General features: G+C 47.4%; 39 protein-coding genes (2 of these 39 running past the window's edge). 9 read left to right on the forward strand and 30 right to left on the reverse strand.

Translation table 11 applies throughout. The annotated features are described in order from the left end of the window. Nucleotides 1–79: the beginning of a radical SAM protein gene (locus PV783_RS00530; RefSeq protein ID WP_079473548.1), read on the reverse strand. The gene continues 1,331 nt to the left of window position 1, outside the view; 79 of the gene's 1,410 nt are visible here — the first part of the coding sequence; it begins with the start codon at nucleotides 77–79; its stop codon lies beyond the left edge, outside the window. Continuing rightward, complete coding sequence (locus PV783_RS00535; RefSeq protein ID WP_363433072.1) at nucleotides 72–830, reverse strand: prolipoprotein diacylglyceryl transferase; 759 nt, start codon at nucleotides 828–830, stop codon at nucleotides 72–74. Before PV783_RS00535 ends, PV783_RS00530 begins: the two co-directional genes overlap by 8 nt. A 66-nt stretch (nucleotides 831–896) precedes the next feature. On the opposite strand from PV783_RS00535, the gene PV783_RS00540 reads away from it, so the two are divergent. After that, the gene (locus tag PV783_RS00540; protein WP_111579933.1) at nucleotides 897–1,583 is read left to right on the forward strand and encodes a peptidoglycan DD-metalloendopeptidase family protein; all 687 of its coding nucleotides are present in this window, start codon (nucleotides 897–899) and stop codon (nucleotides 1,581–1,583) included. An 83-nt stretch (nucleotides 1,584–1,666) separates the two neighbouring features. Further along, nucleotides 1,667–2,518 carry an endonuclease/exonuclease/phosphatase family protein gene (locus PV783_RS00545; protein ID WP_420986854.1) on the forward strand — a complete coding sequence of 284 codons (852 nt, stop codon included), beginning with the start codon at nucleotides 1,667–1,669 and terminating at the stop codon, nucleotides 2,516–2,518. Between the two features lie 69 nt (nucleotides 2,519–2,587). Here the strand turns inward: PV783_RS00545 and PV783_RS00550 are convergent, their stop codons facing one another. The 3 genes from PV783_RS00550 to PV783_RS00560 form a co-directional block, all read right to left on the reverse strand. Beyond that, nucleotides 2,588–3,349 (reverse strand): hypothetical protein, encoded by a 762-nt coding sequence (locus PV783_RS00550; RefSeq protein WP_336389031.1) that lies wholly within the window; start codon nucleotides 3,347–3,349, stop codon nucleotides 2,588–2,590. 139 nt (nucleotides 3,350–3,488) lie between these two features. Beyond that, nucleotides 3,489–4,802 (reverse strand): M20/M25/M40 family metallo-hydrolase, encoded by a 1,314-nt coding sequence (locus PV783_RS00555; protein ID WP_420986855.1) that lies wholly within the window; start codon nucleotides 4,800–4,802, stop codon nucleotides 3,489–3,491. A gap of 8 nt (nucleotides 4,803–4,810) precedes the next feature. Further along, entirely contained in the window at nucleotides 4,811–7,222 is a 2,412-nt protein-coding gene (locus tag PV783_RS00560) for a TlpA family protein disulfide reductase (RefSeq protein ID WP_420986856.1), read from the reverse strand. Between the two features lie 102 nt (nucleotides 7,223–7,324). Between PV783_RS00560 and ruvB the strand changes: the two genes are divergently transcribed. Further along, complete coding sequence (gene ruvB, locus PV783_RS00565) at nucleotides 7,325–8,353, forward strand: Holliday junction branch migration DNA helicase RuvB (protein ID WP_079473644.1); 1,029 nt, start codon at nucleotides 7,325–7,327, stop codon at nucleotides 8,351–8,353. Nucleotides 8,354–8,530: 177 nt separating this feature from the next. Here ruvB and PV783_RS00570 read toward each other — a convergent pair whose 3' ends face one another. The 3 genes from PV783_RS00570 to PV783_RS00580 all read right to left on the reverse strand — a co-directional run bounded on the left by PV783_RS00570 (nucleotide 8,531) and on the right by PV783_RS00580 (nucleotide 11,024). After that, nucleotides 8,531–9,232, reverse strand: coding sequence for a response regulator transcription factor (locus tag PV783_RS00570; protein ID WP_420986857.1), 702 nt, complete (start codon nucleotides 9,230–9,232; stop codon nucleotides 8,531–8,533). Nucleotides 9,233–9,356: 124 nt separating this feature from the next. Then, the gene (locus tag PV783_RS00575; protein ID WP_079473541.1) at nucleotides 9,357–10,148 is read right to left on the reverse strand and encodes a DUF3108 domain-containing protein; all 792 of its coding nucleotides are present in this window, start codon (nucleotides 10,146–10,148) and stop codon (nucleotides 9,357–9,359) included. Nucleotides 10,149–10,157: 9 nt separating this feature from the next. Continuing rightward, nucleotides 10,158–11,024 carry a lysylphosphatidylglycerol synthase domain-containing protein gene (locus tag PV783_RS00580; RefSeq protein ID WP_354032668.1) on the reverse strand — a complete coding sequence of 289 codons (867 nt, stop codon included), beginning with the start codon at nucleotides 11,022–11,024 and terminating at the stop codon, nucleotides 10,158–10,160. Between the two features lie 154 nt (nucleotides 11,025–11,178). Here PV783_RS00580 and ruvC point away from each other — a divergent pair, with 154 nt between their 5' ends. Continuing rightward, the gene (gene ruvC, locus PV783_RS00585) at nucleotides 11,179–11,739 is read left to right on the forward strand and encodes a crossover junction endodeoxyribonuclease RuvC (RefSeq protein WP_420986858.1); all 561 of its coding nucleotides are present in this window, start codon (nucleotides 11,179–11,181) and stop codon (nucleotides 11,737–11,739) included. 186 nt (nucleotides 11,740–11,925) lie between these two features. Then, nucleotides 11,926–12,621: a response regulator transcription factor gene (locus PV783_RS00590; protein ID WP_079473641.1), complete on the forward strand. Its 696-nt coding sequence runs from the start codon at nucleotides 11,926–11,928 to the stop codon at nucleotides 12,619–12,621. A 3-nt stretch (nucleotides 12,622–12,624) separates the two neighbouring features. Here the strand turns inward: PV783_RS00590 and PV783_RS00595 are convergent, their stop codons facing one another. The 4 genes from PV783_RS00595 to rsmA all read right to left on the reverse strand — a co-directional run bounded on the left by PV783_RS00595 (nucleotide 12,625) and on the right by rsmA (nucleotide 15,436). After that, on the reverse strand, nucleotides 12,625–13,014 hold the full coding sequence (locus PV783_RS00595; RefSeq protein WP_079473539.1) for an HIT family protein: 390 nt from the start codon (nucleotides 13,012–13,014) through the stop codon (nucleotides 12,625–12,627). A gap of 82 nt (nucleotides 13,015–13,096) precedes the next feature. Beyond that, nucleotides 13,097–13,570, reverse strand: coding sequence for a transcription elongation factor GreA (greA, locus tag PV783_RS00600; RefSeq protein WP_079473538.1), 474 nt, complete (start codon nucleotides 13,568–13,570; stop codon nucleotides 13,097–13,099). Nucleotides 13,571–13,754: 184 nt separating this feature from the next. Next, nucleotides 13,755–14,684 (reverse strand): NAD(P)-dependent oxidoreductase, encoded by a 930-nt coding sequence (locus PV783_RS00605; RefSeq protein WP_420986859.1) that lies wholly within the window; start codon nucleotides 14,682–14,684, stop codon nucleotides 13,755–13,757. Then, complete coding sequence (gene rsmA, locus PV783_RS00610) at nucleotides 14,681–15,436, reverse strand: 16S rRNA (adenine(1518)-N(6)/adenine(1519)-N(6))-dimethyltransferase RsmA (protein WP_079473536.1); 756 nt, start codon at nucleotides 15,434–15,436, stop codon at nucleotides 14,681–14,683. The genes PV783_RS00605 and rsmA overlap by 4 nt, the downstream gene beginning before the upstream one ends. 131 nt (nucleotides 15,437–15,567) lie before the next feature. Between rsmA and pdxA the strand changes: the two genes are divergently transcribed. Continuing rightward, the gene (gene pdxA / locus PV783_RS00615) at nucleotides 15,568–16,629 is read left to right on the forward strand and encodes a 4-hydroxythreonine-4-phosphate dehydrogenase PdxA (RefSeq protein WP_079473535.1); all 1,062 of its coding nucleotides are present in this window, start codon (nucleotides 15,568–15,570) and stop codon (nucleotides 16,627–16,629) included. Between the two features lies 1 nt (nucleotide 16,630). Here the strand turns inward: pdxA and PV783_RS00620 are convergent, their stop codons facing one another. The 11 genes from PV783_RS00620 to PV783_RS00670 form a co-directional block, all read right to left on the reverse strand. Further along, on the reverse strand, nucleotides 16,631–16,927 hold the full coding sequence (locus PV783_RS00620; protein ID WP_079473534.1) for a winged helix-turn-helix domain-containing protein: 297 nt from the start codon (nucleotides 16,925–16,927) through the stop codon (nucleotides 16,631–16,633). Between the two features lie 107 nt (nucleotides 16,928–17,034). Further along, nucleotides 17,035–17,682: a hypothetical protein gene (locus PV783_RS00625; RefSeq protein WP_079473533.1), complete on the reverse strand. Its 648-nt coding sequence runs from the start codon at nucleotides 17,680–17,682 to the stop codon at nucleotides 17,035–17,037. Nucleotides 17,683–17,693: 11 nt separating this feature from the next. Further along, on the reverse strand, nucleotides 17,694–19,850 hold the full coding sequence (locus PV783_RS00630) for a TonB-dependent receptor (RefSeq protein ID WP_420986860.1): 2,157 nt from the start codon (nucleotides 19,848–19,850) through the stop codon (nucleotides 17,694–17,696). A gap of 111 nt (nucleotides 19,851–19,961) precedes the next feature. Beyond that, on the reverse strand, nucleotides 19,962–35,894 hold the full coding sequence (locus PV783_RS00635; RefSeq protein WP_420986861.1) for a gliding motility-associated C-terminal domain-containing protein: 15,933 nt from the start codon (nucleotides 35,892–35,894) through the stop codon (nucleotides 19,962–19,964). Between the two features lie 443 nt (nucleotides 35,895–36,337). After that, nucleotides 36,338–37,915, reverse strand: a complete 1,578-nt coding sequence (gene atpA, locus PV783_RS00640) for a F0F1 ATP synthase subunit alpha (protein WP_079471013.1) — start codon at nucleotides 37,913–37,915, stop codon at nucleotides 36,338–36,340. 82 nt (nucleotides 37,916–37,997) lie between these two features. Then, the gene (gene atpH, locus PV783_RS00645; RefSeq protein WP_420986862.1) at nucleotides 37,998–38,558 is read right to left on the reverse strand and encodes an ATP synthase F1 subunit delta; all 561 of its coding nucleotides are present in this window, start codon (nucleotides 38,556–38,558) and stop codon (nucleotides 37,998–38,000) included. Nucleotides 38,559–38,613: 55 nt separating this feature from the next. Next, nucleotides 38,614–39,108: a F0F1 ATP synthase subunit B gene (atpF, locus tag PV783_RS00650; RefSeq protein ID WP_079471015.1), complete on the reverse strand. Its 495-nt coding sequence runs from the start codon at nucleotides 39,106–39,108 to the stop codon at nucleotides 38,614–38,616. 126 nt (nucleotides 39,109–39,234) lie between these two features. Then, a complete protein-coding gene (gene atpE, locus PV783_RS00655) occupies nucleotides 39,235–39,492 on the reverse strand; it encodes an ATP synthase F0 subunit C (RefSeq protein WP_079471016.1) in 258 nt (85 codons plus the stop codon). 95 nt (nucleotides 39,493–39,587) lie between these two features. Then, nucleotides 39,588–40,736 carry a F0F1 ATP synthase subunit A gene (gene atpB, locus PV783_RS00660; RefSeq protein WP_235015958.1) on the reverse strand — a complete coding sequence of 383 codons (1,149 nt, stop codon included), beginning with the start codon at nucleotides 40,734–40,736 and terminating at the stop codon, nucleotides 39,588–39,590. 233 nt (nucleotides 40,737–40,969) lie between these two features. Further along, nucleotides 40,970–42,730, reverse strand: a complete 1,761-nt coding sequence (locus PV783_RS00665; protein ID WP_336389024.1) for an ABC transporter ATP-binding protein — start codon at nucleotides 42,728–42,730, stop codon at nucleotides 40,970–40,972. A gap of 135 nt (nucleotides 42,731–42,865) precedes the next feature. Beyond that, nucleotides 42,866–45,064 (reverse strand): hypothetical protein, encoded by a 2,199-nt coding sequence (locus PV783_RS00670; protein ID WP_133256264.1) that lies wholly within the window; start codon nucleotides 45,062–45,064, stop codon nucleotides 42,866–42,868. Between the two features lie 379 nt (nucleotides 45,065–45,443). On the opposite strand from PV783_RS00670, the gene PV783_RS00675 reads away from it, so the two are divergent. Together PV783_RS00675 and PV783_RS00680 are read left to right on the forward strand one after the other, a co-directional pair. Continuing rightward, nucleotides 45,444–46,127, forward strand: a complete 684-nt coding sequence (locus PV783_RS00675; RefSeq protein ID WP_079471020.1) for a response regulator transcription factor — start codon at nucleotides 45,444–45,446, stop codon at nucleotides 46,125–46,127. Nucleotides 46,128–46,301: 174 nt separating this feature from the next. Beyond that, nucleotides 46,302–47,351 (forward strand): sensor histidine kinase, encoded by a 1,050-nt coding sequence (locus PV783_RS00680; protein WP_168771500.1) that lies wholly within the window; start codon nucleotides 46,302–46,304, stop codon nucleotides 47,349–47,351. A 5-nt stretch (nucleotides 47,352–47,356) separates the two neighbouring features. Here the strand turns inward: PV783_RS00680 and PV783_RS00685 are convergent, their stop codons facing one another. After that, the gene (locus tag PV783_RS00685; RefSeq protein WP_420986863.1) at nucleotides 47,357–48,610 is read right to left on the reverse strand and encodes a porin; all 1,254 of its coding nucleotides are present in this window, start codon (nucleotides 48,608–48,610) and stop codon (nucleotides 47,357–47,359) included. A 247-nt stretch (nucleotides 48,611–48,857) separates the two neighbouring features. Here PV783_RS00685 and PV783_RS00690 point away from each other — a divergent pair, with 247 nt between their 5' ends. Continuing rightward, nucleotides 48,858–49,778 carry a helix-turn-helix transcriptional regulator gene (locus PV783_RS00690; RefSeq protein ID WP_420986864.1) on the forward strand — a complete coding sequence of 307 codons (921 nt, stop codon included), beginning with the start codon at nucleotides 48,858–48,860 and terminating at the stop codon, nucleotides 49,776–49,778. Nucleotides 49,779–49,784: 6 nt separating this feature from the next. On the opposite strand, the gene PV783_RS00695 is transcribed toward PV783_RS00690, so the two are convergent. The 6 genes from PV783_RS00695 to PV783_RS00720 form a co-directional block, all read right to left on the reverse strand. Beyond that, nucleotides 49,785–51,269 (reverse strand): MBOAT family O-acyltransferase, encoded by a 1,485-nt coding sequence (locus tag PV783_RS00695; RefSeq protein WP_420986865.1) that lies wholly within the window; start codon nucleotides 51,267–51,269, stop codon nucleotides 49,785–49,787. Beyond that, nucleotides 51,256–52,542, reverse strand: a complete 1,287-nt coding sequence (locus PV783_RS00700) for a GDSL-type esterase/lipase family protein (RefSeq protein ID WP_420986866.1) — start codon at nucleotides 52,540–52,542, stop codon at nucleotides 51,256–51,258. Before PV783_RS00700 ends, PV783_RS00695 begins: the two co-directional genes overlap by 14 nt. After that, entirely contained in the window at nucleotides 52,514–53,914 is a 1,401-nt protein-coding gene (locus tag PV783_RS00705) for a hypothetical protein (RefSeq protein WP_420986867.1), read from the reverse strand. Before PV783_RS00705 ends, PV783_RS00700 begins: the two co-directional genes overlap by 29 nt. Nucleotides 53,915–53,934: 20 nt before the next feature. Further along, nucleotides 53,935–54,510, reverse strand: coding sequence for a glucosaminidase domain-containing protein (locus tag PV783_RS00710; RefSeq protein WP_420986868.1), 576 nt, complete (start codon nucleotides 54,508–54,510; stop codon nucleotides 53,935–53,937). Between the two features lie 305 nt (nucleotides 54,511–54,815). Continuing rightward, entirely contained in the window at nucleotides 54,816–56,567 is a 1,752-nt protein-coding gene (gene aspS, locus PV783_RS00715; protein WP_079471027.1) for an aspartate--tRNA ligase, read from the reverse strand. Nucleotides 56,568–56,711: 144 nt separating this feature from the next. Then, nucleotides 56,712–57,671, reverse strand: the 3' portion of a protein-coding gene (locus tag PV783_RS00720) for an NAD(P)/FAD-dependent oxidoreductase (RefSeq protein WP_420986869.1). The gene runs 75 nt beyond the window's last position; 960 of the gene's 1,035 nt are visible here — the last part of the coding sequence; its start codon lies off the right edge, out of view; it ends in the stop codon at nucleotides 56,712–56,714.

The raw sequence follows: 57,671 nt of genomic DNA on the forward strand, positions 1-57,671 counted from the left end.
CCTTCGCGTCTACACGGCGTAAACAGGTACTGCAGATACTGAGTGTAAAATCATAGTAGGTGTAATTTTTTTCAGGCATATTGTTTTTGTGTTAGTCGTGAAGGAAAAATAATCACCGGCGAATAATAGAGTAATCCGGCCAAACAGGCCAGCTGTATGGATCCCAGCCCGAAAGCGAAGCGATATCCCGGCTTGATAAAATCCAGGCCGAAACGGAACAGCAGGTAGGCAATCATGAAAAGTTTAAACCGTGCGCCGTTTACCAGGGAATAGCGGTGGCTGATGCCGGTTAACATCTGCCATAATAATATTAAAAAAATAATTTCATAGAGAGATACCGGGTGCCGGGGGATGCCATCGCCCAGATCCATGCCCCAGGGCAATGAGGTGGGCAGTCCGTAGGTTTCTTCATAAATACCCATCGTAAAACAACCTATACGGCCTATGATCATGGCCAGTATCAGGGGATACACAAACAGGTCGCCCGTGGAATGCTTTTCGCCGATTATTTTCTTGATCAGCTCCACCCCGATCAGCCCACCCAGCAATCCTCCCACGATGGTTTTATTCTGATAGATATAAAAAAGCAGGTTATTGGCCTGATACAGGCCCGGCGGGTTTTCCAGCGCACCTAACAACCGGCTTCCGAATAAAGCGCCGAAAATGGCGCCTATAATGGCCCAGAGGCGGTTACTGCTTTCTATCCGGTCGCCCTGCTGCCGGCGCAGGTATAAAAAATACCGGAAGCCGATAAACATGCCCAGGGTTTCCGTTACAGCGTGCAGCGGAAGATGTAAGGAAAACAAATTGATATAGATGGGGAACTGCAAAGGACCAGCATTATTTAATACACAAATTAATATTTATATTTAGACGAAAGTCAAGCATCACAAAATATGTTACAGGAGGTATTAAAGAAATATCAGTCCACCTTTAAGCCGGTTATTCCGCTTTTGGGAGATCATGAATCCCTGCTGGTAATGGATTTCACCGCCAATAACACAACCCTCACCAAAAACATACTGCAGGATATTAACCGGTTTAGCCGGTATATCGACAATACGCTGGAGCAAAGTGGCTGCCGGCTGGGTATCGGCGGCTATGCGGAGCATCGTACTATTTATGCGGTAAGCCCTCATTTTGATGCCGGGGAAGAACCACGGCGCTTACACCTCGGTATTGATGTATGGGGAGAAACCGGCACCCGGCTTTATGCCCCTATGAATGCGCATGTACATAGTTTCCGTTTTAATGATCATTTCGGGGATTATGGCGCTACCATCATTCTTCAGCACCAGCTGGACGGATACACCTTCTATACCCTGTATGGTCACCTCAGCATTTCCAACCTCCAGGGGTTGTATGAAAATATGCCCATCACTGCGGGACAGGCGCTGGCTCATTTCGGTACGCCGGCTGAAAATGGCGGATGGCCGCCACACCTGCATTTCCAGGTAATTGAAGATATGCAGGGTTTCCGCGGCGATTATCCCGGCGTGTGCCGCTACAGCGAAAAAGAAAAATACCTGCAAAACTGCCCCGACCCCGACTTAATCCTTCAACTCAACCAGTATACCCACTAAAAATATCTTACTGATAAATTATTCCTGCTTCACTGGGATTTATGCTTCCCCGTGTTATTTTTACAGGCTAAAATTGAATTAGTATGAGAAGACTATGGCTGACAGTTTTTTGCTGCCTGCTCGTGAGCGCTCTTGCCGCACAGGTTCCATTGAAGGTGATGACTTTCAACATACGGTATAATAACCCGGACGACAGTGTTAATGCGTGGCCACACCGCAAAGATAAAGTAGCATCCGAAATCCTGTTCCTGGGCGCCCATACGCTGGGTGTGCAGGAAGCACTATACGACCAGATGCAGGATCTTCAGCAAAGGTTGCCCCAATATAAAATGATTGGTGTAGGCCGCGACGACGGAAAAACAAAAGGAGAATTTTCCGCGATATTCTACGATACTGCCCGTTTGCAATTGTTAAACAGTGAAACTTTCTGGCTGTCGGAAACGCCTGCAATAGCCGGTCATATCGGATGGGACGGCGCCTGCGCCCGTATTGTTACCTGGGGAAAGTTCAGGGATAAAAAAACAAACAAGCTGTTTTATCACTTCAACACCCACTTTGATCACATGGGGAAAATTGCCCGTAGGGAAAGCGCGAAGCTATTGCTGCAACGGGTACATCTCATTGTGGGAAAAGAGGCAGCCATTATTACCGGCGACTTTAACGCGGTGCCATCTGATGAACCCATTCAGATTATTATGAATCCCAATGATCCGCTGCATTTAACCGATAGTAAGGCAATCAGTAAAACGCCGCACTTTGGTCCTGCCGGCACTTTCAACGGATGGAATATCGCAGAACGGGACAACCAGCCCATTGATTATATCTTTCTCAAAGGAAAATACGATGTTTTAAAACATGCCAGCATTTCTGAAACGTGGGAAGGAAGATATGCGTCTGATCATTTCGCGGTGTATGCGGAGATTATTATAAGATAGTAAAACAATAACGGATCTGCAGAGAAGTGTATCTCTCCACAGATCCGTTATTTTAAAAGTTTTCGCTACTTAGTCGTGCGTATGTTCCACTGACATACTGTTTTCCAGTGCATCCACCACCTTGTTATGGAGGTTGCCGTTAACATCTATGCTGATCTGTAACTTACCATTGGCAAAGGAGCCGGTAAAGTCGCCGATCTGCAGTTTGGTGAGGATGAGGTCCATAGAAATTTTGAGGGAACCTTTCCAATCAATTTTGGTGTCGGTTACCACTACATCCTTTCCATGAGCCTGCAATTCAATCTTGCCGGAGAGCAGGATTTCAACTGGAATTTTCTTGCTGTCCCAGGTGATAAAACCTTTCAGTCTTACTGCGGGATCTTGCTTATCCCCTTCTACTCTTGCATACACTTTTACCTGCTGGTAAGTTCCTTTAGGAATTTTAATAGCACCTATTATAGCAGGTACTTGTTTCAGGTCAATCTGCCTGTCTGTTTTTAATTTGAATTCCACTTCATCTTTACCACGTCTGGCATCGAAGCGGATTTCTCTTAAACGTGCAGTGGCAGTGTCCCAGGTGATGTCGAAACCTCCAGAGGCTGCTTTAGCCATAGCTGCATCTCCGGTGAGAGCAGATAAGCGTCCTGAAGCATCAGGTGATAACGTGGCAGTTGGGTTGATCGCTGAAATTTCATAGTTCACGCTGGCAGCATCCGCGTTGTCGATTGGTTGATTGGTATCTGGTTTAGCCATGTCCGTATTGGCACACGACGATAGTAAGATACTTGCAATGCCTATAGCACCGCAGAAATGTAGGATTCCGGTTTTCATTATCGATATGGTTTTAAATGACTAATTGGGAAAAGTCGTGCAGTAAATTTAACAAAGAATTTGGAGAAAAAAATAAGTTCACTGTTAATTAAAAAAGAATGATCCGGTTGAGCTTCGTTCAACCGGATCAATATATGAGTCATTTTCTCAGCAATGCCTTCTCAATTCGTGTAGGCGTATCCGTACCATTCACAATAGTACCGGCGCTGATGGCAATTGCCTTAATAATATCGGTAATGTTTTTAATATCAAGTGTAGCCAATTCATCTTTCACGGTGTGATAGAAGTGGTCTTTATCTATCTGCGTGGTGGAAATTGTATGTGCCGGAACGCCTTGCCTGGCAAGGGTGGCATTGTCTGACCGGTAAAACAGGTCCTGCTCCGGGTAAGGATCGGGATGGAAGGTAAAGCTCGATCCTTTCAGGTTGCGTTGAAGGATAGGGCCAAAGCTGGATCTTTCAAACCCGGTGATAAAGGCGCTGTTCTTCCCGAATTTGGACTCCTTACCAATCATCTCAATATTAAACATGGCCACTACTTTCTCCGGATCCTGGTGTTCTGAAAAATAACGTGATCCATGTCCGCCGGATTCTTCTGCTGTAAAGGCTACAAAAATCACGGAGCGTTTGGGAGGGTGTTTCTTAAAATACTTCGACAGCATGATTACCGCTGTGGTACCCGATGCATCATCATCTGCGCCGTTGGCGATACTGTCGCCTGCCTCGGAAGGTAATATACCCAGGTGATCGTAGTGACCGGAGAAGATCACGAACTCATCTGGTTTGGTGCTTCCTTTAATCATACCGGCTACGTTGGCAAAATGCTGCCCGGTAATTTCGCGGCGGAGATGAAGGCTCCAGGAAGCGGTATCTGCCACGGTCTCTTTTGCGAATACGAGTATAACCTGCTTTTCAGCGGGTGGTACTGCTTCCAGTTCACTCTTTGTATCATAGCTGCGCTCTGAAAAGGAAGCAGTGATATTGCTGATGTAACCGGCCATTGCCGCGCCTACCCAAACGAGGGTATTCTTTTGCAGCGCTGCCGGGTTACGCAGTATTTTCATCAGCTCAGCCGGTTCGTTGGCATAAACGGTGTTGTAACTGCTGTCTTTTTCCCAGTCGAAGCTGCGGCCGGTGCCTATAGCGGCCACGGGCCAGTCTTTAGTTTCCCCGCTAACGGTAAGGGATACACTGGCTGTTTTTAAACTGAACTTGCCGAATTCCTGCAGAAAGCTTTTTTCGCCGGGCAGTGGTTGAATACCTGCTTTGGCAAACTCGCTGCTGATAAACTGCGCTGCCTTTTCAATACCGGGTGTGCCGGGGTAACGTCCTTCCATGTCGTCGGCAGCCAGTGTGCTGATGATGCGGGCTACTTCCTTTTCTTTGATATCCTGTGCATAACCGGTAGTGGAAAGGCTGCCGGCAGCCAGTAATAATAACAGTGATTTCTTCATATAAGCGGTTAATCCTTTTTCTTGTTGTCTATTTTGATGGTGGATGGTTGTTCTTTTTCCTGTGTGAAATAGGCATTGCTATATGCCTGCAGGATGGAAGCATAGTCTGCTCCGAATTGCAAGTCTAACATTTTCCCATCAGGCGAAACTAACACTTTGGTAGGATAACCTTTTATTTTGTAAGATTTTTCGATCTTATCGTCGGCGTGGGCGGCCGGGAAAATGTATTTGTTGGCGGTAATGAAACTGCGTGTTGTTTCTATTGGCTCGCGGCAGGAAACGGCCAGGATGGCGTTCCCGGGATACTTCCCGGCATTTATTTCTTCCGCCAGTTGATTGAGGTGTGGTAAGTCTTTCCGGCAGGGCGGGCACCAGGTGCCCCAGAAGTCGAGCAGCAGCCATTTGCCCCGGTAATCTGCCAGGCGGATATTTTCATTGTTCATCCCTTTCAGCGTGAAATCAGGTGCATCTTCCCACTCCTTCAGTAATACATCCCGGAAGTAAGCATTGAAAGATTTACCGGGAAAGTGTGCATTAAAAAAGGCGCTGGTACTGTCCAGCATATCCGGCTGGGCGGAAAGCTGTTTCGACAGCACTCTCATGGCCTCTTCCGGTTTGCCGAGTGCTTCCAGCTCTTTAGCGAAATGAGCGCTGTAATTTTCTTCCGAGTGGAGAAAATGGCGATCGTAAAAACTTTCATGAGCTTTTTCCGCGTTGCTTTTCGGGGCAGTGCCTGCCGCGAGCGCCAGGTAGTTCAGTGCTGATTTTTTATCGGTCGCCTTTGTATGTTCGTATTTAAGATAATAAGCGTGTGAAAGGATATTTTTATTCGCTGCTTTTTTACTTTTCAATTCCGGATGCGCTGTCCAGAAAGCGGTATCGGCCTGGTTATTTTTAAGATCGGTTAATGCCTTGTCCAGTAAAGCATCTGCGGCAGCCGGCATATTGGCTTTGCGCAGGATATCCTGCACCAGCAATTCATAACGGGCCGCTTTACCCAGCGTCATTTCCGCCGGACTTATTTGCCCGAAATCTGCCGCAACACTTTTTAATATAGCCGTATCCGTTATATACATGGCTTTATTCCATAACGACATTGGCCGTAAAGACACCTGCAAAATACTGTCCTTTTCGGCCATCATCCTGGTCATCAGCAACTGGGCGCCCGCAGGCGCTTTCCTGCTTTCTTCAAATATCTCCGCGATGCGCGCTTCGCTGACGCCTCTGCTGCGAAACTCCTGCCTTGCTTCCGTGGTATCAAAATCACGTTGTGGTAAATATTGTGCGAAGGATTGATCGAGCCAGGAGTTGAGCATGCTTCCGTCGGCAGGCAAAAGTTTCAACAGTACCATTGCACTATCCGGATTTTGATAGTAAGTATTCTGTAATTTATTAAACAGGTGAGAAGATGATCCTGCCAGTGCTGCTGAAGGAAGATCTTTCAGTGCATGCTGGTATTGCTCATACATGTATTCAGAACCGCTGCCATAAATATCCAGTTTTGCCAGTTTAAAAGCCAGCCGTTTGCCGTACTTAGGCGTAGTCACCGCGAGGAACTGTGCAATTTTTGCGGAATCGGATTCCCCGTTTACCTTCAGCGAGTTACTCATTCTGCTCATACGTACCAGTGTGTTAGCCCAGGCTGTATCGGCCGGCAGTGCTTTAGGAGGAGACGGTAATATGTTTACTTCTCTTGCCGTTAACACCTTGCCGTTTCTCATCGCCTGCCGGCTTATGGACCTGAACTTCTGCACATTCCCCTTGTTACGGGAAAGGGTATACGAAATGGCGCCTGTTACCACCACGCTGTCGCTGTTGTTCTCTTCCGGGGTGCCTGCTACTTCCACCAGCTCCTTTTCTGCGTTCACAACTTTGAATTTCCAGGGGCTTTCTTTCCATTCATCATTTTCAGCCAGCTGTTTGGGCGATGTGGGGAAAAGGAATTTCAGTTCCATCTGCAAAAACTTCCAGTTGCCGGCAAGAGCATCCTGCATTTCGCCGGGCAAGCCCAGGGAAGTTCCAGCCGCTTTAGCAACAGCCGCTGTATTACTAGGCTCACTGATACTGTCGTTGGCAAATATTTTAAATTCCAGCGGCTGATGTAACAGCTGCATAAACTCCATGATCCTCCATTCTCCGGCATACGTATCCGGATCTGCTGAATTAAAATTAGCGCCCGATCCATGGACAGCTACACTCTCCAGCACATATACCGCATTGGTGCTGCCATCCGGGTTGTTGCCGGTAATAGTAACCCGTACTATTTTCTCCACTTCCTGTACAATGTGTGGTGGAAAACTATCTTTTACGACTAACTGGTAGCGCCAGGAATCATTCTTCTTAAATTTTAACTGGGCAATGGTGGCAAGGGGGCTGCAGGCAAGGGCTAAGTAAACAAGGAGCAACAGGTACTTTGGCATATCAGGGGGTGGTTTTATTCTCTCAAAATAAACATATAAAAACGAACATACAATAGCTGCCCGCTACCTTTGAATATTTGTGTATTTTTGGCATATACAATTATGTCCAATCAGCCTTTAAGACCAGAAGAGAATAAGCTCAGCGCCGCTGAGAAAGAGTTCGAGAATAGTATACGTCCGCGGGAGATCCTCGATTTTTCCGGGCAGGACCAAATTATCGAGAACCTGAAGATATTCATTAAAGCGGCGAAAATGCGTGGGGAAGCGCTTGACCATGTGTTGTTCCACGGCCCTCCGGGTCTTGGTAAAACCACGCTGTCGCGTATTGTAGCGAATGAGCTGGGCGTAAATATCCGCGAAACTTCCGGGCCGGTGATTGAAAAGCCTGGCGACCTGGCCGGCCTGCTGACCAACCTGGAAGACAAAGACGTGTTGTTTATTGATGAAATTCACCGGTTGAGTACCGTAGTGGAGGAATACCTGTATTCCGCCATGGAGGACTACCGTATTGATATCATGATTGATACGGGCCCCAGTGCGCGTGCCATACAGATTAACCTGCAGCCGTTTACGCTGATCGGGGCCACTACCCGGTCCGGGTTGCTTACTGCCCCGCTGCTGTCGCGGTTCGGGATCAAATCGAGGCTGGAATATTATAATGCCGCCACGCTGCATAAAATCCTGTGGCGGGCTGCCGGGTTGCTGAATACAAAGATCACTTCCGATGCGGCCAGTGAAATAGCCCGCCGGTCACGTGGTACGCCGCGTATTGCCAATGGGTTGCTGCGCCGCGTGCGCGATTTCGCCCAGGTAATAGGCAATGGGGTTATTGATATGGAAATAGCGCTCCTGAGCCTGAAAGCACTGAATGTGGATGAATATGGCTTAGATGAAATGGATAACCGTATTCTCAATACAATCATTGAAAACTTCAAGGGAGGACCGGTAGGTATCACCACTATTGCCACTGCGGTAGGGGAAGAAGCGGGTACCCTGGAGGAAGTATACGAGCCATTCCTGATACAGGAAGGGTTTATTAAACGTACCCCGCGGGGAAGGGAAGTAACGGAGAAAGCTTATATCCACCTGGGGAAGACGTCTTTCCGGGGAGGAACAAATATGTTGTTTTAACGCGGATGTTGTCTTTCTCAGGATTCCCCTGATTTTACTGATTTCCTTTTGGGGATTTTATAAAAGATTAAGAGAGATAGAAGCGGATATTCGCTCTTATCTCCCTTAGTTATTTAATCAAAAAAATAAATCAGTAAAATCAGGGGAATCCTGAGAAAGACTAAATCCGCTGCGATCCTACTCTTTCACTACCAGTCTGAAGCCGTTACCATGAATATTCACGATTTCAATATTGGTATCGTCTTTCAGGTATTTGCGCAGTTTGGCGATGTATACATCCATGCTGCGGCCGTTGAAGTAGGTATCGCTACCCCATATTTTCTTCAGTGCCAGTTCGCGTGGTAAGAGATCGTTTTTATGTTCACACAACATGTGCAGCAATTCGTTTTCTTTAGGGGATAACGTATGTGTTTCACCGTTATGGGCCAGGGTGCGCAGGCGGGAATTGAAGGCATAAGATCCGATCACGAATTCGTGAATTTCTTCTTCCTTGTTATTCAGTTCCTGGTTGCGTTTCAGGATAGCTTTGATTTTCAGCAGCAGTAATTCGCTGTCGAATGGCTTGGAGATATAATCATCTGCGCCTAATTTGTAGCCCTGGATAATATCTTCCTTCATGGTTTTAGCGGAGAGGAAGAAGAGGGGAATATCGGGGTCTACGTCCCTGATTTCTTCCGCCAGTTTAAATCCGTCCATATTGGGCATCATAATGTCCAGCAGACAGATGTCAAATTTTTCGCGGCGGAAGGCTGCCAGGGCCAGGATACCATCGCGGCATAATTCCACATCATAGTCGTTCAGCTCCAGGTAATTTTTCAGCACCATACCCAGATTGGTATCATCCTCAGCCAATAATATTTTCGGTTTACGTTCTTCCATAATCATAAAGGGTTGATTACAACAAATATAAAGTTTTTCTGCGGCACGAAAGGTCGGTAAAATTTGGGCGCCAGCCCTCAAATGAATTGTTAAACTTATGATGATGGGTGGGGCTTAAGCCTTATTATTTCTTGTTTAGCAGCGAAGTGAAGGGGTAACGGAGGTTGGTATAATTGATCATATCTACTATGATATTCCCCACAGATATGGGGCTTTCAATGCGTAAAGGCACTTTGTTGGCGTCGTCGCTTACCCACACGGTCATTTTCTCACCGCCTTCGAAGATGGTGCCTTTGATAAGGAGGGGCTTGAACTTGATGGCCCGGAACTTCCCGAACTTGGTATTTACTTCTTCCTTACCCATGTATCTTATGTAGATATTGTATACCTGGTCGTCGAGGAACATAGCGAAGGGGATCTTATCGCCTGTGTTGTATTTGTTAAAGTCGATGTTGCGGGCGTAATAAATGGCGCTGATCACGTCCTGTACGCAGGGCGGCACTGTGAAGGTGCCATTTGTGCTGATGGCCTGGTGGCCGGCCTGGTTAAACACTACGTTATTAAAGATCTTGTAGCCGCCTTCATTTACGTTCCGGATAAATTTGAGGGGTTGGAGGGTAGCGGTATCTATGTAGCTTTCGTACCTGTCGCGCACTTTAAAGATCCAGTCGTATGCCCGGTAGGTTTTGCCATCGCCTACCACATGATAAACATCGCGGTTGGCAAAGCGTTCCAGGGCCACGTTGAAAGTAGCTTCTCCTGCGCCAACGTACATTTTACCAAGATTATAGAATACTTTCAGGGTAATACTTTCACCAGCATTAAAGCTGCTGTTACGGATGGAGCAGAAATCGGTTTGTGCTTCAACGGGTTGAATACAGGATAGTCCTAAAATTATGAGTAGCAAATACTTCATTGATGGAAGCTATTTTTCCTTAAAAATTTTTACCCCTAACAACAGCACACTTCCCAAAACGGCCGGTATTACCAGGTTTATCAGCCATATACCTACGGTGGCGGCTACGATGGCCACGGTATTGGAGCTAAGCAACCCAAGAAAAAAGATACTCACCTTTCCCCGAACTCCTAATTCAGCGATAGCGATGGTAGGAACTCCTGCCATTACCAGGTAGATGACACTGTTCAGTAAGAAGGCCTGCCACCATAGAAATTCCACGCCAAGTGCGTCCAACAAAATCAAATACTGTGCCGAGAAGACTATGTACCGGAGGGCTGAAAGCAGCAACAGGTAACGTAAATCGCCGGATGAGTACTTAACAATGATCTGCACAAACACCTTCGCTTTACGAAGGAAAGGTATCTTTTCAAATACAGACAGAATTATTTGTAACCGAAAATATAACAATATCGTCAGGCCACAAATTACTGTACCGGTAATCAGGACTAATTTCTGCCATAAAGAAGGCGTAAGGAAGGCGCTTTCTTTTGCCAGTGCGTAGTTGTTGATATAATAGAGCAAACCAATTAACCCAAAAATAATAGTGACAATCAGCTGGCTGAAACTTCCTACTATGGTTGCCGCGATGGCTTTCAGCTTATTATGGTTTTTCAGGTAAAGTATGCGGCCACCGTATTCGCCTACACGATTTGGGGTGTTTATAGAGAGGGATACGCCGGAAAGGATGGCACTGAATGAGCGCAGGAAAGATACTTCTTCCAGGGGTTTCACCAGCTTCTGCCACTTTCGGGCTTCGAGTCCCCAGTTGAACAGCATCAGTACCGTTACGAGGAAGATGCCCACCCAGCCTTTCTCCTGCAATACTCCCCACATGTGCTGCACTGATTGTTGCAGGTTATCACGATGGATGAGTTGCGAGTAGATAGAGTATGCCAGCCAAGTAAAAAGCCCTGCCCCTAATAAGTAATTGAGAATTATTTTGGTACTTTTGTTCAGACAGTCAAATTTTGGCAAAAATAAACTCCTGTTGGCAAACAAGTCAAAAATAATTCTCGGCATTGACCCTGGCACCCTTGTAATGGGCTATGGGCTTATACTTATCGAAGGAAAAAAGGCCAGCCTCCTGGAGATGAACGTACTGAAACTCTCTAAATTCAAAGATCACTACGAAAGACTACAGCTGATTCATTGCAGGGTACAGGAACTTATTCAAGAGCATAAACCAGCCAGTTTTGCCATTGAAGCGCCCTTTTTTGGCAAGAATGTGCAAAGTATGCTGAAACTGGGCCGTGCCCAGGGTGTGGCTATTGCAGCGGCTATCCAGGCCGGTCTGGGGGTCACCGAATATTCCCCGAAAAAAGTAAAACAATCTGTTACAGGTAACGGTAATGCTGATAAAGAACAGGTTTGGCTGATGCTGCAACGCATCCTCAATATCTCAGAACGCCCTGATTACCTTGATGCTACAGACGCTCTCGCAGTGGCCGTGTGCCACTTTTACCAGGAAAGTAATCCGCTCGCAGGAATAGGCAAAGCAAAAGGCTGGGAGAAGTTCCTGCAGCAGCACCCCGAAAGGATTTCCAGATAAAAAGTACCGGGGTAAAAGGTTATTTCATAAATCCGTAAATTGTAGTTACTTTGGTTGAAATTCAACAACCCATTTAAAGCTAACGGCCATGTGTCCGGATAACAGCTTAACTATGAAAAGTGACCATCATTTGTTATATGGAAATTGTATAACAAGCTTTTTTATATTAATCAGCATCAGGCAGATATGAAAGCAAGAATCCTATTGGTGGAAGATGATCAAAATATTGGTGCGGTTACGAAGAAACGATTGGAAGAAGCGGGCTATGATGTAGTGCACAGTATAGACGGCCAGGCAGCATGGGAGCAGTTCCAGTTACGCTCATTCGATATTTGTTTGCTGGACGTGGTAATGCCCAAAAAAGACGGCCTACAACTGGCACAACAGATCCGCGAACTCAATGACCACGTTCCTATATTATTTCTCACTTCTAAGAATGAAAAAGAAGACCGAATAGCCGGACTCCAGACCGGTGCAGATGATTATATCAGCAAACCTTTCAGCATGCAGGAACTGATCCTGCGCATAGAAGTTTTCCTGAAAAGGACCATGAGCCGCGGGAAAGACAAATTAAACCTCTATACAATAGGACAACTTACCTTTGATTACGAAGATCTCCGGCTCTATACTTCCAATGGAGAGATATCCATTTCTGTTACGCAAAAAGAAGCGGACCTGCTGAAATACTTCTGTAATAATCCCAATAAAACACTGAAAAGAGAAGACATACTTTCCAATGTGTGGGGGAAAGACGACTATTTCCTCGGACGCAGTATGGACGTATTTATCACCAAGCTGCGGAAACACTTCAAATCAGATCCGCAAATCAAACTGGAAACTGTGCATGGCGTAGGATTCCGTTTCAATATCCCCTCGAAATAACCGTTACATAGCGGCGACAATCTGCGCCTGTATTGCCTTAAATTCTTCTACAGACAGCTTCAGCTTACTGCGGGAAAAATTCATATCATCTGCCGAATTAATCGGGATCAGGTGCATATGCGCATGCGGCACTTCCAGTCCTACCACACTAACGCCTATACGATTACAGGGAATTACTTTTTCTATGGCCTGTGCAATTGGCTTGGCAAACAATAACCACTCCTGCAACAGGTTATCTGCCACGTCAAAGAACTTATCCGTTTCTGTTTTGGGTATCACCAGGGTATGCCCTTTTACCAGCGGGAAAACATCCAGGAAAGCATAAAAATGTTCGTTCTCTGCTATTTTATAGCTCGGAATCTCGCCTTTGATAATTTTCGTGAAGATGGTCATAGTATGTAGTTCTTAGTAACATGATAAAAAAACAGGGGCTGCAAATGAATGCAACCCCTGCAAATATCATGAAAAAGTAGGCTTATGCGGTTATATTATCAATCTTAAATTTAATCTGCCCGTTTGGCGCCTGTACTTCAGCTACCTCGCCTACCTGCTTGCCCAACAGGCCCTTGCCTATCGGGGAGGTCACCGAAATTTTGCCAGCCTTCAGATCCGCTTCCGTTTCAGAAACAATCTGGTAAGTAACAGTCTTCTTATTAGCTACATTAGTAATAGTTACCTTACAAAGGATAGACACTTTTGAAGTATCAATTGCATCTGCACTCACTATCCGGGAAACTGCAATCGCATTTTCCAGTGTGGCAATCTTCGCTTCATGCAAACCCTGCGCTTCTTTGGCGGCATCATATTCGGCATTTTCCTTTAAGTCACCCTTCTCCCTGGCTTCTGAAATAGCACGTGCAATCTCTGCCCTTCCTTTGGTTTTAAGCAAGGTCAGTTCGTTCATCATTTGATCAAGGGTTTCTTTCGTAACGTAATTTATGCCAGACATAACCTGTTGTGTTTTTTTGGTTATAAGAAAAAAAAATCAACGCCTCCATTTGCACAGAAGCGTTGTTTACTGGTATTATTGCAAATATAATGAAATTTGTATAAAGAAAAAAGCTCCTTCTTTCGGATGCATATAAATTGATAATCAATCATTTATATCCAAAAAACACACCCGTTGGGCTGGGTTAAAGTATATTCAGTTTCTCTAATACAATACGGGCCATTTTGATGCTTGCCTGATGTGAGTACCCTGCAATATGCGGGGTTACTACTACATTGTCGGCCTTCAGCAACCAGGCCAGTTGTTCTTTTTCTTCTTCGTTATAAGTAGCTAGTTTTTCATTCTCCAACACATCCAGGCAGGCACCCGCCAGCACCCCATTATCGAGTGCGGCGATCAGGTCGCGGTTATTCACCAGCTTGCCCCTGGCCACATTCATAAACCATACCGGCCGGGCAAAAGAGGCAAAAAAGGCCGAATTCCCCAGGTGTTTTGTTTCGGCGGTCAGTGGCAGGTGTAAGCTTACCACATCTGCTTCCCGGAATATTTCTTCCATGGTAGACTCCTTCACAGCCGCGGTACCAAAGCCTGTTTTATATTTATCGTACGCCAGGATATTAACGTCGAACCCCTGCAACTTATGCGCAAAGGTGCTGCCCGTGTTACCATAGCCAATGATAGCCACTGTTTTACCGTTCAGTTCATATCCGCGGTTACCATCGCGCTCCCAGATGCCCTGCCGCAACTCCAGGCTGCTTTTCAGCACATTGTTCAACAGGCACAACAGCATGCCCACGGCCTGTTCTCCCACCGCATCCCGGTTGCCTTCGGGGCTGCTCACACAACGGATGCCTTTACTTTCTGCATAAGGCACGTCGATCAGCTCCATACCCGAACCCAGGCGGCCGATCCACTGCAGGTGTTTAGCCTGGTCGATCATCTGCTTGTCTACGTGGATACGGGTGGTAACAATCAGTCCTGTACACTCACCGATCTCACGATATACTTCGTCATATGTAACAGCCGGCAGGTAAGTAACTTCATACCCTTTGCTTTCCAGCTGTTCAATCAAATACGGATGTGTTTTTGCCGTAACTAATACTTTCCTGCTCATATCATCTTATGGGATAATGCTGCAAAATCAGCCACACTCAGCTCCTCTGCCCTTTTTGTAAAGATGGGGTCCTGTGCTAACAGTTCCTTGTCAAACATCGTTTTCAGCGGATTGCGCAACTGTTTGCGCCGTTGACCGAAAGCCGTTTTCACCAGTACAAAAAATTTGCGCTCAGAGGCAATATCTACCGGTTGTTCCAGCCGGGTAAGGCGGATTACGGCAGATTTTACTTTTGGCGGCGGATTGAAGCAGTTTTCATGTACTTCAAACAAATATTCAATCTTATAATAAGCCTGTAACAATACGCTCAGGATGCCATATTCCTTGTTCCCGTGCGGAGCAGCAATACGTTGTGCCACTTCTTTCTGGAACATTCCCACTACCACATCCACCTGCTGACGCCAATCGAGCAGCTTAAACATGATCTGGGTAGAAATATTATAGGGGAAATTGCCGATGAGGCGGAACGGGCCTTCAAAAGGCAGGGCGGCATCCAGGATGCTTTCGTTGATCAGCTTGCCCCTGATATCGGGGTATGTTTTTTCCAGGAACTCCACCTTTTCCCTGTCCAGCTCAATTGCCTTGAAATGAATGCCTGGCAGCTGCAACAGGTATTTTGTGATGGCGCCCCCGCCGGGACCCACTTCCAGCACTTGCTGGCCGTCAATTACAGGTAGCGACTCCACAATTTTCCTCGAGATGTTTTCATCTGTGAGGAAGTGCTGGCCGAGTGATTTTTTTAGTGTATACATTGTGAAGCGCAAAGATAAAGCATTTATTAGCTTTTAGCCGCTGCCTTTTAGCTTTTGAAAATGCCGCCGGCTAAAAGCGAAAAGCTAACCGCTAAATACTTTATATTTGCCATTCATTGAGGCAATTCAGCATGAGTACTACCCAGATCAACAAACCGGTAATCGGCATCACCATCGGTGATATCAACAGCATAGGCGCCGAAATTATCATCAAAACGTTTATGGACGCGCGTATGATGGAATTTTGTACGCCGGTGATTTTTGCATCCAACAAAACCATCAACTTTTACCGGAAGCTGATGAATGAAAATAATTTCAACTACCAGAGCATCAAAGACTTTACCCGCCTTAATCATAAGCAGGTGAACGTATATAACTGCTGGGAAGAAGAAGTACAGATCACCCCCGGAGTACTGAATGAAACCGGTGGCAAATACGCCGCACGGGCGCTCGAAGCCGCCATCAACTGTTTGAAAGACGGGTATATCACCGGCCTGGTGACAGCCCCCATCCATAAAAACAATATTCAAAGCGAAACTTTTAACTATACCGGCCACACGCCTTACCTGAGGGATTCCTTCAATGCTAAGGACGTGCTCATGTTCATGACCGCCGACAATATGCGCGTGGGCCTGCTCACAGAACACGTACCCCTGGCAGATGTAGCAAAATATGTGACCAAAGAAAATATCCTGGGTAAGCTGCACCTGATGAGAGACAGCCTGGTAAAGGATTTCGGGGTAGACCAGCCACGCATTGCTGTATTGGGACTCAACCCTCATGCCGGCGACGACGGACTGATAGGCCGCGAAGAAATTGAACACATTGCGCCTGCCATCAGGCACGCGAAAGGCAATGGTATCCTGTGTTTTGGACCGTATAGCGCAGATGCCTTCTTTGCAAGGGAAATGTTTAAACAATTCGATGGCGTACTGGCCATGTACCACGACCAGGGCCTCATACCATTTAAATCACTGGCCAGCGGCAACGGTATTAACTATACCGCCGGACTGGGCATTGTACGCACCTCACCGGATCATGGCACCGCATTCGATATTGCGGGCAAAAACCTGGCTGACCCGGATTCTTTCAGACAGGCCATCTTTGCCTGCCTGGAAATACTGGAGCAACGGGAACGCTATGCCGAGAACACCCGGAACCCACTGAAGAAAACAGAACTGGCGTCGGAGTAACTCAGTGCTTACCCGCTTTCAGGTAGGATTGTATGGAAGTAACGTAGTTTCCAAAGGCTTTTTTGCCGGTGGGAGTTATTTTGCAGATGGTTTGCGGGTAGTTGTCCTTAAACTGTTTCACCACGGAAATATATTCCGCATCGCGTAGTTTATTAATCTGCACACTCAGATTACCTGCGGTGGCATTTGTTTTTTCTTTCAGCAGCGTAAATTCTGCTTCTTCTTCACTGATCAACACGGACATAATAGCCAGCCTCAACTGTGAATGTAATACCGGGTCCAGATCTTTAAAGTCCATGAGCTTAATTTTCTTATACAGCTATTTTGATATTTAGCTATTTTGTTTCAGTGGTTTATCTATCACGGAAACAAAATAACTAAATATCTGAATAATATATTCCGTGATTATTTCTGGCTTTGTTCCAGCAGCTTGCGGGTATATGGTTCCCCCCAATGCGGAGCTATGCTGCTTTCCGGCTTAAAGGCGGCAAACTTTTGCAATGCCAGCTCCAGTGTTGTTTTCGCTTTTGATTTACTGCCACCCCATTGTTCAGGTGTAAATAATAATGATTGTCCGCGTAACATGTAAATGCGCGGGTTCTCCGGGTTGAATTCTGCCGCCTGTTCCAGCAGTGCTGCTGCTTCGGGGCCATACTTCATACCGCGTGTCATAGGATCCACTGTTAACCGGGCCGTAGCTATCAATGAACGGATACAGGCAATTTCAGAATTCTTTGGGCTCAGCGCTTCTGCCTTGTCCAGGTTGCCTTCTGCCCTGTCGGCCAGCGGATCTATCTGGCTTTTATCCTGCAGTATAAGTGCCTGCATCACCTGTGCATAGGCAGCATAATAATAAGGCAGCCACTGGCTTTTTTCGGCATCCGCAATACGTTCAAAAGTGTTGGCCTTTTGTTGCAGGCCATCGGCAGTGAAAGTGCCGCTACTATCCAGTTCAGACGTTTGCTTCGTCATGGCGTCGGTATATTGCGCGCTTTGCGCCATTGCAGTAGCCAGGCTACCGGTAAATAAAAAAGCAAGAAAGAATCGTTTCATATTTATTGTGATTAGAGGTTATTAATAACATCCTGTCTTCTGTCGATACCAAAATTCATAAACATACCCAGGTAAATAAATCTCGGCACGTTAGGCACTACTTCATCCCTGCGCATCCCATCAGTAGAATAGTGATAGCCGAACACCTGTTTATTGCCCAGCACATTGCTCACCGACAATACAAAAATGGTGAATGCTTTCCGGATACTGGTAAGGTAACTGGCGCTTACACCCACGGAGTTGTAAGTCATTGTTCTATCAGACATGAACTTGTCCGTAGGCTGATTGGGATTGTAATAAGGACGGCCTGTAGCAAAAGAATACGTTAATCCAAGATTGGTACTGAGCTTTGGCAGAAAGTGCTTGTATACAATGCTGGCAGTATGATTGGCGGCAAAGTCGGGCTGTACCCGGAACGGATAGTTCAGGTAATCGCGTTTGGTATCCAGGTAAGAATAGGATACCCAATAGTCCACATTCTTAAATGTTTTCCGGTCGCGCCAGAACAGCTCTATTCCCTGCGCATAGCCACTGCCGTTGTTGTTATACGCCGGGGTTGTTTTTACCAGGTCGGTATACTTCTTATAAAATATCTCTGTGCGGAAAGTATAATCCATTGCCACACGTTGATAGCTGAGGATGTAATGGGTAGCTTTCATATAGCCCAGGTTGCGGCTGAAGCGGATATACTGCGGTTCCGGCTTCTGGTAATAATCGCCGTAGGCCACGGAAAACTGGCTGAAGTTATTCATTTTATATGCCAGCGACACGCGGGGTGCAAAATTCATTTCTCCCAATACCGAACTATATTCTGCACGGCCACCTACGCGTCCTACAAAACTGGGGGTAAAGTAAATATCTCCTTCTGCAAAAGCGGCGGTGTAGTTGTCGGTGAAATTGGCTTTATTCTCATTAAAGGCAGATCTTTCTTCCGCATACTGATACTCCCCTCCCAGCCGCAATACAGAGAAGCGTCCGAGGTTCTTGTAAAACATAACCCGTGTCTGGCTCAGGTCTGAGCGCACTTTGATCAGCGAGGGCGCCGGATCTTTCAACAGCGTGTCTGCATCGATATTGTCCGTGTTGCTGCTGAAAGAAGCACCGATATACAAGTGCCAGTCGTGGCCAATATTTTCCCTGTAGGTCAGATTCGTGTATACGTTATTGTTATGCAGTTTAAACGATTCCGTATAACCCGGGTATTCCAGGCTGTTGGAGTTAAAACCCATTTTGGTCCAGTTACCATATCCGTAAAATTTGAGCATGCCCGTACGGGAAGTTTTACGACGGAAATTGACGGAGGTACCAATGATTTCCGGTCCCAGGTTCGGCGAGTTTTTGGGCTTAACAATGTTGAAGTAGGGCGACAGGTTCGTATAATCTGCTTCTATCCCGTAGGATGTTTTTTTATCTTTTGAAAGATTATCCAGCCCGGCGCTTACACCTATTACAGATACCCCGACCGAAGAAGAGGAACGCTCCGGTAAATCGATAGATTCAAGGATCAGCGCGGACGACAGCCCCTGGCCATATTGCGCGGAATAACCGCCGCTGCTGAAGGTGGTTCCTTTAAACAGGAACGGAGAAAAGCGGCCACGTCCCGGAATGTCCGGCAGACTGCTGTAAAAAGGATTCCTTACCAGCATGCCATCTATCAGGGTTTGCGTTTCATAGCCGGTACCGCCACGTACAAACAGGCCCTCGCGGTCGTTGGTTTGCTGGGCGCCCGGCAATGTTTTAATGGCATTGGCAATATCGGCGCCGGCACCGGCTGTGGTTACAATATCCAGCGGCTTCAGCACCGTACCTTTCTTATCATCGCTGGCTTCAAAGCTGCCGGCAGAAATGGTTACTACCCTTAAAGCATTCACTGCATTTTTCAGCACGATGTTCAGTTGTTCGCCTGCGGCAGTATTTATTTTCAGTTCCAGTGTCTGGTAATTGGTGAGCGTGGCCGATAATAACTGGTCGCCGGTGGCGGTGGTGGTAAAGGAAAAAGAACCGTCTGCTGCGGTGGTGGCGCCATCATAGGAACCTTTCACAGCGATGTTCACACCGGGTAAAGGACGCTTTTTTGTATCGGTCACCTTGCCGCTGATCTTATTCTGTGCCAGTGAGAATAAGGGTGTAAAAATGAAGAGACATAGATAGCGGTTGATGTTGGACATATTCAGGGATTAATTACACATCAAACATAAACTAGTTTATGTTATAAACCAAATATTATAAAAGAAAACCGGGCAAAACGCCCGGTTTCTTCCGGAATTATTAATTTTTACCTATCGCAGGAGTTCAATCCAGCCTTTATAGCTTCTTTCTCCTGTGGGGGTATTGAGTTTGAGTATGTAATAATAGGTGCCTTCATTCAGGGAATCGCCGGTCCATTCGTTCTGGTAATTCTTCGACTGATACACCATATTTCCCCAACGGTTATAAATAAACAGGGAAGAATTAGGGTATCGCAGGATGCCAGTGATAATGAACTTATCATTCTTTCCATCGCCGTTAGGCGTAATTACGTTCGGGATCATGATATCATCGCCGGTAACGGTAACTACCTTGCTCACCGCAATATTATTGGAGCGGTCCGGATCCGGCAACAGGGAAGTAGCCGTTGCACTGTTTATTACATCTCCGGTATTGGTGATGCGGGTAGTGTATTTCAGTGTAGCCGTTTGCGTGAGGGAGAGGCTGTCCAGGCTCCAGATCAGTATCCGTGTGGCCGGATCATAGGTTACCTCCCCGATGCTTGCATCAAATCCGTTGATAATATCCAGGTTCTCTTTCAGGGTATCTCTCACCACCACCTGGGTAGTATTAAACGGACCGGCGTTAGTCAGCGTTAACGCAAAGTCGGCCTTACTGCCCACCTGCATTGGCCCCGTATTAAGCAGCTCTTTCTGTAACCGCAGATCCGACGTCGGAATAGGCGATACCGTAGTGATAACAGTGGCACTCGTATTATTTCCTGTAGTTGTATCTACAGTACCCGCCGGGGCTGTAATAATAGCCTGGTTGCGCAATTCCACGGTGCTGTTTACCTTACCGGTAATGGCCAGGGTAATCACCCCTCCTGCCGGGAACGTGCCGATAGTAGCTTTTACCACATTTCCGGTGTTGGTAGTTTGTACACCCGCAACACCACCGGTAGCAGATAATATCTGCACATAAGATCCTTCAATATTTGCCGGCAGGATATCTGTAATCACCGCACCATCTCCCGCAGCCGGACCGCCATTTTTAGCTACAATGACATAAGTAATTGAGTCATTGTTGGTGAGTTGAGCCGGGCCTGTTTTGGTAATCGAAAGATCCAGTTTCTTAATACCCGGTACCACTTCCGTTACCACCGGATCAGATGAAACAGGCGTACCTGTACCCTGCTTCAGTGCAGCCGTATTGGTAACACCGGTAATAACCGCATCTGCCGGAATAACGCCTTTAATATTCACCTGTATGGTATTGCCGCTACCTGCATCCAGGTTGCCGGTTACGGATACATTATTGCCACTGCCTGTAGCGCCGCCGGTTACCTGTGACGTACCATTAGCGGTGGTAGTCCACGTTACCTGTGTTACACCCGCTGGCACCACATCGGTAATATTGATACCTGCTGCTGCGGACGGTCCTGCGTTAGAGATAATGATCAGATACCGGATAGTGTCTCCTGCATTGACGCGGGCCGGGCCGGTTTTGATAATACTCAATTGTGAACGGCTGCTTACCTGCGTGGTAGCACTTGCTGTAGTGGTATTATTATTTGCATCCTTCGCACTGGCGGTATTGGTAATGCTGCCCGTAAAGGCAGTATTGATTTTACCGCTGATCTTTATGTTGATGGCGTTACCTGCGCCTGCGCTGATGTTACCATTCAACAGTACATCACCGCTTCCGCTGCTGCTGCCGGTGATCTGTGCCGCACCCGTAGTGGTAGCTGTCCAGCTCACACCACTCAAGGTATCGGATACAATATCGCTGATCTGTATACCAGTGGCATCAGATGGACCATCGTTGGTAACCGTGATGTTGTAGTGTAAGCTGTCGCCTGCGGTAGCTGTTGCTGCTGCCTGTTTCACTATGCGCAACGACGGTTTCTTTGTTACCGTGGTAATCGCCGGTGTGCTCGGAATAGAATCTCCTGTCGGCGGTTTCAGCGTTGCCGTGTTGGACAGTGAAGTGACTGTAGCATTTGCAGGCACCAATCCGCTGATATTTACCACAATGGTATTACCGTTACCTGCATCAAGATTCCCGGTTACCAGTACCTGGTTATTGCTACCGGATGCACCGCTGCTGATCTGCGAGGTTCCATTGGCTACTGCGGTCCAGGTGACGCCTGTAATAACAGCTGGTACCACATCGCTGATGCTTATGCCTGCTGCATTAGAAGGACCGGCATTGGTTGCAGTGATTACATAATGGATAGAGTCGCCTGCAATTACTTCCGCTGAACTGGTTTTGATGATGCTCAGTGCTGAACGGCCGCTTACCTGTGTGGTAGCCGTTCCTGTTACGGTTTGATTATTGGCATCTGTAGTGCTGGCCGTATTGGTGATGCTGCCGGTGAATGCAGCGTTGATTTTACCGCTGATCTTTATGTTGATGGCGTTACCCGCACCTGCGCTGATGTTACCATTCAACAGTACATCACCGCTTCCGCTGCTGCTGCCGGTGATCTGTGCCGCACCCGTAGTGGTAGCTGTCCAGCTCACGCCACTCAAGGTATCGGATACAATATCGCTGATCTGTATACCAGTAGCATCAGATGGCCCATCGTTGGTAACCGTGATGTTATAATGTAAGCTGTCGCCCGCAATAGCTGTTGCCGCTGCCTGTTTCACGATGCGCAACGACGGTTTCTTTGTTACCGTGGTAATCGCCGGTGTGCTCGGAATAGAATCCCCTGTTGCCGGTTTCAGCGTTGCCGTGTTGGACAGTGAAGTGACTGTAGCATTTGCAGGCACCACACCGGTAATATTTATCACGATACTGTTACCGGTACCCGCAGCGATATTTGCATTTACTGATATGTTATTACCACTGCCTGTAGCTGCGCTGATGACCTGTGAAGTACCACCCGCAGTGGCAGTCCAGGTCACCTGGCTGATAGCCGTCGGTACTATATCGGTGATGTTCACGCCGGTAGCGTTGGAAGGTCCTGCATTGGAAGCCGTAATCACATAGCGAATAGTATCGCCTGCATTTACCTGGCCACTGCCTGTTTTGGTAATACTCAATACTGATTTACTGATTACCTGTGTAGTTACTTTAGATGTAACTGTTTTGCCGGCAGCATCTGTTGCACTGGCAGTGTTCACAATACTATCTGTGAAGCCCGGCGCAATTTTTCCGATGATGCGGATCTGAACAGTATTGCCATTTCCGGCGGCGATATTTGCTGTCAGGTTCACAGGGCTGCCCGTACCTGCAGCTGCGCCAATGACCTGTGCGTTTCCGGCCGTGGTGGCCGTCCAGCTCACATTGGTAACTCCCGCAGGAACTATATCACTGATCTTTACATTGGTGGCATCTGACGGACCTGTATTGCCTACTGTGATCACATATTGCAAACTGTCGCCGGCATTCACCGTTGGCGGCGCCACCTTCGAAATACTAATGCCCGGCGTATGCTGAATGGTTGTTGTTACGGTTGGAGAAGTGATAGTAGTTCCGTCTCCTTTAGTTCCGGTAGCGGTGTTGGTGATTGCAGTTGTTGTTACGTTTGCCGCGATGGTGCCATTCACTGTGATCTGTATCACATTACCCGCGCCTGCGGCAATGTCGCCCTGAAGCTGTATGTTATTACTTGTTCCGGCGGCCGGGCCGGTTATCTGTGTATTACCGTTGGCCACGGCTGTCCAGCTTACGTTGGTTACTGCTGCAGGCACTACATCGGTGATCACAAATCCTTTCGCATCAGACGGACCCTGGTTGGAGGCAGTAATCACATAGCTGATACTGCTGCCGGCCTTAACGGTGGCCGGTCCTATTTTATCCAGTTTAACAGCTGCTTCTTTGGTAACTGTCATACTGGTAACGGAAGTATATTCATTACCGGTGCTATCGGTAGCCGTAGCAGTATTGGTGATATTGCCTTCGTAATCGGGATTTACCCTTCCGGTGATGGTCACCTGTATGCCGTTGCCCGTACCTGCAGGTACGCCGGCATTAAAGGAGATCCGGTTACCCACGCCCGAAACCGGGGTGCCGGGAGCCAGGGTGGCACTGCCTTTCAGGGCGATGGTCCAGTTTACATCCGTTATTTGCGGTGGCACTACATCTGTTACAGCAGCATTGATCAGATCAGATGGGCCCTCGTTTGCGAGCGTTATTACATAACTGATGTTGTTACCGGCGATCGCTTTCTGCGGACCGGATTTTGTGAATTGTACGCCCGGTTTGTTGAGGATATGCGTATTAACAGAATCTCCGGAAACTATATTTCCCCGTATACTTACCTGCGCCTTGTTTTGTACGATACCTGATAATCCCGGTGCGATGGTGCCGGTAATCGTTACCAGGATATTATTGCCTGCACCTGCCGGAATGCTTCCGCGTACATTGATATTGTTACCGGTACCGGATGATGCACCTATCAGCGTATCACCTGTAGCCACTGCATTCCACGTTACCTGTTGCACTGCTGCAGGCACTATATCTGTAATAGTAACGCTATCGGCATCGGATGGACCATCGTTGGCTACCAGCAGCGTATAATTAATTATACCTCCTGCGGTCATAGAATCCGGCGCTGATTTATTGATTCTTATTGTTGCCCGTTTCTCCACTACTGTAATCACCGGTGGTGTATTTGTGGTCACCGTATTCAGAGTATAAGCAGCGGTATTAGTAATATTTCCGGAGAAGGAAGCAGCGATACTACCACTCACGTTAATCACTATACGATTACCTGCACCTGCCGGTACGTTAGCTATCAAACTAACATTGCCGGTTCTGTTTGTAATATTGCCACCATTAATAGCGGCGGCGCCCTGTGCCACGGCAGACCATACCGGGTTTTGCAATTCAGCCGGAAGCAGGTCGGTTACTGTTACATTTGATGCATCAGATGGACCGTCGTTGCTCAAAACAAGGCTATAACTGATAGTGCTGCCAGCAGCGGCTTTTGGCGGACCAGACTTGATCAGCTGTAATCCCGGCTTACCGGTTACCTGCGTTACTACCTCATTAGATGGATAATCCACTCCGCCGGTATGTGCATTGGCCTGGTTGCTTAATGCCCCTGTTTGAGAAGGAGGAATAGTAGCGTTAATCACCACGTGTATCACATTTGCAGCGCCTGCCGGAATGCTGGCGGTGAAGCTTACATTACCTGGTTGTTGTTGCAGGTTGCCACCGCTGATAGCAGCCGTACCCGTCGCAGTAGCCGACCACCGCACATTTTGCAGAGCAGCCGGCAACGTATCTGTTACCAGGATATTGGTTGCATCGGACGGACCATCGTTATACACATCTACCGTATAAGAAATGGTGTTGCCTGCTGCTGCAGTATCCGGTGCTGCTTTCACCAGCCTGATACCACTAACGGTGGTGATCACCGTGGTTACTGTATCTGTGAGTGCAGCGCCTGTAAGAGGTGTTACCGTGGCTACGTTTACAAGCGTACCGGAAGCAGCAGGATCGGCTGTTCCATTTACCGTTACCAGGATAGTATTGGCGGCTCCCGGCGGTATAGTTGCCTGGAAGTTCACATTGCCGGATTGATTGCTGATGTTACCTCCGTTGATAACGGCGCTGCCACTGGCAGTGGCAGACCACAACGCATTCTTCAATGCAGGTGGCAGCACATCACTCACGGTAATTCCCTGCGCAGTAGAAATACCGGTGTTGGTTACAGCGATAGTGTATGCTACCTGCGTGCCGGCAGCCACGGTGGCCGGGCCGGACTTACTAATACCAATACCTGGTTGATTAATAATCTGTGTATTTACTTCATTACTTAAAACTGATTGTCCGTTACCTTCAGCTACTGCCCTGTTCATAATATTACCGGTAAATGCAGGATCGGAATTACCGGTAATGGTTACTCTTATGAGTCCTCCTACCGGGATGTTGCCCGTCATATTCAAAGAATTACCGGTGCCGGTTCCTCCACTGATAATAGTGGCGTTGACAGCGATAGCAGTCCATTTCACATTTTTCAATTCAACAGGAACAGTATCCCTGATGCTTACACCGGTGGCACTGGAAGGTCCGTTATTCCGGATATCGAGTGTATATCTTACGGTGTCGCCACCGGCTATTTGTGCGGGTCCTGATTTAAGGACTGATAATCCTGGTACCGCAGTTACCTGCGTATTTACAGTCACCGTACCCGGTGTTGGATCTGTTACGCCTGTTGGTGGTGTGGCAGTAGCTGTATTGCTGAGTACCCCGCTGAATGCAGGATCTACAATGCCTTTTACTGTAATTGTAATAACACCACTGTTTGCCGGGATATCTCCTGTTAATGAAATGGCATCGCCGTTACCGCTGCCAGTGGCTACTGTAGCGCCACCAGCGCCTATGGCTGTCCACTGCACATTGGTAATACCTACCGGAACATTGTCTGTAATCACGGCCCCTGTTACGTTTGCAGGGCCTGCGTTATTTACTGTAATCACATAAGTGATTTCCTTACCTGCGGCTATTGTTGCAGGAGCGGTTTTATTAATTCTCAGGTCAGCAGAATTGTTAACGGAAGTAACCACCGTACTTACTTTAGTGGTGCCTGCAGAAGCAGTAACCGTGTTAGTGATGGTACCTGCCGCAGCCGGACTCACATTACCGGTGATAGTGATGGTAATGGTACCACTGTTACTGGCGCCCAGCGATGCTCTTTCATTGTTGATAGAACCACTGCCGCTGAGGTTGACCATAGAAGCATTTCCACTTACCACTGCTGTCCACGTTGCTCCCGTAATCGCAGCAGGAATGTTATCTGTAACAAATACTTCATTTGCATCAGACAGCCCGTTGTTGCTCAGTACAATAGTATAAGTGATCTGGTCATTTACATTTACACTTGCCGGTCCTGATTTAGATACCTGCAAACCCAGATCGGTAGTGATGTTGGTGTGAATACTGCTGGTGTTATTGGCAGGATTAGTTTCCGTTACGGTAGCCGGAACTCCTACTACAGCAGTATTGGATATTGTACCCGTAGCCGCAGGATCTACAGTACCGGTGATGGTAACCATCACATTGTTACCCGGACCTGCATCTACACTGGCATTCAGGCTAACCGTGTTACCGGTTAGCACAGGGCTGCCTGCAATTGCATTTCCACTTGCCAGTGCGTTTACACTGGTGATATGGATTACACCCGGCACTACATCGGTGATATTGGCAACATTTACATTGGAAATACCATTGTTGGTGACTAACAACTTATAGGTAATTTCCTGTCCTGCTGCTATATTGGCCGGGCCGGATTTCACAATCACCATGTCCGCTTCCTTCGTTACATTGGTGATAACACTGGCGGTAGCAGGATTGGTATTCGTCATGCCCGGCGGCGGTGTTACTGTAACGGTATTAGTAACGCTGTTACCACTTACGGTAGCAGGGTCCAGCGTACCATTTACCACGATGTCAATACTACCCGTGCCGGCAGGTATATTAGCCTGCAGGGTCACATCTCCGGTACCACTACCTGCTGATGCAAAACTTCCTGCACCATTCGCTACGGCAGTCCATGTTGGTTGGAGAATACTGGTTGGAATGACATCCGAAATAGTAGCGCCGCTTATATTGGATGGCCCTTCATTGGTAACCGTAATGGTGTAACTTATTTTTTCACCAGCTACTGCGGTAGCGGGTCCACTCTTCACTACGCGCAAACTGGCCTTGCGGCTGGTAGCTGTGGTTACATTGGAAACAAACGGCGTATCACCCGGGACAACGGCGGTAACGGTATTAATTACTTCAGCACCGGTGAATTCCGGATCCAGTTTACCCGTTACCGTTATATCAACAGCGTGTCCGGAAGATGCCGGAATATCAGCGGTGAGCTGCACATCCCCGGCGCCGTTGTTACTGCTCACGGTGGTGCCGGCGCCGCTGATTACTGCGGTCCATACCGGTTGAAGTATGGCCGGGTTAATAACATCGGTGATGTTGATGCTCTTCGCATCAGATGGCCCTGCGTTAGACAGGCGGATGGTATAAGTAATAGTATCGCCGCTGAATGCACTTCCCGGTCCGTTCTTGGTCAGCACGAGACGCGCAAGCGATGTTACTTTTGTAATCAGTGTATCCGTTACCGTTACTGGCAGATCAGGAGAAGTAACGTACGCCGTATTCCGCAACGGTACTCCCGTGTAAGCAGGATCAATTGTTCCTTCAATCGTCACCACTACTCCATTGGTAGCGCCGGCTGCAATATCTGCAGAGATATTCACCAGGTTACCGGTGTCCAAAGCATTACCATGTATCACCGCATTTCCTGTTGCAACTGCCCTCCAGGTTACATTACCGATAGCAACCGGCACGGTATCTCTCAGTTGTAAGCCGGTAGCATCCGATGGGCCGTTGTTATGCAGTGTGATCTGGTAAACAATCTTTCCGCCGGCAGGTACTTCTGCAGGTCCCGTCTTGCTTAAAATCAAAGCAGATTGTTTACTTATGTGCGTAGTAGTTTCATTAGAAGTAACCGGTGTATTTCCGGCCGGTGTAACCGTAGCGGCATTCTTAATATCGCCGGTGGCTGCCGGGTTCACGGTTCCATGAATGGTAAGTGTAATACTGTTACCCGCGCCCGCGGCAACAGCTCCGTTCAGGGAAATATTACTTCCGCTGCCGGCGCCTGTTTGTACAGATGCATTACCAGCTGTTACAGCCGACCAGGTTACATTTTGCACCGCTGCCGGTACAATGTCTGCAATGGTAACGGCCGGCGCATCTGATGGACCAATATTGGTTACGGTGACCGTAAAGGTGATGTTACTGCCCGCAGGAATAGTGTCCGGAGCGCTCTTCACCACCTGGATACCAGGCGCATTGATCACGGTGGTAATAATGCTGTCGCTCCTCGCCGTGTCTTTACCCGGCACCACTACAGATGCCGAATTAGTAAGGATTCCTGTATAACTGGCCGCCAGTTTACCGGTTATATTTACAAAGATGTGATTAGCGGTACCCGCAGTCAAATCTGCATCCAATGTTACATTATTTCCAGTACCGGTAGCGCCGCTGATAATATTTCCACTGCCGGTAACACTGCTTGTCCATTTCACATTGGTGATGGCAGCCGGCACAATATCCTGTATGATGATGCCGCGCGCATCAGACACACCAAAGTTGGTGATCACCAACTGGTAGCTCACTTCTTCGCCCGCCTTCATTTGCGCAGGACCTGTTTTGCTGATATCTATCGCAGGATCATTGGTGATTAAAGTAGTTACTGCTGCGTGTACCGTTGGGGCGCCGGTAACCGATGCGGTGGCTGTATTTTGCAGCGTTCCCGCAGCAGCAGGACTAACAGTACCATCTATAGTAACCGTTACCGTACCACCGGCAGGAATGTTCGCCGTTACCGCCACTATATTACCATTACCAGTAGCTCCGTTGGTAATAGCCGCACCACCGCCGGTAGCGGATGTCCAGCTGATATTCTGTACAATAGCATTTACGCTGTCTGATATACTCACCCCTGTTGCATCGGACACACCAGTGTTTTCTACCTGTAAAGTATACCGGATCCTACCGCCGGCGGAAACATCCGTTGTACCGGTTTTGGTGATCTGCAACACCGGCTTGCTGGTAATATGAGTTTGTACCGTATCTGATGTAACCGTGTTGCCGTTAACGACTGCTGTAAAATGATTAGACAGATTTCCCGTAGCGGATGATGCCAGCGTACCCTGCACCGTAATTATGATCGTTTCACCCGCACCCGCAGGAATATTACCGGTAACGTTTACCGTGTTACCGGTGCCGGTTGCGCCGCTGACAATAGTAGCGCCTCCCGTAGTAGTAGCGGTCCACTGCGTATTTAGTAAAGACGCCGGCACCACATCAGTGATGGCTACATTAGTAGCATCAGACAACCCATTGTTGGTGGCTACCAGTGTATAAGTAACCGTTTGCCCTGCCACTGCGGTATCCGGAGCGCTCTTCAATAATGCTATGCCAGGATTACTGCTTACGGTAGTAACAACAGGATCTGATGTTACGGGTGTACCACCCACGGTGCCAACAACAGCCCGGTTAGTAATTTGCCCGGTGAAAGATGGATTGATTTTACCTGTTACATACACCAGGATGTAGTTGCTGTCGCCCGCAGGAATATCGCCAATCAATTGTAATACGCCGTTATTAATATCCGCAGTAAAGTAAGATGCACTGCCATTCGTTACTACTTTTAACACCGGGTTCTGGATGGCTGCAGGCAGCGTATCATTCAGTGTTGCCTTAAACGCATCAGAAGGGCCACTGTTATTGATTTGCAGGAGATAGCTGATAGTGCTGCCTGCATCTGCGGTTGCAGGGCCGCTCTTCGTGAGTATCAGGCCCGGCCTGTTATTGATCTTCGTAATAATTTCGTTGGAATTAACAGGTTGCTGACCGGTTACACCTACCTCCGCAATATTGTTGATATTGCCGGTTGCGCCGGAACGCACCGTTCCATGTACTACAATAGTAATGGTGTTATTATTTCCCGCCGGAATGTTAGCGTTCACTGTTAACGTATTGCCGTTACCGTTAGCCCCACTATTGATCACGGCACTGCCGGAGGCAGTAGCGGTCCAGGTCACATTAGTCAGGAGTGTGGCTCCTACCTCATCTGTAATAACAGCCTGCAGGGCATCTGAAGGACCGGTGTTAGTAACGGTAATCGTGTACGTGATATCTGTTCCTGCATCTACTGTTGCGGGACCAGCCTTTACTATCTGTAGTCCGGGTTGGTTATCCACCACCGTTTTATTAACGGCAGTAACTGTAGTATCACCCGGCAATGCTGCGGTAGCAGTGTTTGTCAGTGTGTCCTGCGCACCGGATGCCACAGTACCATTGATTTGTACAATGATAGCATTGCCTGCACCGGCAGGAATGTTCACCACAGTGCTCACATTATTGCCCGTACCTCCTGATGCCCCTCCTGTGGCAATAGCTGCCGTACCGGTGGCCGCAACCGACCAGGTAGTACCAGTGATCGCAGCGGGTACTACATCCGTGAGTATTACACCTGTTGCATCTGAAGGACCAGCATTCACCAACCGCAGCACATAGTTGATGGCCTCACCAGCCGCTACACGGCCTGTTGCCGGGCCTTGTTTAACCAGGGTAAGACCAGTACTATTTATCAGCGTGGTATTTACTGTATTGGAAGAAACCGGGGTGCCTGCCGGAGGCGTGGCGGTAGCTGTATTAGAAACATTTCCGGTAGCGGCAGAATTTATAGTACCGCTGATATTTACAATGATGGTATTGCCCGCACCTGCAGGTAAACCAGCAGTGAAATTAACGGCGCCATTACCACCGGTTACGCTGGCGGTGGTGCTGCCATTGGTGGTAACTGTCCATACCGGATTTTGTATCTGCACAGGTACCTGATCTGCAATCACTACGCCTGCTACATCGGAAGGACCGTTATTCACAATCGTCAACTGATAACTGATACCGGTGCCGGCCGTTCCGCTGGCAGGGCCGGTTTTCGTTACTTCGATATCCGTTTGCGGAGCTGGTGTATCGGTATCTGTTGCACTGTTGCCGGCCGGATTAATATTGTTGTAACCAGACGGGATAACAATGGTGGCCGTATTTGTGAGCGGGCCGGTGTAACCGGATGGTATATCTATCGTTAACGTATATACGATTTCACTGCCTGCCGGGAGGTTCACCGGTTCATTAATGGGTCCGGAACCGGATTCTTTGGCCTGGGCTCCTCCGGAACTATTGGCGCTCCAGGAGGCAACGGTAATACCTGTTGGGAGCGGGTCCTGGAAGGTAGCACCGGTTAAATCCGAGGGTCCGCTGTTCAGGATACTGATCTGGTAAGTGGTAGTAGTTCCCGCAGTATAGGTAGTAGTATTATCTGTTTTGGTAACCTTTACTTCCACCGACTTCGTCACTGGGGTAACTACCGTAGTAGTAGCCGGAGTAGGATCTGTTGTAGTCGCAGGCGGCGTTGCCTTTGCACTATTGGTCAGGCTGGCGCCTGTATATTGCGCCTGTACCTCGCCGGCGATGGTGAGCGTTACTGATTTTCCGGGCGTCAGCAGCGCTCCTGTCCAGTTGCCGCTATTGCTTGAATATGTGCCCTCAGACGGGGTATAGCTGTTGGCAATGAAGCCATCCGGTAAAGAATCTGTTACCGTAAATGTTTCCGCGGCCAATACAGTAGAAGGCCCGTTATTGGTAACCGTAATCGTATAAGTAAGCGGCGATCCTGCAGTTGCGTTAGCCGGGGAAGCAGTTTTAGCAATGCTCAGATCTATTATTCCCATCTGCACAGTAATATTTACTGTACCTGTTGCACACGCGCCCTGGTTATCACATACCTGGTACCGGTAAAAATCAACACCAACGAAACCTGCCTGTGGAGTATAGGTAAAGGTGCCATCTGTATTCTGCACAACAGCTCCATGAGCCGGCTGTTCAATCAAGGTAGTTGATACAGTGATAGGTTGATTTTCGGGATCGCTGTCGTTAGTCAGCACATTGCCGCTTACCGGTACATCCCTGGTGGTAGTATAATTATCTGTTACTGCCACCGGTGGGTTATTAGGCACTACACCACTAACTGTTGAAGCATTATTAGCGGCAACAGGATCGGGCATATCTGCCGGGCTCACAACAGAGGCCGTATTGGTAATGGTATCACCACCAATAGCCGTAGCTGCTACATTACCGGTTACAGTAATAACAATTTTATTACCTGCCGCAAACGGCAGATCACCGGTTGGATTCACCGATGTACCTGTGCCGGTAGAAGGCCGTAAGCTAACAGCAGCGCCACTTACAGCAGAAGTCCAGGAAGCGTTCTCCATTTTTGCCGGCAGCAGATCCTGTACCTGGAAGCCGGAAACATTGGAAGGGCCCAGGTTTTCGATGGTGATGGTATAAGTAAGCGGGCTACCGGTTTTATAAGTGTTGCCTGCATCAGATTTGGTAATGGTCAGATCCGCCTGACGGGTATACGTTAATATCACCGTATCGCTTGCAGCAGCGCAGTTTCCGTTGGAGATAGTCCAAACGAGTGTAGCACTGGTATTGGGCTGCAGCGTAACATTGGTATTGGGATTACTATTATCCGCAATCGCGGCAGTGCCGCTGATCTGTGTCCAGGTACCCGTGCCATTTACCGGTGCATTCGCACTCATCACAAAGCTGCCGCTGTTATTTTTTGTTTGATCGGGACCTGCATTCGCTGCATCCGGCTGCGCATATATGTGTATCTGTACTGTATCTACAGATGGTGCGCAGGAGCCATTGCTGATGGTCCAGGTAAGTACATAATTACCTGGCGCAAGATTTTGTATGGCCGTATTCGGCAGCGCCGCATCTGCAAATGTAACGGCGGCGGGCCCTGCTACCTGCAACCATAAGCCGGTACCGATAGTGGCTGCATTAGCCGCCAGCGTAGTGGCGTTTACGTTACACAACTGTTGATCAGGTCCCGCATTTGCCACAGTAGGCAAAGCATCAATCTTAACGGCTACGGTATCCGTAATCACATCGGCGCAACCTGATCCTGCGCTGCTCACTACCCTGCGGAACCAGGTACTTTGGCTCAGCGCCGGCGCATCGTATAGCTGTTGAGTGGCGCCGGAAATATCTGTAAAGTTGATACTGTCTGTTGATGATTGCCAGCGGTAAGCATACGTTCCTGTTCCACCGTCAGGCGCAACAGGCTGACTGAATGCCACTGGATTACCACTTCCGCAAAACACCTGGCTGCCGCTGATTACGCCGGGTGTAAGCGTTGGATTTACTTTAATCATTACCGCCAGGCTCGTATCACTGCAACTTCCTGCTGTAACTACTCTCCTGAACCAGGTGGTTTGCTGCAAAGCTGTTGGCGTATAGTCTTTACCGTTAGACACGCCCGGTACAGCTGTAAAACCGGCAGTAGCACTGGCAGTGCTGCTTTGCCATAAATATACCGGTGTTCCGGCAATGGTGGTGCCAATTAAAGGTGCGGGCGCGTTGCCAAAACAAATGGACTGTTCAGCAGTCACTGTATTACTTCCGATAGCAGGAGAAACAGGAATGGAATTCGTTAAGATGTTATTACAACCGGTACCCGATGGCGCACCGTTACATTCCACGTCGGGATCTGTTGGCGAAGTGCTGGTGGCATTGGTGGCATCGGGATCTGTTACGTCGGCGGGACGGAGTATGCTCGATTTGGTTGCCAGGTTTCCACCAGGAGGAACTGCCGACACTGTACCTGAAATAACATAAGAGATCACTGCTCCGTTGTTCATATTCACCGTTGCGCTGTATGCATTACCAATAACGCCGCCGGATACAATCGTAGCGGTGCCGGTAATAGTGGGTGTTACCGTAACACCCGTTAAAGCCGCAGGGAAAGAGAAGTTAAACTTCGCTCCCAGCGCGGTATCCGGTCCGTTATTTCTTATGCTGGTGGTAAACGAAATCCTGCTGCCAACACAAATAGCGCCCACACTGGGATCGTTGTTTACTACCTGCAAATCTGCCTGAAGTTGCCGTACCGTTACCGTTGCCGAGATAGGTGCACTGAAAATATAAGCCCAGGTATCCAGCAAACTGTTGTCGCCATAACTATTCGTATATTTATGACCGTTAGTGCTACTGTTAACTCCCGGACTGGCAGATGCGTTAATCGGTACCGGTGCGCCGGCGCCGGCTCCCAGCAGTTCATCATTCCAGTAAACGGTAGGATCGGGCGCATTGGAGCCATTAGTGCGTGTGATAACAATACCATTCGGATTGTTTTCCACATCCATGTACGGGAAGTGAACTTCACCTGAAAATAATACTACCGATATATTAACGGTGGCGCCATTGGCTACATCTCCTCCCTGTCCGTTTTTACCGTCCCATAAAATGCTGTTAGCGCCTGAAACAGATGATCCTGTGATGATGCGGTCTATCGGATCATTCGTACTTCCGTTATTATTTACATCTATTGAAATTCTGAAATTACCATTCTGATTAGCGGTAAAACGGATATAACCACCGGCCAGGGGTGGTGTGCCGGATTGACCGGGTGTGCCTTCTTTTCCGGTAAAAGAAACATCGGTAACAGTAGGCACAACAGGGGTGCTGATCAGCCAGGTAGATGCTGCGGCGGTGCCCACCCAAACCGGAGCCGTGGTTGGCAGCGTGTTATCCGGCGGGTTATAAAACATCTTCTGGGTAATATTGGTGGCGTCGTCCGGTAAAGTGGGATTGTGAAAGGAGTAGGCGCCACCGGCGGATGTAACCTGGACAAGGTCTACACTTTTATATACAGGCACACCTGTTGCTTTATCGCGGGTGCCTTTGTTATTTACAAAAAAAGCAAAGAGGAAAGGTTGTATGCCATTACCGGCAGCGGTATAGGTAAAACCATCTTTTGTGAGCACATTAAATTTACCATAAAAAGCAGAGCTGGCAGTACCGGCGTTTCCCGTAAAAATATTCAGGTATACACGTCCAGGTTTTTGTACTCCCGCACTGGCTACGGTGATATCCCAGGCCACAATGAGCGCCAATGTGCTCACTGCGGTTTGATTGGCGGTTGTCCAGTTGGCATTTGCAGCGGGAGGAGTATACCCTGTGCCTAATGCGGACGAAGGATTGGGTGAGGTGAATTCAACGGTCCATATACCTTCTTCAGCGGCCAATACAGTTCTGTTGTAAGCGCTGTAACCGCCGGCGGTGAGGGCAGCGGGCCCGGCGAGTTCTTCTGCCCGGCTGTTGATCCGTCCTGTGGTAACGGAAGTTCCCGTAGTATATACAGCACCGTTAGGCGCTATCAGCCTGGTGGTGCCCGATCCGATGCCCTGTGCGCTGGACCCGATATAGATCACCTCTCCCGCTTTCGCATATACGAACATTCTTCCGGGATTGATGATATTCCCGATAAGCGCGCTGGTATTGGTAGAAGAACTGGTCATATAGGCCCTGTTTCCCTGGGCGCCGGAAGGATACATGTCCTTACTGCCTTCTGCCAGGCAACATACAGTAGGAAATAAGGCGAATAATACGATGGAACAAAGGGTCAAAAGTTTTCTCATAGAAACATTTTGCATCTCAGGCAACTGCTGAACAGACACATTTTCTAATCGCATTAACCCGGGGTTCAGGCAACTGTATTCGATTTCCAAAAAAAATAATACTGAAGAAAAAAAGACGAACTACTTGCTTACAGACGGCGCACGGATTCAATTTTGGTGTTTACTTGCTCCTAAGTGGCGAGGTAATGAACAGTACTCTTAGTGGGGATTATGAACTTGTCAGGAACCCTGACGAATAAGATTTTGGATACGGACTATAATAGCAAATGTATAGCGACCTCTCCATATAAAACGCGGTTCAATTATATTTTCTTTTTTAAAAGATTTATAAAAAATAATATAATGACATTCTTATATAAAAAGGCACAGGGGTATCAACACAAAAAAACACCCTTCGCCTGACGGCAAAGGGTGTTTATATTTTTAGCGATGAACGCTGTTATTTATGCGAATCTTGGCTTCAGTTCATTAGCCAGGGTAACCATTTTCTTGATGCCATCTTCAGGCAGGTTACCTTTCTTGAATTCAGCGAGTACTTCCGGTAAGCGCACCTGCATTTCATTCAGGAAAGCTTCTTCGAAAGCACGTACCTGTTTAACAGGAACATCACGCAGCAAACCGTTCGTACCCAGGTAAATCATAGCTACCTGTTTTTCTACGGCGTACGGGCTGAACTGAGCCTGTTTCAGGATTTCCACGTTACGGGCACCTTTATCGATAACTGCTTTGGTAGCAGCATCCAGGTCACCACCGAATTTGGAGAAGGCCTCCATTTCGCGGTATTGAGCCTGATCGAGTTTCAGGGTACCAGATACTTTCTTCATGGATTTGATCTGTGCGTTACCACCCACGCGGCTTACAGAGATACCTACGTTGATCGCAGGACGGATACCGGCGTTGAACAGGTTACCTTCCAGGAAGATCTGACCATCGGTGATGGAGATTACGTTGGTAGGGATGTAAGCAGATACGTCACTCGCCTGTGTTTCGATGATAGGCAATGCTGTCAGGGAACCACCACCTTTTACCAGGTGTCTGATAGATTCAGGTAAGTCGTTCATCTGTTTTGCGATGGCATCATTGCTGATGATTTTCGCAGCACGCTCGAGTAAACGGCTATGCAGGTAGAATACGTCACCAGGATATGCTTCACGGCCAGGAGGACGTTTCAGCAACAGGGATACCTCACGGTAAGCAACCGCCTGTTTGGACAGATCATCATAAACGATCAGTGCAGGACGACCTGAGTCACGGAAGAATTCACCGATTGCAGCGCCGGCAAACGGAGCGTAGAACTGCAGCGGTGCAGGATCAGCAGCGTTGGCCGCTACGATGGTAGTGTAAGCCATAGCACCTGCTTCCTGTAATGTTTTCATTACACCGGCAACAGTAGATGCTTTCTGGCCAATTGCCACGTATATGCAATAAACAGGTTTACCTGCATCATAAAATTCTTTCTGGTTGATGATCGTATCAATACAGATCGCTGTTTTACCTGTCTGACGGTCACCAATTACCAGCTCACGCTGACCACGACCAACAGGGATCATCGCATCAATTGCTTTTACACCTGTTTGCAGTGGTTCTTTTACTGGTTCACGGTACAGAACACCCGGCGCTTTACGCTCCAGCGGCATTTCATACAGTTCACCTTTGATAGGGCCTTTACCATCGATAGGCTCACCCAGTGTATTGATTACGCGGCCAACAACACCTTCACCCACGTTAATGGAAGCGATCTTCTTGGTACGACGTACTTTATCACCTTCTTTAATACCTGCTGACTGACCCATCAATACCACACCCACGTTGTCTTCTTCCAGGTTCAGTGCAATTGCTTTTACGCCATTGCTGAATTCAACCAGTTCACCATAACCTACATTGCCTAATCCGTATATGCGGGCAATACCATCACCCACCTGTAATACAGTACCTACCTCTTCCAGGTCGGCAGAAGCATTGAAGTTGCTTAACTGCTGGCGTAAAATCGCCGAAATTTCATCAGGTTTAATATCAACCATAATTATGATTTTAAAAAAAGTCGTTAGAGAAAATTAGTATAACGACAACAGCTTTGCGTGTACGCAGCGGCTGCTGTATAGATTAACGTAAGTCAGATACGTAAATGTTCTTGTTAAACTGTTGTTTAATATCTTTCAGATCACGCAGGATAGAAGCATCGAACAACTGGTCGTTGGCTTCCAGTACGAAACCGCCGATCAGGTCAGCATTCACCGCTGTTTCCAGCTGGATCTGCTGCGTTGTTTCGCTGGCAATTTTCTGTTTGATCACATCCAGGGTGGCATTATCCAAAGCAACAGCGGTAGTGATTTTCACCGGGCTGATGTTTTTCAGTACCATGTACTGGCGGGTAAACTCAGTGGTCATTTCAGCCAGTGCGCTTTCACGGCCTTTGTTCACCAGCAGGTTGATAAAGGAAATGGTGGCAGCACTGATGCGGCCTTCAAATATGGCAGCCAGTATCTTCTGCTTTTTATCGGCCTTTATGATAGGGCTTTTAAGCAAACTCACCACATCGGGGTTGCTTTTCATCACCTGTTGTAAGAACAGCATGTCTGTATGCACCACTTCCAGCTGGTTCAGTTCCTGAGCCAGTCCTATCAATGATTTTGCATACCGGGATGCTAAACGGGGATTCTGCATATTAAAAAAGCTTTTAGCTTTTAGCGGTTAGCCTGTAGAGCTAATGGCTAATATCTTAGTTCAATTTGATTTCTCCTGCCAGTTGTTTCACGTAACCTTCCTGAGCTGTTTTATCAGCCAGTTCTCTTCTCAGCACTTTCTCTGCTACTTCAATCACGAGGTTACCTACCTGGTTTTTCACATCCGTTAACGCAGCCATTTTCTGGTTTTCGATAGCGGTGTAAGCTTCACTGATGATCTTCTTTGCTTCTGCCTGCGCTTGTGTTTTGGCTTCGCTGATGATCATATCTTTCGCGTCTTTAGCTTCTTTCAGGATCTTGCTTCTTTCAGCTTTAGCTTCCGCCAGCACATGTTCATGTTCAGCTTTCATCTGGGCCATTTCTTCCTTTACTCTTTCTGCAGTAGCGATAGATTCAGTGATGGAACCTTCCCTTTCCTTCAGGGTAGCGAGGATGGGAGTCCAGGCGAATTTTTTCAGAATCAGGAAAACGACGATGAAAATGAATAATGAAATAAGAAACAAGCCTAACGCGGGTTGCAACAGATCCATATAATTAGAATTTTATTATTTTTTTGATGTTGATATTTTCTGATTTCAGGTAGTTTGATGATTTGTCTGTAACAAAAGATTACTGCATCCATTGCCCTGTGCGCCGGATGCAGTAAAAAGTTTGGCTTACAGAACTACCGCCAACAGACCAGCGATTACACCGAAGAGAGCAACACCCTCAACCAGCGCAGCAGCCAGGATCATGTTCGCACGGATGTCGTTAGCAGCTTCTGGTTGACGAGCGATAGACTCCAGAGCGCTCTTACCGATGTTACCAACACCAATACCAGCAGCGATAGCCGCGATACCAGCACCAACAGCACCACCAGCTTTAGCCAGACCAGATGCAGCAGCAGCCTGCAATAAAATAGACAAAAGTGCCATAATGAATATGTATTTGAATTATAAAAAATTTCGATTTAATAAAGCGGTTGGTATTTAACTTTTTGGCAAAAGGCTAAAAGCTAATTCCTGTATGCTTAGTGGTGTGCCTCATCGTGTGCACCTTCCATTGCCTGGCCAATAAATACGGCTGTCAGGTTAGCAAAGATGAACGCCTGGATAAATGCTACCAGCAATTCCAGCATCATCATTACAATGTTGAACAGAACAGTGATAGGCAGGAAGCCGTAACCAGCTGCCTTATTTAAAGATCCGAAGATGAACACCAGGGATATAATACTCAGGATGATAATGTGACCTGCCAGGATATTGGCAAATAACCTGATCATCAGTGAAACCGGTTTGGTAAATACACCGATCAGCTCTACCGGCGCCAGGATAAACTTAACGCCAAACGGAACCGGAGGATTGAAAATGTGACCCCAGAAATGTTTGTTGGTGCTGAACATAGTGGCAATAAAGCTGATGATAGCCAGTGCCGCCGTTACCGCCAGGTTACCTGTTACGTTGGCAGAACCAGGCAACAGACCCAACAGGTTGTTAATCAGAATAAAAAAGAATATCGTCAGGATAAAAGGCGTATACCTTTCTGCATGCTTACCGGGAATATTAGGCTTTACCACTTCATCGCGCATGAAAATGATCACCGGCTCCATCAGGCTCTGGAAACCTTTAGGGGCTTTCTTGGAACCACGTACCCTGTAAGCCTTCGCTACATTCAGCATCAGGATTACCAGCAATACTGCGGCAATGATCATGGAAGTGATATTCTTGGTCATGGAGAAATCATAGATCGGCTCGTCGGTTGGATTGCCATTGGCATCCACTGCGATCACCTTGCCATCCATGTATTTGGCCGGGTCCAGCCCTTTCTCATGCAGGTAGTGCGCGTTTACCAGCTGGTAACCATCATACGCCGCATGACCATGCTCAAATTTAGAAGACGAAAATACGGAGGTACCGCGTGCAGGATTGTAAATGATCACCGGTAACGGAACAGTTACGTGTTTTTCACCAATGCTGAACAGGTGCCAGTCGTGGGCATCCTTTACGTGTCCCAGAATTACTTCCTTAGCATCAAATTTTTTAGGCTCACCTTCTTCTCCCCCCTTACCTTCTTCTCCTTCATGAGGGGCAGTTGCTGCCGTTTCATGGTGGGAAACTTCCTGTGCAAAGGAAAAATTACTAAAACTGTGCAGGCCTAAAACCAACACAAGTGCTACCATTCTATGTTTGAACCAATTGAAAGAAATCACCGTTTTCTGAAATTTTGCGCAAAGATACTCGTTTTTATCTTCAAAATTAAGCGACTACGGAAAAAAAGTAAGATATATCGTAATTATACTGATAACCAGCTTCTTGTAACTAAAAAATGGCTGTTTTTTTTCCATCAAAAAAGGCTGTTGAAATCAACAGCCCGTTAAAGTATTTCATATTAATATTTTCTTAATTCATTTTCCTACACCTTACTCACGTTAAACTGCATACTATGCAGCTTGAAGTAAAACCCTTCCTGCTTCAGTAACTCTTCGTGGGTACCCATCTCCTTAATTTCCCCCTTATCCAGCACGATAATTTTATCGGCCTTACTGATGGTAGAAAGACGGTGCGCAATAATAATAGCGGTACGGTCGGCAATCAGCTTGTCAATCGCCTGCTGGATCATCATTTCCGACTCGGTATCCACAGATGACGTAGCCTCATCCAGCACCAGGATGGCCGGATCGTACAGCAACGCCCGCACAAAGGAGATCAGCTGACGCTGCCCCAGGGAAAGGGTGCTGCCCCGCTCCATCACCTGGTAGTCGTACCCGCCAGGCAGCTGCATGATAAAATCATGGATCCCTATCAGCCGGGAAGCCTCTTCCACCTTCGCCCTGCTGATATTGCTGTTGTGCAACGTAATGTTATCATAAATAGACCCGGCAAACAGGAACACGTCCTGCAACACCACCCCTATTTTGCTGCGTAACGACTCCAGCGAGTAAGCCGGCAGCTCAATATCATCGATCTTAATACTCCCTTTCTGAATTTCATATAACCTGTTCAGGATACTGATGATGGTAGTTTTACCGGAACCAGTATGCCCCACAATCGCCACCGTATCGCCCGGATTTGCATGAAAGCTGATGTTTTTCAGCACATAACGATCATCTATATACGCAAAACTTACATTATCAAAGGTGATAGCGCCTTTCATCTTCTCAGCGCTCTGATGCCCCCTGTCCGGGATATAATCCTGGTTGTCCAGTACTTTAAATACCCGTTCGCTGGCCACCATACCCATCTGCAGCGTATTGAACTTATCCGCCAGCATCCGCAGCGGGCGGAACAGCATATTGAGGTACATGATAAACGCGATCATCACTCCCTGGGTTACTTCGTAATTCAGCACCTTGTTGGCGCCCCACCATACCATTAATCCCAGGGAAATAGCCAGGATAATTTCCACTACCGGGAAGAAAACGGAATAAGCAAAAATGGCGTCAATATTCGCTTTGCGATGCTCCCTGTTAATATGTTTGAAACGGGCAAACTCCCTTTTCTCCGCCGTAAACGCCTGCACCACTACCATCCCCGTGAGGTGCTCCTGCACAAAGGCGTTGAGCGCCGACACCGCATTACGGACCCTGTAAAAGGATTTATTCACACTTTCTTTAAAGATATAGGTAGCAAAGATCAGTATCGGAAAAGGCGACAGGCTGATGAGCGTCAGGCGCCAGTCTTCCATAAACATCACTCCCAATATGGCAATGATCATCAGCAGATCTGCCACAATAGAAATAATCCCTTCGGAAAACACATCATTGATCGCCTCAATATCATTGATCGTTCTTGTAGTGAGCGTACCAATAGGGGTTTTATCAAAAAATGCCAGGTTCAGGTGAACGATCTTTTTATACACTGTTACGCGCAGGTCTTTCACCACAGATTGTCCCAGCCAGTTGGTGAGGTAGGAAAAATAGAACCGGACCACTGTTTCCAGCAATAACAACCCTATCTGTACAACAGTAACCAGGATCAGCATCTGCATCAGCTGACCGGCTATATATTTATCAACCGTTACCTGGATCAGGTAAGGGCGTAACGGGGAAATAGCGGCCAGTACAACCGTTAATATCATGGAGATGTAGAAGGATCGTTTGTAAGGGGCCGCGAATGAGAATATGCGCCGTAATAAACTGAAATCAAATACTTTCTTTACCGCAAGATTTTCCAATGTGCCAGGTTTAAACTACCCAACAAACGTACGATAAAAAATAATTACGCCGGAGGGTTTACAGGCCACCCGGGATATACAAAAAAGAAAGGCGCAGGAATCCTGCGCCTTCCGGTAATATGCTGATAAAATATGTTACTTCTTTTCGTCTTTCATAATTTGCTTGTAAGCTTTAATGAATATGGCGCCGAGGTTTTTATGAGGCGGTACATAATCACTGAAAAGGTCCTTGTTACGGGCATCTCCTGCAAATTTCTTCGTAAGCTGCGCCCACATGATTACCCAGTCCACATTTTTACCGGAACGTACCTGGTCTTCCAGGCTGTGAATGATCGGTTCATTTACAAAACGGGTACCTACCTGTTTGGAAGAAATGATATGCGCTTCCGGTGATTTCTCCAGTACGGTAGCCAGGTTATGATAACCGCCACAGGAACCCAGCACTACTATCTTAGCAGAGCTCTGGAGATTTTCCAGTGTGGTATTGATATGATAACTGTGGCCACGGTGAATGAAAATGGTAGGATGGATATCGTTTTCATCCAGGTATTCAGACAGTTTGGAAATCGCCTCTTTATCCGCAGGTTCATCTGTGGGCAGGTTTGCATAAATGGTAGTGGCTTTTCCTTTCAGCGAAGTGATGGTAGCCCAGTATTTATTTTTGCTCACTCTCCAGTCGGACGAAGGGAAATTGGTCATGAAGCTGGCGAAAGATTCCTGTCCGTCTTTATCTCCATAAAAAAATACCTGCTGGTATACCCTGCCACTGTCACTTTCCAGCGTATTATAGGTAACATAATTGATTGGCGGCAGCTGGAGCTTGGCAGCCATATCGGTGGCTTTGGAAGAATCGTTTTCTGATTTTGATTCGGTTTCAAACAGGCTGCTGAGCAGTTGATAGATAACCGTACCGCGTTTATCACTATGCTTCTTTACGTAGTTCAGGTTCTTCTTCACTTCCACACGGAGGAATTCCAGCAGTTTCTCGTCGCGGATACTGCCAAAGGAATTGGCTACGTCCACCGCATCTTCCAGGTCTTCGGTTTTTTCCAGGTTCTGCACATATTTCTGCATGAGATAGTTGGAATTTTCCGGGGCCATAGATTTCAGGAAGTGATCCAGGGTATTGAAGCCGGCGGCCATTGCGATGAACTTTTTGAAGCGGTCGAAATTCACCACCATCAGTAAGCTGTCGCCACGCGGAGGTTTCATGCGAAGCATCATCTGGTCGTATAAACCGGCGTTGCTGTGATTGGTATAGCTGGAGGTATACAGTTCTTCCTGGCCGTTGATGATCAGGTAGTAGAGTTCTTCCGGCGTAAAGTTTTTAACGATGGCGAACCTTACCGGGGCGGGTTCTTCATGCAGGTCGTTTACCGAGCGGATATACAGCAGCGATTTTGCCTGCATGTTTTCCATCATGGCTTTCAGGCCGAATGGATTTTGCCCGTCGGCTTTCAGTTTCTGCAAGGCGATGGTGGACTTCACCATTTGTTTGAAGTACTGGTAGTCGTTGTCTACAATGGCTTCCAGTTTATCAACAGTGGTGGTGCCGGCCAGGAGTTCATCTATAAAAGGTAATATCTTGGTGCTTTGGGGCGACTGTCCGATGCGTACAATCTGTTGTACAATAGGATCCTGGTTACGCTTGATGGCATTGGCCATTGGCGTGTAAGAGGTAGCGTAGGTAAGTACCTGGTTGGGGTATTTACGGGCTACAGCAGCTACAATGGAATCGGTGCCCGGATAGTTGAGATAATCTCCCAGTTTGGGCATTACGGTTTCAAGGTTGCTGAAAGCATATTTTGTGAATACCTGTCCCCTGGCTTCTTTGTAGCCGGGGTTATCCCGGAAGGATTCGATGATCCTTTCGGAGGCATCGTAAGAAAGATTATTGATATAGGGCAGAATGCTTTGTCCTTTGATATCCGCATGCATCATATTGCGGAAAGCGGCTATCATAGCGGGCGCTTCTTCCGGGTCGATGTTACGGCGCGAACGTTTCTGGTTATAATCTTTCAGCGTTACATAGATGGCAGAAAGGTATTTTACTTTCAGCCGGTGATCCAGTGAATCGTTGTCTTCTATCTCCTGCTGCATGTCGTCTACTTCCTTGATCAGGGCGTTGGTTACCTGCAGGTTGATAGTCTGGTCATCAGATACTTTTACGAGGTCATCTGCTTTGCCATCAAATTTGGCGGCAGCGGCCTGTTCTTTATCGATGTTGTCATGAAAGCCCTGTCTGCTGATTGGAATCGGATGGTGGCTGCTTTGTGCCTGCATTTGGCTGACCGCCAGGACCGTCAGCGTCATTATTAATAAAAATCTTCTCATACTAAAGTGATCTTTTCGCAAGGACCAGATAGCAAATTTACAACCAAATACAGAGTTTGCCAGCACTTCGTTGCTATCTTTTGTTTTTTAGCGGGAAATATATTTTAATTATTCCATCTATAACTAGAACTGTCGTTTGGAGCCTGTGACCGGTTCAAAATAACTTTGAAAAAGTAGGCCGTTATTCAGTGTGATCATAATCACATCCCTATGGATGTTGAATAATTGACATATTGATGCCGCATTGTTATTTGGCGTACCTTGCCTTGGAACGCGGAAAACCAGTCTGATATTGAATTAACAATTTCATAATGTTAATTTTCCATTAATCACGGAGATGGCTTTATAATTTTGTCCCGTCTTTTTAAAAGCAAAATTTATGATAGACCAAGCGGTTGCAGGAAAAATTCTGGTAGTAGATGACGAATTGGATATTCTGGAAATTATCAGTTATAATCTCAAAACAGCGGGTTACGATACCGTAACAGCGAAAGACGGCAGCGAGGCTATCCAGAAAGCAAAAATATTCAGACCGGATCTGATTATGCTGGATATCATGATGCCGAACAAGAACGGGATCGATACCTGCCGCGAAATCAGGAAGATCCCTGAGTTCAAAGACACGATGGTATTGTTTTTAACTGCGCTCAATGATGAAAAATCTGAAGTAGACGGCCTGAACATGGGAGCAGATGATTACATCGCCAAACCCATTAAACCCAAATTGCTGGTAAGCCGCATCAACGCGCTCTTCCGCCGTTTGCACAAACCAGAGGAAACCCGCGTAACACTGGGCGACCTGATCATCGACCGGGAGAAATTCACGGTGACGTACAAAGGACAGGAAATCATCCTGGCGAAAAAAGAGTTTGAACTGCTGCAGTTACTGGCTTCCAAACCCGGCCGTGTGTTTCTGCGCAACGAAATCCTTAACCAGGTATGGGGTACTGAAGTGATTGTGGGCGACCGCACCATCGATGTACATATCCGTAAAATACGCCAGAAAATAGGGATCGACCTGATCACTACTGTAAAAGGCGTTGGCTATAAATTTGAAATGTAGCCACCCGCCCCGTTAGCCTTTGGCTGTTGGCAGTACAGTGCCGGCAGCCTGTTCAAATCCCACCAAAACATCGTTCCCCGGCAGGCAAATGCCGGCGGTCAAAAGCTATTACTGTTGTCAAGTAAAAAATTTAAAGTAATTTCCCATTATTACCTTAATTACTCACTTTGGAGTATGTTTAAAGCAAAAAACCTGTCCCCTCAGAAGTTAGCGGGATTTACAGCCCTTGTGATATCAGCCGTTATTGCACTGGGCAGCCTGGTGATAGACGGCAACTGGAAAGTAGTAGTGGGAGCCTTTGTGCTGACTTTCCTGGTATCATATTACCTGTACCTTTATACCCTGCAGAATTTTATTTACAGGAAGATAAAGCTGATCTATAAATTCATTTACCAAACGAAAGCGTCCAAGAGAGAAGAGTTTTTCCAAAAGAATATTCTTCCCCTGAAAACTATTGAAGAAGTAAGTGAAGATGTGGAAAAATGGGCCAGCCAGAAAAAGGAAGAACTGGACAACCTGCGCCGGAACGAAGAGTTCCGTAAGGAGTTCCTGCTGAACCTTTCCCACGAGCTGAAAACGCCCATTTTTGCCGTTCAGGGCTATATTCACACCCTCCTGGATGGCGCGCTGGAAGATCCCAACGTAAATAAGCTGTTCCTGAAAAACGCCACCAAAAACATCGACCGCCTTTGCCGGCTGATCGATGACCTGGATGAAATATCCAAACTGGAAAGCGGCGAAATGACGGTTAATGCCGAAGTATTCGTAATCCAGGACCTGATCAAAGATGTGTTTGATACCCTGTCGCTGAAAGCCAATACCAAAGGCATTAAGTTCAGCATCAAGAAAGGCTGCGAAGCACCGCAGCCGGTATACGCCGATAAAGAAAAGATCCGCCAGGTACTCATTAACCTGGTAGATAACTCCATCAAATACGGCAAACCGGACGGGCATACCATTGCCAGCGTTTACAGCATGGATGGAAAAAGAGTGCTGATCGAAATTTCCGACGATGGTATCGGCATGGCAGAAGAACACCTGCCGCGTGTATTTGAACGGTTTTACCGTACCGACAGGGCGCGCAGCCGCGATATTGGCGGTACCGGCCTCGGACTCGCTATCGTAAAACACATTGTGGAAGCCCACGACCAATCCATTACCGTGCGCAGCAAGCCCGAAATAGGCAGTACGTTTGGGTTTACGATGGAATCCGGAAGAGAATAAAGTAATCAGAAACGATACTGCATCCTGCAGGTAAGCACATTATCTTTCAGGTCGTCCTTGTAACCATCCAGTTCAGTGCTTTCGTTGGTTACCCAGTCGTAATACACCATGAACTTCAGGTGTTCGTTTGCATAATACAGGTAGCCAATACCCACGGTGTTATAGCGTATATCCGCGGGGGTGAGTCCTGCGCCGGGTGCGCCGATGTCTTTCCCTTTCACTTTTGTATTGGGGTCGTACCAGTCGTATTTCAGTACAGCCTGGTGTTTTATGCTACCCAGGTTTTGAATATAATAGAGATAAGCCCCGTCGAAATTGCGGATGTAGAGGGGTTGCAGCCTTCCGTCGGCCTCCACTGGTATAACGCCCGGCGTTTCGGTAGTTAAGGCAGTAGCTGTTTGCCGGCCGCGGAGGTACTCAGCCCTAAACTGGGTAAACCCTTTCCCTTCTCCATTGGAAATCTTCCATTGCACATCTGCACCGTAATAATGCCGGGGCGCAATTTTACCGACATTGGATACCAAGGAATCTATCATAAAAACAGGCTTGCCGCCGGCGGTCCCCATGGTGCGGATCTGCTTGGTAAACTGCTGCATACCGCCGTACAACACAGATGCCCCACCCGATAACTGGCTTTTTGTACCCTTTATTTTCCGGGGCTTTATGGCAATGCGGCCTATAAAATCTTTATGGCTGTCGAAGTCGGTAGTGGCCGTGAGCCCCTGCCCGTTGAAAGCCCCCACATCTATTTTGAGGAAACGCAGGGGATGATCCTTACGGCGGGGTTCAAAAGACACCATTGCCCCGAGGTCACGCTCCGTTCGCATCAGGATCTGTGACATCCGCCCGCGCTCGGGGGTTTCACGATCTGCCGACGACAGGTTTACCTCATAACCAAAAGGGCGGGCAAACATCCCTCCCACCAGTGAGAACAAATTGAATTTCGTCTCAAAAAAACGACCATAGAAATCGCGGATATTTACGCCCCTCTCTGTTCCATCGAACTGGAAAGCAAACTGTACTACCGGCATATCCTGTTTGTTATAGCGCTCATAATCCACCCGGATACGTCCCCGTCGCAGGGTAAAGCGATTATCCGAGGCTGCCGGAAAATTTCCCCCCGCGTAGCTCTGGGCACCTCTCGACTGCGCCATCTGGAATTGGGGCTGGATATAGCCGCTAAAACGCAGCGCATCATACTTCATATACATGGATATCATCCCCTTTCCCATTTCAGTGGTAGTGTCTATCATATCCATGAGGAATTGCGCACGGGCAGTTCCCGTGAAACATAACATCAAAATAACGATCGGAAAAATTCTGGCAGTGCGCATCAGGTTCTGAAATTATTGCGCAAAAGTATAGAATTAGCCTTTATTTAACCCAGTTGTTTAACACCGGAGGCCTTAAATCGTTAATCGCTCGTTAATCCGGTCCTGTTCCGGCCCGCTCCTCTGTTGCCGGCAGACTTTCCCTTAAATTCGGCATACTCCAAAATATGCCTCCATGAAAACATCAACATTTAACCATTGGGAGAAGAAAATCCAACAGGCCATTGCGCTATCTCATGACGATCCGCAGGGCGATCGCGGACTGAAGGAAGTAGCGGCGCTGATCAGCGAATCTGTTGACAACTTCTCGCACAAGTTTGCGGAAATGTACGGGATGTCGTACATACATTTCACCAAAATAAGGCGGCTGGAAGCAGGTGCAGGATACCTGCGGCACAGCGATTACAATGTAGGAACGATCAGTGAATTGTGCGGGTATACGCAATCCAGCTTCAACAAGGCATTCCGGGAATTCTTTCACGAAGCGCCCATCAGCTTCCGCAACAGGCTTTACCTGGTAAACGAAAAGAATACACTGGCACGCACCAAAATTGCTTCTAATCCACATGATGACCCGCAACACGTTATTTTCACCCCGGACCGGACCGAAGATATAAAGCTGCAGGATTACATGTTGTATTATAATATCCTTCCACGGAACAGCGATCCCGTGAGAACAATGGTAGACTACCTGGGTAATTACCAGAAGCAGCTGTATGCTATTAAAACGTCGCTGGAACTGCCCGGCGCCATGATCATCACCGGTACATTGGACATTGTACCTGTTACCGACTATTCAAGGATGCTGATGTATGTGGGGATTATGATTCCTATGCATAACGAGTACGACAAAGCGCACAACCAGGTACGGAGCTCTTTCCAGGAACCATTCAGTCTTTTTACCAAACGTGTTCCGGCAGGCAACTACAAAAAGCTGCCTGTGCCCATGAACTTTGCAGCGGCAGGATTGCCCATGTATGAATTCATTAACAACAGCTGCCGGTCAGGATATTTCAAGATGAGCGGCAACCATTTCTTCATCTCGCTCACAGGCGAAAATGAATCTGAAATCTATATCCCCTGGCAAAAACGGTAAATCAGGTTAGAACTGGAAGTAAATCGGGATCATAGGTTGCGTGCTTTTTACCTGCACCAGCAACCAAATGAAAGCGACCATGATGGCTACGCTACCTGCTACCGGGATACGTCCCAGTATTTTCTCTACAGAAAATTCCACTTTTGAAGGCAGGAAATGTAATATGAAGCCAAGTATCATCACCCAGAATACAGCAGTGTAGCCGTTGTACAGCTCCAGCGCAATTTCTGGCTGGAAATCATATACCACCTGGTGGATCAGCGACCAGGCATCATGAAAGGTAGATGCCTTGAAGAATACCCAGCAGAAACACACAAAGTGGAACGTGATAAGCACACCGAGGACCTTCAGGAAACTGGCTTTCCACCCGGTGATCACTGTTTTGCTTTTCTTCAGGTAGTCGATACGCACTTTGTCGAGCGCCAGTGCACCGCCGTGCATCGCTCCCCAGAAAATAAAGTTCCAGCTGGCGCCATGCCAGAAGCCACCAATCAGCATCGTCAGCGCCAGGTTAACATACTGGCGCACCTTGCCTTTACGGTTACCGCCCAGCGGTATATACAGGTAATCCCTCAGCCAGCTGGACAGGGAAATATGCCAGCGGCGCCAGAACTCTGTAATGGAAGAACTCTGGTAAGGAGAATCGAAGTTAGGCGGAATTTTAAAACCGGTCCACCGGGCAATACCCAATGCCATATCAGAATAACCGGAGAAATCGCAATAAATCACCAACGCATAGCCATACACGCCCATCAAACATTCCAGGCCTGTATGCTTGCTGGGATCATCAAAAATATATTGTACGAAGTTCTGGTAGATGAAATCCGAGATCACAATCTTTTTGAACAATCCTCCCATGATCAGGTACATCCCTTTGCCAATATCCTCGGAGCTGAGACGGTAAGGCATCGAGATCTGCGGGATAAAATCTGCCGCACGCACAATAGGCCCCATCATCAGTTTCGGGAAGAAAGACAGGAAAAAAAGATAATCCATGAAATTATCTACCGGCTTAATTTCATCCCGGTAAACATCTATGGTATAACTAAGATTTTCGAAAGTATAGAAGGAGATACCAATAGGCAGGATCAGCTTCAGCGTGGAAATATGCCCCGCTGTGATGTCGTTGATCATCCCTATAAAGAAGTTGGTGTATTTGAAATAAAACAGCAGCCCTATGTTCAAAAAGATACTTAGTATCAGCAGGGATTTCTTCACTTTTTTGTCGGGGCTTTCATGGATCCATCTCGACAAATTAAAATCCACAATCGCTGAAAGTATGACCAGTCCTACGTAATAGCCACAGGCTTTATAAAAGAAATAGAGGGAGAATACCGTATACACCCATACCCTGGCGGTTTTATTCCTGCTTACCAGCAGGTAACACATCAGGAATATCGCAAAATAATAAAAGAAGAACCCACTGTTAAAAAGGACCGGGTCTGACTCATGGTACGACAGTTCGTATAACAGTTTATTAATGTCGATCATTGGAGGTTACTGGATTTTTCTTTGTTTGCTGTAAATAATGTGTATAAGAACGTTGCAGGGCTTCATATAATAATTGTCCCTGTAGCTGATATCCTCTTGCATTAAAGTGAATATGGTCGGGCGCCCATGCTCCTGCAAATCTACCTTTCTGCGCTTTATTCACCGCATTAAAATTCCAGCAGGCAATGCCATGTTGCCGGGCATATCCCATGATTTGCTGCGTTACCATAGAGATATACGGATTGGGATAATACGCAGTGCTATATATCGTTCTGTATTTCTTTTTACCTACTTTTTTCCGGGTGGCTTTCCGCACCGCACGCATACAATCCGGTGGCGTGGTAAGCAGGATATTTACGGAAGGATCCTGTTCCCGGATGAGCGTTACTGTTTTATCTATTTCATCCCTGAAGGCCAGCGGGTCCATTCTGCCGCCATAGGCTTCATTGGTGCCCAGGGAAATGATGACCAGTTTGGGTTTCAGCACGGCCATTTGTGCCAGCAGGATGTTGCTGATTTCATTGTAGTGTTGAAACATGGCGCCGTTGATGCCTACGCTGTGGTACAGCACCCCGTTGCGGCTGTTTTCCATAATGGCGCCGTAGAACCTGAATGGACCGCTGCCGGTGCCTTCCCATCTTGCCTGGAAAGACTGCGACGTTTGTAAAAAATCGAGGGTTGCTTTGCTCAGGGTGGAAGAACCGGGAAAAGGTGCAGGCGTTACCGTTACAGTAGCATCCGGCACTACCAATGTGTTGTTGGTATTTCCGGCGTCATACAGCAGCGTTACTTTACGGAAGCTATTATCCATCGCACCGTCTGTTTTACCGGCGAAAGACAAAGTAGGTGCATCATTCTGGGAAATGATGGCAATTGCACCGGGCCCCAGTACATCAGACTTATTACGATCTACTACTCTTTCCGATGCCCATCTTACGGTGCTGTTCCACTTAAAATCTTCCGGGCCGTTAGTACCGGCCAGGTTGTAGGGGAAAACAAATCCCCTGCCTGCATAACCAAACTGGTTCTGCAACATGGAAGCAACCGTTAGTGGGAAATAGCCTGCCTGCACATGTGAGTCGCCCAGGTGCAGGATGGATATTACATTACTATCTGCTTCATAGAGCGAGGAAAAAACACGATACAAGGCAGTATCCTGCTGGATAGCGCCGGCATCTGCCGATTGTTGTGCATAAGTTGTAAATCCGCTGAGTATCAGTAAAAGCACTGCCACCCATTTCGCGCTAAGGTTGTTGTGCCTGACTGTATTCATTCATAATAGCTTTGTAAAGCAGCGATCCTACTTTGGCTGCTCCCGTTCTGTTAAAGTGTGTATAGTCCTTGTTGGCCATCACAGTGTCTCCCTCTACCCACTTTACCATAGCGCCTTCTCCGCCCATAGCGGCGAAAAGGTTCCAGTAGGCTGTACCGTGGCTGGCGGCCAGGTTGTGCTGAACTTTCAGCAATGCTTCCACACCGGGTGCAGTAATATATTTGTCGGCTTTTCTGTAAGATTTATCGGCAGTACCAATGATCAGGAATGAAGTCGCCGGCAGATCCTGGCGAAGTGAGTCCATTACCTTCTTCATCGGGCGTTCATACCAGCTGTAGTCGGTGAGCTCCGGACGGAACAGCACATTGGCGCCGTAATGCATTACCACCAGGTCGTAAGGCCGTTCCTGCTGCATGCGACGGATCATATTGGCAGACAAGCGGCCCAGTTCCACGCCGCTGATACCTCTGAACGAATAGTTATCTACATACACACCATCCCCGTTTTCAAAGCAAACACCATAAAAAGGCATGGCGCTGCCGGCATTGCGGAGCGTTACGGACGTGGCGCCGGTATCCTGCTGCAGATCCAGCCTGTTCACCGGTTCAGTGCCTGAAATCGTATAGGCTTTATCGTTAATAGTAATGGTGCCGGCTTCAGCAGGACCGTACAATACAGACACTTCGCTGAATTTATCGAGCAATGGCTTTTTCACAGGAGAATACCTCACCCAGCTGTTTCCGCCGGGATAAAAAGTATGTCCGGATAAACCCAGGGTGACATTAGATGGTGGTGAATTCTTATAGTGATAATCTTTCCAGTCGGTAGAAAAAGTATGCGTGATAGTAGTTCTGAAAGAGGCTACCACAGAGGTTACGGGAACAAATCCTACGCCTCCTCCACCGAAGTAATGCTGTAAGCTGTCGCGCAGATCACCGGTGATCAGGTCGCCTTCAATCATGGAGTCGCCGAAATAGGCAATCCTTACTTTGCGGCGCTTACCGGCTTTCAGTTCTTTGAGGGCGGTGAGGAATTGTTTCATCCCAACGATGGAATCGCCGGGCACCGGGGAAGCATATTCCATAATGCCGGTATACGACATGAAGTCGTGGGTATGATCCGGGTTAGGCACATTTAGATTAGCATGGGTGCTATCTAAACCAGAAAGCTTACTGCTGTCGTTGCCGGCTGCAGTAAGCTTTTGATCGTCCGGGGAAGTGGAATTTGTTCTCAGGTCTGATAACATATCCAGCTTCCGGAATTGAAAGTCTTTGTATGAAAAAGTGTAATTGAGCTGTGAAAGCCCTACTACACAAACTAAAGTTCCTAAAATAATATAAAACGGATAGGCAGACTTATTTTTGCCGGACATAGTTTATGATCTGTTGCACATCACTGATCGCCTGCTGCCGGCATGCCTACGGTTAACCATTTTTCTGATTCCGTTGCCACGCTATCCATACTTGCGTCCAGCTTATACAATTTATAGCGGTTAATAATATTTGTCACTCGTTTGATCCATTCATGGCCGGCAGATGAATAACCGCTATGGTTCATTTTTTTGAGCCACAGCGTAAATTCGGGGTTTCCCTTCATTTCACCGAACCATTTCTTACGTGCCAGTACTTCCACAAAATGCTCATAGGAAGCCATGTCTGACACATATTGCTTGTACACTGACCGGGCTCCTGGCTTTGCCTTGGAAATGTTATTTTTCCCTACAATCCCAAAGTGGTTGTGCAGCAATTTTGCATTTCTACTTGTTCCGGTGCCTGATTCCAGCATAGCTATCCCCAGGATAACACTTGCCGGGATACCAGTTTCCTGCATCAATTCTACAGAAACCGGTTTAAATTTCTTTAAATAACTGTTTGTGGATTGTTGTGCAAACCCAACATTGCTGAGCATTAGCAATAATAACACCGCACATAACCATACTGTCCTCTTAAAGAATGTTGAAATTCTCATGGTAGTATTTTTTGATACAGGTGATAGTTCCTTCTTTGTTTTCAGCATCATTTCTTACCTCACATATCAACGATGATCACACCGCAATATTACTTTAAAAATTTAAACAATACGTTCTCCTCTTTTTCTTATCTAACCCGTTAATCTCTTGTTAAAAAAAATTGTACCTCATATTTGTGCCAATCCCCTTTGATGCGGCACCTTGCCATATCAAAGGGGATTTTAGCGACAAAAGCATTCTCTTTTGCAAAGACCATGCCGGCAATAGCAGCTTCTGCCATTTAACTGGTGGCAGCCACACTGAACTATTGCTTTACCAGACTGATCTTCAATTCATTAAGCTGTACCTGGTCTATTGCAGCGGGTGCATCCAGCATTACATCGCGTCCGGAATTATTTTTCGGGAAAGCGATAAAGTCACGGATACTTTCACTGCCACCCAACAGCGAACACAGGCGGTCAAATCCGAAGGCAATGCCTCCATGTGGTGGTGCTCCATATTCAAATGCACCTAACAGGAAGCCAAATTTATGTTCTGCCTCTTCCTTGCTCATTCCCAGGGCTGCAAACATTTTCTGCTGCAGGTCGCGCTGGAAAATACGGATAGAACCACCCCCTACTTCTGTGCCGTTTAAAACTATATCGTAGGCGTTAGCCTTAATTTTTGCGTATTGTGAAGGATCATCCATCAGGGCAATCTGCTCTGGCTTTGGTGACGTAAACGGATGGTGACGGGCCACCCAGCGGTTTTCCTCTTCGGCGTATTCAAATAACGGAAAGTCTATAACCCACAACGGTTTAAAGTCGTTTTTGTTGCGTAAACCGAGGCGTTCACCCATTTCCAGGCGGAGTTCGCTGGCAGCTTTACGGGTACGCTCTTCCTTGCCAGCCAGCACCAGGATGAGATCTCCGGGTTGCGCCTGACATTTTTGCGCCCATAACTTCAGCTGTTCTTCGTCAAAAAATTTATCCACAGAGCTCTTCAGTGTACCATCTGCGTTATACCTGACATAGATGAGCCCGCTCATGCCTATCTGCGGACGTTTTACCCAATCGGTCAGTTCATCCAGCTGCTTACGGGTGTATTCAGCACAACCTTTGGCAGCAATAGCCACTACCAGTTCTGCATCATCAAATACTTTAAAGCCTTTATTCTTTGCGGTATCGTTCAGGTTTACCAGCTTCATTTCAAAGCGGATATCCGGTTTGTCGTTACCATAATACTCCATCGCATCGTCGAAGGTCATCCGTGGGAAAGCATCCGGGAATTCGATTCCTTTTATTTCCCTGAAGATATGCTTCAACATATGCTCAAAAGTGCTCAGAATGTCTTCCTGGTCCACAAAGCTCATCTCACAGTCGATCTGTGTAAACTCCGGCTGGCGATCTGCACGCAGATCCTCATCCCTGAAGCATTTTACGATCTGGTAGTAACGGTCGTATCCACTTACCATCAGCAATTGCTTAAAGGTTTGCGGCGACTGTGGCAGCGCATAGAACTCGTTGGGGTTCATGCGGCTGGGCACTACGAAATCGCGGGCGCCTTCCGGGGTAGATTTGATCAGGAAAGGCGTTTCTATATCCATAAAACCAGCGGTGTGCAGGTAGTTACGTGCAGCACGTCCTACCTGGTAGCGCAGTTCCAGGTTTTGTCTTACAATATTACGGCGCAGATCAAGGAAGCGGTATTTCATCCGCAGCTCATCTCCTCCGTCGGTATCATCCTGCAAGGTAAACGGCGGTGTTTTAGCCGCGTTGAGGATGGTAAAATCGCTCACTGTGATTTCGATATCACCAGTAGGGATGTTTTTATTTTTATTGGAACGCTCGGTTACAGTACCTTTTACCTGGATTACAAATTCACGGCCCAGCGGCTGTGCGTCCAGTTTTGCATTCAGGCTTTCGCCGAACAGCAATTGAGTAATACCATAACGGTCTCGCAGGTCAAAAAAATTGATGCTGCCAAACTTTCTTACTGTCTGTATCCATCCGGCCAAAGTTACTTCCTGGCCCACCTGTTCCATTCGTAATTCCCCGCAAGTGTGCGTCCTATACATGCGTAAATAGTTGATTTAGTTAGTTTTATGGTTGAATTACGGGACAAGTAATCATCAATTGGCGACCACTATCCAGTTGTTCACTTATACCCATAAGGGGGGCAAAGATACGGTTTGGATCGGGCATTTTATGCCCGATGTATGTTAAAAATATCGCCTGAGGTCTATTTCCGGCATCAGTGGCGCATCAGCAACCAGCACATCCCTGAAGTGGGCCGCCATAAAAGGCGCCAGCGAGCAGCCTTTTGTTCCAAGCCCGTTAAATAGTCCGACAGACGGCAACGCCGGGTGAAAACCGGCTATCGGGCGACGGTCGTTTCCCGATGGCCGCACTGCCGACAACTGGTCCACTATTTCATAAGGCGCCTTTAACAGCTGTACGAGGCTCTTCTCCAGCACTTCCCGCTGTTTTGCCGTTGGATGGTCATCTTCATAATCCCACACGAAAGAAGACCCCGCCCAGAACAATCCATTGTCCTGCGGCACCAGCGTAATCCCTTTCTTTATAATGTCCCCGGTTTCCAGCCCTGGTATCTTCACCAGCAATACTTCTCCTTTATTGGGCAAAAATTTTATCTCCTTAAAAAAAGGAAGCCCGGTAGTACCTACCCCATCGCAGAAAATAATTTTACTGGCGGTAATATCTTTATAGGTAACTCCTTCTTCCGAAATTTCCAGGCCGGCCACATCCAGGTGAATTTCCAGCAGCGCTTCCCGCGCCTGTAAATACTGCCGGTAAGCCGGCAATAAGGCACGGAGATTCACCGTAGCGCCATGTACAACGGCCGCGCCGTAAGGCTGATCCAGGAAAGCTTCATATTTCAATGCCGCCGGCAACTCCGTATATTCATTACCGGTAGTTTTATTCAGAAAGGCTTCCCGCATCTGCAGCGAAGGAAAAACTGTCCATAGCTCACGCTCCGTAAAAACCGGTACGTGCAGCAAATCCGACAACTCCCTGTAGGTAGTTTTTGCAAAAGGGTAAATAGTGTCATACATCCAGGCTGGCTCAAACCTGCGGCCAGATACGGGGTTAATGATCCCTGCAGCCACCCTGGAAGCGCTGTTGGGCTTGGCATCATCGATAACAATTACTTTTTTTCC

This window comes from Chitinophaga sp. CC14 (genome assembly GCF_048957795.1).
Lineage (GTDB): Bacteria > Bacteroidota > Bacteroidia > Chitinophagales > Chitinophagaceae > Chitinophaga > Chitinophaga ginsengisegetis.

Excerpts from the sequence above, each read along its gene's own strand:
- PV783_RS00575 (WP_079473541.1), bottom strand. The coding sequence starts at position 10,148 with ATGAAGTATTTGCTACTCATAATTTTAGGACTATCCTGTATTCAACCC.
- greA (WP_079473538.1), bottom strand. The coding sequence starts at position 13,570 with ATGTCTGGCATAAATTACGTTACGAAAGAAACCCTTGATCAAATGATG.
- PV783_RS00635 (WP_420986861.1), bottom strand. The coding sequence starts at position 35,894 with ATGAGAAAACTTTTGACCCTTTGTTCCATCGTATTATTCGCCTTATTT.
- PV783_RS00550 (WP_336389031.1), bottom strand. The coding sequence starts at position 3,349 with ATGAAAACCGGAATCCTACATTTCTGCGGTGCTATAGGCATTGCAAGT.
- PV783_RS00540 (WP_111579933.1), top strand. The coding sequence starts at position 897 with ATGTTACAGGAGGTATTAAAGAAATATCAGTCCACCTTTAAGCCGGTT.
- rsmA (WP_079473536.1), bottom strand. The coding sequence starts at position 15,436 with ATGTATACACTAAAAAAATCACTCGGCCAGCACTTCCTCACAGATGAA.
- atpB (WP_235015958.1), bottom strand. The coding sequence starts at position 40,736 with ATGGTAGCACTTGTGTTGGTTTTAGGCCTGCACAGTTTTAGTAATTTT.
- PV783_RS00710 (WP_420986868.1), bottom strand. The coding sequence starts at position 54,510 with ATGAGAATTTCAACATTCTTTAAGAGGACAGTATGGTTATGTGCGGTG.
- PV783_RS00700 (WP_420986866.1), bottom strand. The coding sequence starts at position 52,542 with ATGAATACAGTCAGGCACAACAACCTTAGCGCGAAATGGGTGGCAGTG.
- PV783_RS00560 (WP_420986856.1), bottom strand. The coding sequence starts at position 7,222 with ATGCCAAAGTACCTGTTGCTCCTTGTTTACTTAGCCCTTGCCTGCAGC.
- PV783_RS00685 (WP_420986863.1), bottom strand. The coding sequence starts at position 48,610 with ATGGATATGATAGACACTACCACTGAAATGGGAAAGGGGATGATATCC.
- PV783_RS00670 (WP_133256264.1), bottom strand. The coding sequence starts at position 45,064 with ATGAGAAGATTTTTATTAATAATGACGCTGACGGTCCTGGCGGTCAGC.
- atpA (WP_079471013.1), bottom strand. The coding sequence starts at position 37,915 with ATGGTTGATATTAAACCTGATGAAATTTCGGCGATTTTACGCCAGCAG.
- PV783_RS00625 (WP_079473533.1), bottom strand. The coding sequence starts at position 17,682 with ATGAAACGATTCTTTCTTGCTTTTTTATTTACCGGTAGCCTGGCTACT.
- PV783_RS00620 (WP_079473534.1), bottom strand. The coding sequence starts at position 16,927 with ATGGACTTTAAAGATCTGGACCCGGTATTACATTCACAGTTGAGGCTG.
- PV783_RS00705 (WP_420986867.1), bottom strand. The coding sequence starts at position 53,914 with ATGTCCGGCAAAAATAAGTCTGCCTATCCGTTTTATATTATTTTAGGA.
- PV783_RS00570 (WP_420986857.1), bottom strand. The coding sequence starts at position 9,232 with ATGGAAGAACGTAAACCGAAAATATTATTGGCTGAGGATGATACCAAT.
- PV783_RS00545 (WP_420986854.1), top strand. The coding sequence starts at position 1,667 with ATGAGAAGACTATGGCTGACAGTTTTTTGCTGCCTGCTCGTGAGCGCT.
- pdxA (WP_079473535.1), top strand. The coding sequence starts at position 15,568 with ATGAGTACTACCCAGATCAACAAACCGGTAATCGGCATCACCATCGGT.
- aspS (WP_079471027.1), bottom strand. The coding sequence starts at position 56,567 with ATGTATAGGACGCACACTTGCGGGGAATTACGAATGGAACAGGTGGGC.
- PV783_RS00555 (WP_420986855.1), bottom strand. The coding sequence starts at position 4,802 with ATGAAGAAATCACTGTTATTATTACTGGCTGCCGGCAGCCTTTCCACT.
- atpH (WP_420986862.1), bottom strand. The coding sequence starts at position 38,558 with ATGCAGAATCCCCGTTTAGCATCCCGGTATGCAAAATCATTGATAGGA.
- PV783_RS00695 (WP_420986865.1), bottom strand. The coding sequence starts at position 51,269 with ATGATCGACATTAATAAACTGTTATACGAACTGTCGTACCATGAGTCA.
- atpF (WP_079471015.1), bottom strand. The coding sequence starts at position 39,108 with ATGGATCTGTTGCAACCCGCGTTAGGCTTGTTTCTTATTTCATTATTC.
- PV783_RS00580 (WP_354032668.1), bottom strand. The coding sequence starts at position 11,024 with ATGTGGGGAGTATTGCAGGAGAAAGGCTGGGTGGGCATCTTCCTCGTA.
- PV783_RS00690 (WP_420986864.1), top strand. The coding sequence starts at position 48,858 with ATGAAAACATCAACATTTAACCATTGGGAGAAGAAAATCCAACAGGCC.
- PV783_RS00680 (WP_168771500.1), top strand. The coding sequence starts at position 46,302 with ATGTTTAAAGCAAAAAACCTGTCCCCTCAGAAGTTAGCGGGATTTACA.
- PV783_RS00595 (WP_079473539.1), bottom strand. The coding sequence starts at position 13,014 with ATGACCATCTTCACGAAAATTATCAAAGGCGAGATTCCGAGCTATAAA.
- ruvB (WP_079473644.1), top strand. The coding sequence starts at position 7,325 with ATGTCCAATCAGCCTTTAAGACCAGAAGAGAATAAGCTCAGCGCCGCT.
- PV783_RS00675 (WP_079471020.1), top strand. The coding sequence starts at position 45,444 with ATGATAGACCAAGCGGTTGCAGGAAAAATTCTGGTAGTAGATGACGAA.
- PV783_RS00590 (WP_079473641.1), top strand. The coding sequence starts at position 11,926 with ATGAAAGCAAGAATCCTATTGGTGGAAGATGATCAAAATATTGGTGCG.
- atpE (WP_079471016.1), bottom strand. The coding sequence starts at position 39,492 with ATGGCACTTTTGTCTATTTTATTGCAGGCTGCTGCTGCATCTGGTCTG.
- PV783_RS00605 (WP_420986859.1), bottom strand. The coding sequence starts at position 14,684 with ATGAGCAGGAAAGTATTAGTTACGGCAAAAACACATCCGTATTTGATT.
- PV783_RS00630 (WP_420986860.1), bottom strand. The coding sequence starts at position 19,850 with ATGTCCAACATCAACCGCTATCTATGTCTCTTCATTTTTACACCCTTA.